The organism is Nonomuraea sp. NPDC049480, from assembly GCF_044465905.1.
Taxonomy (GTDB): Bacteria; Actinomycetota; Actinomycetes; order Streptosporangiales; family Streptosporangiaceae; genus Nonomuraea.
The window spans coordinates 337,575-395,245 of sequence record NZ_JBITMD010000004.1; the positions used below are offsets into that span (position 1 = coordinate 337,575).

Sequence of the window (57,671 nt, forward strand, 5' to 3'; positions counted from 1 at the left end):
CGCCGGCCTCCAGGTGCGGGGAGACCCAGGCCAGGTTGCGGCGGGTGCCGCCGCTGACGTACCCGTCCCGCACCGCCTCCCGAGCCCCCTCCAGGTACGGCACCGCCGCGGCGTCCACGACGGCGGTGACGCCGCTGGCCCTGGCCAGCTTGAACAGGTGCCCCAGCAGCCCGAACCCGGTCACGTCCGTCGCGCACCGCGCGCCCGACGCCCTGGCGGCGCGGGAGGCGTCCCGGTTGAGCGCCGTCATGGACGCGACCGCCTCGGCGAAGACCTCGCCCGTGGCCTTGTGACGGGAGTTGAGCACCCCCACGCCGAGCGGCTTGCTCAGGCTCAGCGGCAGCCCGGGACGTCCGGCGTCGAGGCGGAGCAGGGCGGCCGGGTCGGCCAGGCCGGTGACGGCCATGCCGTACTTGGGCTCGGCGTCGTCGATGCTGTGCCCGCCGCCGACGGCGCATGCCGCCTGGCGGGCCACGTCCAGGCCGCCGCGCAGGACCTCGTGGGCGAGCTCCATGGGCAGGAGGTCGCGGGGCCAGCCGAGCAGGTTGAGCGCGACCAGGGGCTCGCCGCCGACGGCGTAGACGTCCGACAGGGCGTTGGCGGCGGCGATCCGGCCGAAATCGTACGGGTCGTCGACGACCGGGGCGAAGAAGTCGACGGTCGAGACGATGGCACGATCACCCTCCACGCGCACGACTGCGGCGTCGTCGCCGTGTTCGAGCCCGATCAGCAACTCTCGTCCGGAATCTCCGCCGAGCGATCCGTCGAGGGAGGGGAAGGCGGCCAGGACCGCCTCCAGCTCGCCAGGCGGGATCTTGCAGCTGCAGCCGCCGCCGCGGGCGTACTGCGTAAGTCTGATATCCGTCATAGCGTGAAGTATGGTCTCCCTTTTGGAGGCGCTTGTGTTCTGGTGTGCACCCCGGTCTTCAAAACCGGTGGGCGGCGCGCGGCGTCGCCGGCGGGTTCGATTCCCGTGCGCCTCCGTGCAATGTGTTCCGTGCAATGTTCCGTGCCGGTTGACCGCGAGGTCCCGATGACCGATGTCGTGAGGTCGCCCCGATGATCGCGGAGCCCCGCTTGGCCTCCGATCCCCGCCGTCGCATCCCGCGTACCGACAGCGTCCTGGCCGACCCCCGCGTGGTCGAGGCGGCCAGGGGCGTGGGCCGTGCCGCCGTCAAGGCCGCCGTCGTCGCCGCGCAGCAGCGGGCCAGGGAGGGGCGCATCGCCCCGGAGGAGGTCGTGGCGGCCGCCGTGTCCGCCCTCGCCGCGGGCCCCCGCCGGGTGATCAACGCCACGGGCGTCCTCGTCCACACCAACCTGGGCCGGGCCCCGCTCTCCCAGGCCGCCATCGACGCCATCGCGGCCGCCGCCGGCTGCACGGACGTCGAGTTCGACCTGGTGACGGGGGAGCGGGCGCGGCGCGGGCGGGCGGCGCTGGCCGCGCTGGCCGCGGCGGTGCCCGAGGCGGAGGACGTGCACGTCGTCAACAACAACGCGGCGGCCCTGGTGCTGGCGGCGACCGCGCTCGCGGCCGGACGGGAGATCGTCATCAGCCGCGGCGAGATGGTGGAGATCGGTGACGGATTCCGCCTCCCCGACCTGCTCGAATCCACCGGGGCGCGATTACGCGAGGTCGGCACCACCAACCGCACCACCGCCGGCGACTACGCCGCCGCGATCGGTGAGGCCACCGGGTTCGTGCTCAAGGTCCATCCCTCCAACTTCCGCGTCGAGGGCTTCACCGCCGAGGCTTCGGTCGCCGAGCTCAGCACGCTCCCGGTGCCCGTGGTGGTCGACGTCGGGTCCGGAGTGCTCGCCCGCGACCCGCTCCTGCCGGACGAGCCGGACGTACGCACGGCGCTGCACGCAGGCGCCGCCCTGGTGACGGCAAGCGGCGACAAGCTCCTCGGCGGGCCACAGGCCGGCCTGCTCCTGGGCCGCGCCGACCTGGTCCAACGCCTGCGCCGCCATCCCCTGGCCCGTGCCCTGCGCGTGGACAAACTGACGCTGGCGGCCCTGGAAGCCACACTCCGCGCCGATCCGCCGGTACGCCTGGCCCTCCACACCGACGTCGAAGACCTCCGGGACCGCGCCCACCGCATCGCCGCCCGCCTCGGGAAGGCCGCCGGCGAGGTGACGGACAGCGTGAGCGTCGTGGGCGGCGGAGGAGCCCCGGGCGTCGAGCTGCCGAGCGTGGCGATCGCCCTGCCCGTCGAGTACGCGCTCCCGCTCCGCCTGGGCGACCCCGCCCTGGTCGGGCGGGTGGCGGGCGGACGGCTGCTCCTCGATCTGCGTTCCGTGCCACCCGATCTGGACGACGAGTTCGTGGAGGCGATACGGGCATGTACGTGATCGCCACGGCCGGCCACGTCGACCACGGCAAGTCCACGCTGGTCCGCGCGCTCACCGGCATCGAGCCCGACCGGTGGGCCGAGGAGCGCCGCCGCGGCATGACCATCGACCTGGGCTTCGCCTGGACCACGCTCCCGTCGGGCCGCCGCCTGGCGTTCGTGGACGTGCCGGGGCACGAGCGGTTCGTCACCAACATGCTGGCCGGGCTGGGCCCGGTTCCCGCCGTGATGTTCGTGCTGGCCGCCGACCAGGGCTGGCAGGCCCAGTCACAGGAGCACTGGGAGGCCGTCGAGGCGCTCGGCGTCGACCGCGGCCTGCTGGTGGTCACCCGGTGCGACCTCATGGATCCGGCGCTGGCCGTCGAGGAGGCCCGGGAGCGGATCTCCTGGCCTGTCGTCACGGTGAGCGGCAGCACGGGAGAAGGGCTCGACGACCTGCGGCGCGGGCTCGACCGGCTGGTCGCGTCGCTGCCGCCGCCGGACCCGGACGCCCCGGTACGGCTGTGGATCGACCGGGCCTTCACGATCACGGGCGCGGGCACGGTGGTCACCGGCACGCTCGCCGCCGGCACTCTGCGGACCGGTGACACACTCGTCCTGGACGGCGAACGGGTACGCGTGAAGGCGCTGCAGGTCACGGGCGAATCGGTGGCCGAGGTGACGGCCACCGCCCGCGTTGCGGTCAACCTGCGGGGCGTCGAGCGCGACAGGGTGGTCCGCGGGAAGACGCTGCTCACCCCGGACGCCTGGCTGGAGACCGACGTGGTGGATGTGCGGCTGGACGGCGGGCCGGTGCCCCGCGAAGCCGTCCTGCACATCGGCTCGGCGTCGGTCGCGGTACGCGTACGCCCCATCGGCTCGCCTCCGCCGGATCCGGGCGCGCCGGGGCCGGGTGCGCCGGGCACGTATCCGCCTGGCCCGGCGGGCGCCGGCACGGCGCGGCTGACGCTGGCCCACCCCCTCCCTCTGCGCATCGGAGACCGGGCGTTGCTGCGCTGCTCGGGGCGGCCGATCACGAGCGTGCTGGTGCTCGACGTGCGTCCACCGGCCCTGCGCCGCCGTGGCGCGGGCGAACGGCGCAGGGGCGAGCTGGCGGCGTTCGCGGCCCCCGGAAGCGTGCGCGACCCGGCGCGCGGCGTGCCCGACGCCGTCACCGTGCTCGGCTGGCGCGGCGTGGCGCGGCGGTCCGAGCTGGCCGCCATGGGATGCGATCCCGCCGGACTGGACGTGCCCGGAGCCGGGGACTGGGTGGTCGATCCGGGCCGATGGGCGAGCCTCGCCGAGCGGCTCGAGGCGGTCGTGGGCGAGCAGCCCGGCATCCCGGTGGACGCGGCGCGGACCGCGCTCGGCCTGCCCGCGCGGGAGCTGGTCGAGGCGCTGGTGAGGACCCGCCCGCCGCTACGTGTGTCCGACGGCCGGATCGACGGTGACGGCGTGCCCGGGGAAGTCGTCAGCGCCGTGGAGCGGCTGCGGGCCGAGCTGGCCGGGGCGCCGTACCTGGCGCCCGAGGCGGCGCGGCTGCCCGCGCTCGGGCTCGGCAAGCGGGCGGTGGCGCTGGCGGCGCGGGCCGGGATGCTGCTGCGGCTCGCCGACGGGGTCGTCCTGCTGCCGGGGGCCGACACTGAGGCGGCGCGGATCCTGGCGAAGCTGCCGCAGCCCTTCACGGCGGCAGACGCGCGGGTCGCGCTCGGCACCAACCGGCGGGTCGTGATCCCGCTGCTGGAGCACCTCGACAGGATCCATCTCACCCGCAGGATCGACGACCGGCTGCGCGTCGTCGTCGACGACCGGCACGGAGCGGCATCATGACGCAGGAGAGCGAGCCCGCCGGGCGAGGGGTGAAGGTCGGAGTCGTACTGCCCAGGCCGCCGGACGAGCCCGGCGAGTGGCTCACCGACGCGGTGGCGTTCGAGGCGGCCGGCGCCGACGCCCTGTGGGTGGAACACGGCGCGGCGCCGTCGCTCGACCCGCTTACCCTGACCGCCGCGCTCGCCGCGATGACGTACCGATCGCTGCTGGCCGTGGCCGTGCCCCAGACGCCCGCCCCCCAGGCGCTCGCGACGGTGCAGCGGTTGAGCCGCGGCCGGCTCGCTCTCATCGTCGACGCGGGCAGTGACGAAGGCCGGGTGGGTGCCGGTGACGAGGCCGGATCCGACGGTGTGGGGACGGTGGTGCGGCTCGCGGGCGGGGGCGCGTACGAGGAGGCCGGGGCAGGGCGGTGGGCACCGGTCGCCGTGCCGCTCGGGCGGCCCGCCTGGCGGGAGACGCTGCGGCTGGCGGCCGAGCGCGGCGATCAAGGCGTGCTCGTGCCCGCCGACCCGCGACTGATCGACCTGCTCCGCAATCCCGACGACCCGGGCGGCCGCCACGACCTTCAGCTCGCTCAGGGCTAGACGCGAAACCGGTCGAAACATACGGTGAAGGAACGAACCGTAATTTGGGGAGTCCGGTCATGGAGGTCAGCCGGCGTCAGTTCCTGAGCATCGGCCCAGCAGGTGCGCTCGGCGGCTCAGCCCTGGGGTTCGACCTGACCGAGTCGATCAGGGTCAAGCAGCGGTTACGCATCGAGGGATCCACGCTCTCCCATTCCCTGTGCCCGTACTGCGCGGTCGGGTGCTCGCTCATCGCCCACACCAGGAAAGCCGCGAACGGCAAGACGGAGCTCCTGCAGATCGAGGGCGACCCGGACAGCCCGGTCAACGAGGGCACGCTCTGCCCGAAGGGCGCCACGTCGCTGCAGCTGGCCGTCTCGCGCCGACGGGTGCCGCACCCGCTCTACCGCGCGCCGGGGGCTACCGGATGGAAACAGGTCTCCTGGGAGTTCGCGCTCGACCGGCTGGCCAGGAATATCAAGGCGTCGCGTGACGCCACGTTCGTCACCCAGGACGCCGACGGCAACGTGGTCAACCGCTGCGAGGGCATCGCCTTCGCGGGCGGGGCGGCGTTCAGCTCGGAAGAGGGATATCTCGCCACGAAGCTGATGAGGGGGTTGGGCCTGGTTCACCTCGAACAACAGGCCCGTGTTTGACACGGTCCCACGGTGGTCAGTTTGGCTGCCACGTTCGGCCGAGGGGCCATGACCAACCATTGGCGTGACATCAGGCACGCCGACCTGATCCTCGTCAACGGCGCCAACCCGGCCGAGGCCCATCCGGTGGGCTTCCGCTGGCTCATGCGGGCCAAGCTCGACCGGGGCGCGCGGATCATCCACGCGGACCCGCGGTTCACGAGGACCTCCGCCGTCGCCGACACGTACGTCCGGATCCGCACCGGTACGGACGTCGCCTACTTCGGCGGCCTCATCAACCACGTCCTGGAGAACCGCCTCTACCACGACGAGTACGTACGCTGGGCCACCAACGCCGGCTTCGTGGTCAAGGAGGGGTACGCCTTCCAGGACGGCATGTTCAACGGCTACGACCGGGAGCAGGGGGTCTACAACACCAAGCTGTGGGCGTACGAGACCGACGACGAGGGCCACGCGAAGATCGACCTCGACCACCCGCGCTCCGTGCTGAACCTGCTCCGCGCCCACTACCAGCGCTACGACCCCGGCACGGTCGCCCGCATCACCGGCATCCCGCGCGAGCAGTTCCTCCAGATCGCCCAGCAGGTCGGCGAGATGGGCCGCCCGGACAAGGTCATGACCATCGTGTACGCCGTCGGCCTCACCCACCACACCACCGGCGTGCAGCTCATCCGCTCGGGAGCCATCCTGCAGCTGCTGCTCGGCAACATGGGCCGCCCCGGCGGCGGCATGAACGCCGAGCGCGGCCACGCCAACATCCAGGGGAACACCGACCACGCCATCTCCTGGGACATCCTGCCCGGCTACCTGCGCATCCCCGCTCCCGGGCAGAAGGACGTCAAGGCGTACCTGGGCGAGAGCGCCGGCGTCAAGCAGCATCCCCGGGCGGTGAACTTCTTCGGCGAGAACTACCGCCGCTACCTCGTCAGCCTCCTCAAGGCCTGGTACGGCGACGCCGCCACGAAGGACAACGAGTTCGCCTTCGACTACCTGCCCAAACCCGCCGCCAACTCCTCCTGGATCTCGATCTTCGACCAGGCGCTCCGAGGGAAGATGCAGGGGCTCATGCTGTCCGGCATGACCGCGACCAGCATCGGCCCCGACTCCAACCAGGTGCTCCAAGCGCTGTCGAACCTCAAGTGGCTGTGCGTGATGGACCCGTTCGCCACCACCAGCTCCGAGTTCTGGCAGGCCCCCGGCATGGACCCGGCGAAGATCCAGACCGAGGTGTTCATGCTCCCGGCCACGCACTGGATCGAGAAGGACGGGTCGTTCACCAACAGCGGCCGCTGGGTGCAGTGGAAGGACCAGGTGCTGCCGCCCGAGGGCGAGGCCCGGCACGACCACTGGATCCTGGCCGAGCTGTTCCTGCGGGTCAGGGACCTGTACGAGACCCAGGGCGGGAAGTTCCCCGACCCGGTGCTGAAGATGGCACTCCAGTACGCCAACCCGCGCAAGCCCGAGCTGGACGAGATCGCCCAGGAGATCAACGGCCGTGACCTGCGGACCGGCAGACGCCTGGCCACCTTCGTCGACCTCAAGGACGACGGCACCACCACCGCCGGCGACTGGATCTACACCGGTCACTACCCGGAGGAGGGCAACCTCGCCAAGCGGCGCGACGGCGTCCAGGACCCGGCCAAGAACGACCCCAGCGGCATGGGGTTCTACCCGAACTGGGCGTGGAGCTGGCCCGCCAACCGCCGCGTCCTCTACAACCGCGCCTCCGCCGACGAGAACGGCCGGCCGTGGGACCCGGAGCGGCCCGGCATCGCCTGGGAGAACGGCAAGTGGGTGGGCGACGTGCCCGACTACCCGCCGACGACGGGGCCGGGCCCCGACGCGCCGCTGCCGTTCATCATGACCGGCGAAGGCGTGGGCCGGCTGTTCAGCAACGCGGTGGCGGACGGGCCGTTCCCCGAGCACTACGAGCCCATCGAGTCGCCGATCGCCAATCCGCTGCACCCGCAGGTGTCGGCGACCCCGGTGGCCTTCAGGTACGACGAGCGGGCCGGGCGCCCCAACCGGTTCGGCACCGTGGCCGACTATCCGTACGTCGCGACCTCGTACCGGCTGACCGAGCACGAGCACTACGTCACCCAGAACGTCGAGCACCTGGTCCAGCTGCAGCCGGAGGCGTTCGTCGAGGTCCCGGCCGCCCTCGCCCGGGAGAAGGGCATCGAGACCGGCGACCGGGTACGCGTGTCGTCCAGGCGCGGCAAGCTCGAAGTGCGGGCCGTGGTGACCAAACGCCTCGGGCCGCTCGACATCGACGGGCACAAGGTCTACCAGATCGGCATCCCCATCCACTGGGGGTTCGTGGGCATCAACACCGGGCAGCACTGGCTGGCCAACGCCCTCACCCCGTTCGTGGGGGACGCCAGCGCCCGAACGCCGGAGTACAAGGCGTTCCTCGTCAACATCGAGAAGATCTGATGTTCGCCGGAGATCGGGCACGGGCCGGGGAACTGCGCGAGCGCTATCCGCACACGGCCGAGGTCCTCGGGCTGTACCTGGCCCTGGTGGAGGTGTGGGAGTCGGTCGCCGACCGCGTACCGGCCGGCGAGGCGGTGGAATGGGCGCGGGCGAACGTGCTGCCGCGCGTGGTCGAGGCGACGGCCGCCCACGGGCCTCCGCCGCTGGCCACCGCGATCCGCACGGCGGCCGCCCGCGGCCTCCTCGGCGCCGGCCCATCGGGCTCGGCCCCGGGCGACGGCCTGCTCGGCGCCTGGCTCGACGGTGCGGAGCTCGCGCCCGTCGAACGCTATCTCGCCCGTGCCACGATGCGCGTCGTCCCGCCCGGAAGCCGGCCCGCCCGCGCGGACCCGCCCGACGGCGAGGCGACGGGATCCGTCCGCGCCGGGCGGATGCCGGGGTGTTGCCCTTCCTGCGGGGGCGCGCCGCAGCTCAGTTACCGCACCGCGGGCGGCGACCCTCTGGTGAGCGGGCGCCGCATGCTGCAGTGCGCCCGGTGCGCGCACGAGTGGAGCTTCTCCGCCACCACCTGCCCCAACTGCGGCGAGACCGGCAAACGCACCGTCCACGCCGAAGCGGGCGGCGCAGCGCCCCCCGGCGGACCGCGGGTAGGCCGCGGTGCCGCAGCGGACGGCACCCTGTTCCCGCACCTCCGGGCGGAATCCTGCGAGACCTGCCGCCGCTACCTGATCGACGTCGACCTCGGCCGCGACCCCAGGGCGGTCCCGCGGGTCGACGAGCTGGCGGCGGTGCCCATCGACCTGCACATGGCCGACCAGGGCTACACCAAGATCACGCCCAATCTGATGGGGTTCTGAGATGCCGCACATCACACCGGGCCAGGCGTACGGGTTCTTCACCGACACCAGCGTGTGCATCGGCTGCAAGGCCTGCGAGGTGGCCTGCAAGGAGTGGAACCAGCTGGAGGGCAACGAGCCGTCGTTCCTGGACGGCTTCGACAACACCGGCAGGCTGGACGCCGAGAACTGGCGGCACGTGCAGTTCCACGACGACGTGCCGGACGAGAGCCTCACCGAGGGCAACGGTACGGCGTGGCTGCTGATGTCGGACGTCTGCAAGCACTGCAAGCAGGCCAGCTGCATGGAGGTCTGCCCGACGAACGCCATCATCCGCACCGAGTTCGACAGCGTCTTCATCCAGCCCGACGTCTGCAACGGCTGCCGCGACTGCATCGCGGCCTGCCCGTACGACGTGATCGGCGCCAGTCACACCACCGGCATCGCGCAGAAGTGCACCCTGTGCTACGACCGCCTCCAGAACGACATGACGCCCGCCTGCGCCAAGGCCTGCCCCACCGAGTCGATCAAGTTCGGCCCGGTCGAGGAGCTGCGCCAGACGGCCGCCAAGCGCCTGGAGACCCTGCACGCCCAGGGCGTCACGCAGGCCGCCCTGTACGGCCACGACGAGAAGGTGTACGGCGGACTGAACGCGTTCTTCCTGCTCATGGACCGGCCCGAGAAGTACGGCCTGCCGGACGAGCGCAACGCCGTCCTGCCCAGCCGCAACAACGCCGGCGGCTACCTGACCGCCGCGGTCACCGCGGTCCTGGGCGTGCTCGGCGGCCTGATCGCGCTGCGCCGCCGCAAGGAGAAGGTGGAGACCCAGGATGGATGAGGTGCAGCACTTCGCCGGCCCGCCGGACTGGCTCTGGTACATCCTGGCCTACTTCTTCCTCGCGGGCCTGTCCGGCGGCTCGTACGTGCTCGCCACCCTGCTCAGGCTGCGGGGCGCCCCCGGCGACGAGCCGATGGCCAGGATCGGCTACTACATCGCGTTCCCGCCGATGCTCGTCGCCCCGATCCTGCTCGCCCTCGACCTCGGTCAGCCGCTGCGCTTCTGGCACATGTTGTGGAACACCACCCCCGGCAACCCGGGCGGCAACTTCAAGTACTGGTCGCCGATGTCGATCGGCTCGTGGGCGCTGATCGTGTTCGGCGCGATCACCACGGTCTCCTTCGCCGCGGCCCTCGTACGGGACGGCAAGCTCCGCCTCCCGCTCGTGACGTGGCTGGACGGCCGCCCGTTCAACGTCTTCGGATCGTTGTTCGGCCTGTTCATCGCGGGTTACACCGGCGTGCTGCTGTCGGTGTCGAACCAGCCGGTGTGGAGTGACACGTGGGCGCTCGGCGGCCTGTTCCTGGCCTCCGGCCTGGCCGGATCGGCCGCGCTGATGCTGCTGCTGACCCGCTTCCGCCCGGAGGCGCGGCCGAGCGCCGGGATGTTGTCGGTCTCCGAGCGGTTGTACGCGCTGCTGGAGCTGGCGCTGATCGTGGTGTTCGCGCTGACGCTGATCGCGGCGGGCACGCAGGGCCAGGTGTTCGGCCTGCCCTGGCTGGTCCTGTGGGTGGTCGTCCTGGCCGGCCTGATCCCGGGCCTGTACGGGCTGGTCACCGAGCGCCTGTCCCCGGACGGCACGACCGCCCTGCGGCACTCGCCGGCCGTGCCGTTGCTGGTGCTGGCCGGAGTCCTTGCCCTCCGCGCCGTCATCATCTTCAGCGTCCAGGTGTGACCTGGCAGCTTTCTCGGTACGGCCGAACAGGGGTCAGACGGCCGCGTCGTCCTCCTCTGGGAGGTCGAAGTGGGCGCTGCTCCGTTCGGCGAGCTCGTCCACGGGCGGCCAGTGCCTCCAAGTAGTGGGCGATGGCCTCGGCCAAGGGGTCTCTGGGGATGTTGGTTCGGTACGCCTTGGCGTTGTAGCGGAATGTCGCGTACCAGATAGGGCTGTTTTCCGATTTGTGATGATCGCGCGTCTTGTCTGATAGGTCGGATTTTCTTACGTTGATCGTCGGATGTTGATCGGCTCCGAGCCGCGCGGGAGAGCACCTGTCGCCCTGTGGTGGAGAGCGACGGTTGGTGCCCTTGTCGGTGTCTTTCGTTGTGGTTCGGAGTGTGATGGCGTATGCGCCGGGATCCGTTATGGCGTCGTTCGGTTGGAACGATTTTCGCGTTCCTGGGTCTGATGCCTGGCCTGCTGGTGGTACAGGGACAGTCGGCGTTGGCGCGCTCCGCAGTTGTCGTGCAGCAGAATGCTGCCGGCTCGCCGGTGATTCCGCGGCAGATGGCGGGTTCAACGGCTGGGTTGCCGTCGCTACTGCCCGTCACGCAGGTGCCTGCGGCGGTAAATGCCTCGGCCGGGTGGCGGTCGGAGGTGCAGCGTCCTGAGGGCTCGGTGGCGCGTGAGGACCGGACGCCGGATGTGGCGGAAACGGATGCGTCGGGGCAGGATCGGCTACCGGCGGCGGTGCTTCGGGCTGAGGCGGCGGAGCGGTCCGTGCTGGCAGTGCCAAGGCTGGTGGATGTGTATCCGAAGCAGGGGTATCTGGTCGACTCGTTGACGCCGTCGTTGCGGGCGTGGGGGCAGAGCGGCAACGGCAACTACGCGGTGTCGTATTCGTTCAAGGTGTGCGATGTCGCGTCGATGTCGGGGACGGGCTGTACGACCTCGGGCTATGTCGCGTCGAACGGCAATAGGTGGACCGTGCCCGCGGGCAAGCTGGAGTGGGGCAAGCAGTACTGGTGGACGGTCACGGTCCGGGATTCCTTCGATTCCTCGACTACGACGTCGCCGGTGCTGACGTTCACGACCGGGGTGCGGCAGCCGGCGATCAGCTCATCGCTGGCCGGTTCAGGCGGCGATGAGCAGGAGTTCGATCAGCAGACCGGCAACTACACCACGACCGCCACCGATCTGGAGGTGGCCACGGTGGGGCCGGCGCTGTCGGTGGTGCGCACCTACAACAGCATGGACCCGCGCACCGATGCCCTGTTCGGCGCAGGGTGGTCCACCCGGTGGGACATGAGAATCACCTCAGAAGTGCACGGCGCCTCGATCTCGGCCCTGGTGACGTATCCGGACGGGCGCCGGGTGCGCTTCCGGGCGAACGGCGACGGTGTGTTTCAACCGCCGCCCGGCATGTTCGCCACACTGACTGTGCAGCGTGACGGGTGGCGACTGAAGGACAAGGCCGGCACCAGCTACCTGTTCGACGCCGACGGCCGCCTGACGAAGATCAGCGACAACCGCGGCCGCGCCCAGGAACTCACCTACGGCAGCGACGGCAAACTGGCCAAGGTGACGGCGGTGGGTGGCCGGTCGCTGACCTTCACCTGGACCGGCGCCCATGTGACCTCGGTGTCCAGCGACCCGGTGGACGGCAAGGCGTTGACATGGACCTACGGCTATGACGGGGACAGGTTGACGCAGGTGTGCGCGCCGGTGGCCGCACCGAACTGCACCAGTTACGAGTACGGGACGGGGTCGCTGTATCGCAGCGGCGTGCTGGATGCCGATCCGTTCGGCTACTGGCGGCTCGGGGAGGGCTCCGGTACGAGCGCTGAGGATCTCGGCACCGGCGCCGGGGACGCCACCTACCAGTCGGTGACCCTCGGCCAGCAAGGCGCGCTGGCCGGAACGACGGACACGGCCGCCTCCTTCGCCACCGGGTCGCGGATGAGCTTGCCGTCGCACACGATCGCGCATGTGGCTGATCAGATGGCGGTGGAGACGTGGTTCAAGACCACCCAGTCCGGTGTGCTGATGGCCGCCGGCGCGCAGCAGACCAGCGGGATCGCTCAGGGGCCGATGCTGTATGTGGGCACCGACGGCAAGCTGCGCGGGTCGCTGACCGCGACGGCCTCTCCGATCACGTCCGGGCAGGCGGTCAATGACGGCCAGTGGCATCACGTGGTGCTGTCGGTGGCAGGCCAAGAGCAGACGCTGTTCCTGGACGGCCAGCAGGTCGGCACGTTGACCGCCACCCGGCCGACCGGATGGCGGCAGTACGCCACGGTGGGCAACGGCATCGCTGATGCCGCGACCTCCCCGGCGGTGCCCGCCGGGACGACCGCCTTCGCCTTCCGGGGTGTGATCGATGAGGTTGCCGTCTACGGTGCGCCGCTTCTGGTGGAGCAAGTGAAGGCGCATTACCAGGCGAGGAATGTCGTGCCGCACAGGCTGTCGAAGGTCACGTTGCCGTCGGGTCGGGTGTGGGCGGCCAACACCTACGACGCCAAGACCGACCGGATCGCCACCCACACCGATCACAACGGCGGCACCTGGAAGATCGGCCCCATCGGCGTCGAGCAGCAGTCCGGTGAGGCGCAGGTGACGGTGACCGACCCGGACAACAACACCCTCGTCTACCTCTATGATGCCTGGCGCGGGTATCGCATCCGGGGCGAGACCGATCAGCTCGGTCACACCACCTGGCACGAGTACGACCAGGCGGGCTTTCTGACCAAGGTGATCGATCGCAACGACATTGCCAACGAGATCTACCAGGACAAGCGCGGCAACACCCTAGGCCGGCAGTACTGCCGGGCGCCGGGCGAGTGCGCGATCGAGTTCTGGTCCTACTACCTCAACACCAGCGATCCGTTCGATCCCCGCAACGACAAGGTGACGGCCTACCGCGACGGCCGCTCCTCCCGGGAGAACGACAACACCTACGCCACCACCCTCGAGTACAACGCCTTCGGTGAACCGACCAGGCAGACCACCCCGGTCACGGCGGATTTCCCGCTGGGCCGTTCGGTGAGCACCGTCTATACCGACGGGACCGAGCCCGCGGTCGGCGGCGGCAGCACCCCCGCGGGCCTGATGAAGACCAAGACCGATGCCCGGGGCAGCGAGTGGAGCTACCGCTACACCGCGACGGGGGACCTGGCCGAGCAGACCGACCCAGAGGGTCTGGTCACCAAGCTGGAGTACGACCCGATCGGCCGCCTGATCGCCAGTACGCGTATCTCGCAAGCGTTCCCGGGCGGTGCCAAGACCACATTCGCCTACGACGGGCGCGGCCAGTTGCTGACCAGCATCGCACCCGGCGCGAAGAACGAGATCAGCAACGTCACGCACACCGCGCGGACCCGCTTCACCCATGACCCGGACGGCAGGCCGCTCACCCAGACAATCGCCGACCTGACCGGCGGCGAACCCGAGCGCACGACCACCTACACCTACGACGACCACGGTCGGCAGAACTCCGTCACCAACCCCGAAGGCGGCATCGCCCAGCAGGAGTGGAACCATCGTGGCTGGGCGATCCGCGCCACGGACTCCCGCGGCACGGTCATCGAGCAGGGCTACAGCAAGCGCGGCGAGCTGATCTCCAGCAGGCTCATGGGCTGGACCGGCAGTCCGGTCAGCCCGCAGCCGGCCACGGATGTGGTGCTGGAGACCCGCGGCTATGACCCGGCCGGGCGGCTGGTGTCGGTGGTGGATGCGATGGGCCGTAAGACCACCAACGACTACTGGATGGACAACCGGCTCAAGCGGAAACTCGCCGACGATGCCAAGCTGAATAGCTCCACCACACCGCGGGACGTGGTCGTGAAGGCGGAGGAGTACGACCCGGCCGGCAATCTGATCGAGCAGACCACCGGTGGCGGCATCACCACCGTCGTGTTCGACTACGACGCCGCCAGCCGGCTCACGTCGCAGATCCTGGACCCGGGCGGGCTCCCAGGGCGCGAGCCGCTGGCCCGCCGCGCTGCCTTCGGCTACGACGCCAACGGCAACGTCACCAAATCCACGTTGACGGCTGCCGGCACCAGCCGCACCGAGGCCACCAGCTACACCTACAACAAGCTCAACCAGCAGACCAAGCAGACCATCGAAAACGGCGCCCAGGATGTGGTCTCCACCACCGACTACGACGACCGGGGCCTGGTCGTGGCCACCACCGACCCGCGCGGCAATGCTGACGGGGCGAGCGCCGCCGACTATACCGCCACGCTGCGCTACGACATCCTCGGCCGGCTGGTGGAGACCGCCGCCCCGCAGGTGCCGGTGGACAAGAACGGCAACTCCAGCCTGGCCCGCCCGGTCACCAAGGTCGGCTACGACACCGTGGGCAACCAGACCCACCAGACCGACGCCGAAGGCCGCACCTTCGTCTCCACCTTCGACAAGGCGGGACGGCTGACCAGCAGCACCGCGCCGCAGTACACGCCGCCGGGCGGCAGCACGATCACCTCCGCCGTCCGCCACACCTACGACGCGGCCGGGCAGCGCAAGAGCACCATAGACCCGCGCGGCTATGTCACCACCTTCGACTACGACCAGCTCGGCCGTCAGGTCCGTGTCACCGACCCCGCCCCTGACGGCCCGACTCCCGGCACGTGGGTGACCGAGTACGACCTCGCCGGGGAGAAACTCGCCGGCGTCGACCCAACCGGCGCGCGCAGCCAGGCCACGTATGACGATCTCGGGCGGCAGGTCACCGCCACGCAGATCGAGCGCAAGCCCACCAGCGCCGCCTACACCACAATGATGGAGTACGACGACGCTGGTCGGCTGGTCAAGCAGACCGCCCCGGGCGGCAAGATCACCAGCTTCACGCTCAACGCGGCCGGCGAGGTCACCTCCACCACCGACCCGGCGACCAACACGACCACCATGGCCTACGACTTGGCGGGGCGCGTAACCAAGGTCACCGACCCGAACGGCAACGCCAGCGTCGCCGAGTACGATCAGGCCGGCCGCAAGACCGCGACCAAGGACCTGAACGCCACTGGCACGGTGCTGCGCACCTACGGCTACGGCTACGACCTGGCGGGCAACCCGACCAGCACCACCTCCCCCGAGGGTCACGTCACCCGGCAGACCTTCGACGCGCTGAACCGGAGCACCTCGCTCATCGAGCCGGTCACCGCCGATGACTCGATCACCACGAGCTTCGGCTATGACGCAGTCGGCGCCCGCACCCGGCTCACCGACGGCCGCGGCAACGCCACCTGGACCGGCTACAACAGCCTCGGCCTGGCCGAGACCGTGACCGAGCCGGCCACCGCCGCCCATCCGGACCTGACCGACCGCACCTGGACCCACCTCTACGACGCGGCTGGCAACCAGGTAGCCACCATCCAGCCCGGCGGCGTGCGCATCGACCGCACCTTCGACCACCTGAACCGCCTCACCAAGGAAACCGGCGCCGGAGGCGGCGCCACCGCCGAGCGCACCCTCGGCTACGACTTGGCCGGCCGCGCCAGCACCGCCGGTGACCTGACGATGGACTACAACGACCGCGGCCTGCCGCTGAAAGTCTCCCGCGGCGCCACCCAGGAGACCGCCTACACCTACGATGCACTCGGCAACCCCACCCAGCGCATCGACGCCGCCGGTACTTCCACCTTCACCTGGGACAACGCCAACCGGCTAGCAACCGCCACAGATCCGGTCACCGGCCGTACCCTCACCTACGGATACGACCCGGCCAGCCGGTTGAAGACCATCACCGCCACCAGCGGCCAGGCCAGCACTCAGACCATCGACTACGACAACATGAACCGCGTCACCGGTCAGACGCTGAAGAACGGCTCAGGCACCCAGCTCGCCAAGATGACCTACGGGTGGGACAAGGACGACAACCTCACCACCAAGACCACCGCAGGCACCGCCGGGGCGGGCACCAACGCCTATGGCTACGACCACGCGGGCCGACTCACCTCCTGGACCGCCCCCGGCGGCGCCACCACCGGCTATGAATGGGACGCTGCCGGCAACCGCACCAAGGTCGGCAACGCGACCTTCACCTACGACGAGCGCAACCGCCTCACGTCCGGTGACGGCACCGACTACACCTACACCCCGCGTGGCACCCTGGCTACCAGCACCAAGGCCGGCGCCACCACGAACTACACCTTCGACGCCTTCGACCGCCTTATCGCCGACGGCGACAGCCTCTACACCTACGACGCCCTCAACCGGCTGACGAGCCGCATCCGGGGCACCGCCAAGCAGATCTTTGCCTATGCCGGCCTAGGCAACGACCTCGCCACCATCCGTGACAGCAGTGGCAGCGTGCAAGCGGCCTATGCCCGCGGACCCAGCGGAGCCTTGCTCGGCCTGAAAGAGGGTACCGGCGCAGCGGTGGCAGCGCTGAACGATCTGCATGGTGATCTGGTCGCCACCTACACCGCCACCCTGCAGACCTCAACGGCATATGACCCCTTCGGTACGGTGATCGCCCAGACCGGCTTCAAGGTCCAGCTCGGCTACCAGGGTGAGTACACCGACCCGGACACCGGCAAGGTCAACATGCACGCCCGTTGGTACCAGCCTGGCACCGGGGCCTTTACCAGTCGCGACACCGCCAGCCTCACCCCTAACCCCTCCGTCCAGGCCAACCGTTACACCTACGGCAACGCCAGCCCCCTCACCGGCATCGACCCGAGTGGCCACGCCACGGTTACCGTGTACGTGCCGGACAGCAGCGGTAACTACGTCCCCACGGAGGGAGACGTAGATGACATGGAATATCTGGATTTCATGTTGAAGTCTAGTTCGTGGGGTCTCATCGACGAGGAAGAAGCGATGCGAGCCGGCGTAATGTCCAACGGTATGCCGGCCCCCAAGAAGTTCAAGAATTTGACTGCCAAGCAGCGGGCGGAATTCTCGGATTTCGCGTCGTGGATCAATCTCATCAACCCCTCTATCAGCCTCGAGGAGTTGATCGGCGACACATCGCCTTCTGAAGGAGGAAAGGTGGTCGGCTCGCGCCGCCTCAAGGGGGCCGAAGCCAGTCGCTCTGGAGCAGCATTTTATGCTCGCAAGATTGATAAAGACTCAGCCGCTAATGCCAAGTCCTACTTTGAAAGATACGAGGATCTTCTACCTTACTGGGAGCACATCGAAAAAGCCGCCAAGAAGCATCGTGTGGGCAAGTACGAACTCACCGCCGTCATCCTGTGGGAGAGCGCGCATGCGGAGGAAGGCACGGGCAGTCTGGGTGCTGCGGCCGCAATTACTTGGGAAAATCTCAAGGGTAGAAATAAGGCGTGGGGAGCTTCGATCGGCATCGCGCAAATGGAGATTTACAAGGCGGGGCTCATGCTGATCAAAGATGAAGGGGCAAAGTGGAAGAAAGCAACCCTCGGTCAAATCGCTGCGGAGCTCCTTAAACCAGCGCGAGCCATAGATCTTGCCGCGGCCTGGATGGCGCACCTGAAGCAGCATATCAAGATCGACGGACGGCCCATCAATGACCTTGAAGCTGCTTACGCTTATTGTGGATGCTCTGGAGTTGTAGTGTGGGATGGGAAGAAGCTATATTATCCTACCCCGGACTATGATAGGTTCGTAACCTGGATGAAGACAGGGTTCCTGGAAGGGAAGCCGGCCAACGTTGCTGAAGCGAAACAGCGAAAGAAAGATTTGGACGCGATGTTCAACCTCAATGGCGGCGACGGCGTCGTCTGGGCATTCTGGGCGTGCATTGATACTAAGAAGAAAACATGCGAGTGATGCTGGCAGGGCAAGATGTGGCTGAGGGCGCTTTTGGTGGGATCCGTGATCACGGCGATGCTAATCGCTGCATTCTTCCTCGCCTTGCGTGGCGAACTGTTCCCTGCGCCTCCGCGGCAGGTAACCCCTGCAGCTCTCAATGATGTACGCAGCATTGGTGTAGTTCAGGCAGAAGATAGCAGGGAAATTAGCTACGACGGAGAATTCGAGATCACCAATACCTTCGTCATCGATGTAGGAAGTGCGAGTGCGAAGGAGGTAGTTGGCAAGGTTGTCAGCCGTCTTCGCGAACGTGGATGGGAGACGATTGCAAAAAAAGAGACGGGAGCGGTAATGAAATCCGCTAAATGGAAGGCGCTCGTGGCCGTGGATCCATTCTATCTCGAAGCACTTCAACACCATCCCGGCATCCTGCAGACGCTCAATGGCAAGTCGGTGAACACGGATGCCTACGCAATCGTCAGAGTTGACGTTGTTCAAGGTGCATAAAGTTGGCCTCTAGGGTGTTATGCATCAATCGCTACCCACTCATGGCGCGCGCAGCTCACTCGTTCGACTCTGTGATAGCCGGCGCGTCACCGCTTTTGTCTACGACGCCAACGGCAACATCACCAAATCGACCCGGACGGCCGCCGCCACCAGCCGCGTGATCGCGTAGAGGGGTGGCGGGGTCGTGACGCGTTCGGCTGACCGCGCTTGCTGTGTGGAGTACTTCACCCCTGTGGTCTCGGTAATGTATATTGGCGCGGAAATGGCTGCACTCAGTGTGGTGCCGTGGCTGTGTTTGATCGCGACAGGAAAGGCTTTTTGATGGTTATAAGCGCCATCTCCTTTTAGTTGCGATGCGTTCTGCTGTCAGGCCTATGATGATCGCTCTGTGTGTATTGATTCTGGTGACAGAGTGCGGATCCTGGTTTCAGGGGACGATCAGGGCCGATGCGGGTGCGGTTGACGAGGTCCGTGGCATTGGCCGTGTCGTGGCACAAACCACCGCAGATCCGATATATGGCGACACTATTCAAATCGAGGATGTCCTGATTATGGATGTCGGCGCCCCGTCCTTCGAGATGGCGATGGACAGTGCACGCAAGCTGCTTGAGCGACGTGGATGGACTACAATGGACAAACTTGTAACTTATGTGAGCATGAAATCCACTCGCTGGGGAGGTACAAGCCTGACGATTGACCCATTTCAAAAACTTGCTTCCTATTCTGGTTCCACACAAAAGCGCATAGCAGAGAAAGTTCATATCGAACCCACCGATCAAAATAAGTATATACTTGTGGTGGTTACGCGCGTGTAGCGGTGAAGTAAGTAGAACGAAAGCGGTCCGCCACTCGATCGACGCAGGGATCCTCGGGTGACTCTCCGAGACGGCCTTCGTCCCCGGCCTCCTCCAGACACCCGACTACGCCAGAGAAGTCATTTCAGGCGTTCTGCCCACCGCAACCGACGAGCAAGTACAGCGCAGGGTCGATGCAAGACTTAAACGCCAGCTGCTCCTGACGGCACCCGACAGCCCTCACCTGTGGGCGATCATTGACGAGGCGGCCCTCCACCGCCGTGTCGGCGGCCCCTCCATCATGCGCGACCAGCTTCGCCACCTGGCCGCACAGGCGCACAACCGGCAGATCACCATCCAGGTCGTCCCGTTCCGACCTGGTCGCCACTCTGGGCGACCGTACCTGGAAGGTCGCCTGAGCGACTCCCGGGCTGGAGACCTCCTCGCGCGCAAGGGCCACGCCGAGGCCGACCACTGGCCGTTCCGTTCCACACGGTTCAGGGACCGTCCCCGTTACACGCGGCGGCCGTTGATCCGCACGTTGCGTAGCTCGAATCCGGTCACGTCGCGGACGACGTCGGCCTCGGTCATCTGCTCGAAAACGCTGTTCGTCACCCGGACGCCGCGGATCTGGTTACCGGGGTTGCCGATCAGGTAGAACGCCCGGGGCGCCCGGCCGGCGCGCAGGTGGCGGACGTCGGGACCAGTGTTTCGCCAGTCGCCAAACTACGACCCTCCTAATCGCTATCAGATTCGCCCGCAAGGGTGCATCCTGGACGCGACCCTTCATCGGAGATGGCCCATCAGTAAGGCGCTCCATTGCGCCGCTGCGACGGCGGCCCGCCATCGCTCGCTGTCCTCGATCGACTCGATCCCCTGCTCGTCATGGCGGATCCGGCGAATGAATTGCAAGCCGCTGACCTGGCGCAGCTCGTAGAAGATCCCGTAGCAGCCACACGTCCACGCCAGAACGCGCCCCGCAGGAGCCCTTCGTTCTGGAACGATCCACTTCAACGGTTCGCAGTGGGATGTCGGCGGGCTTATATGAGGGCTGAAGCATCGGGGCGGGCGGTCGCCCCGGCTGATCCATCCGGGGCCTCCGGCCTGTTCTGGCGGCGTCATCACACCTCCGCCGAGCAGGCCCGCACATCGGGCGCGCTGAGGGGCGCGTCGTCCGTGGTGAGCACTTCGGCCCACACTCGCTGGCCGCCAAGAGCGTTGTCGCCGATGCCCCAGCGAAGCGCCATCTCTTCGACGATCTGCAGGCCCCGCCCGGAGCAGTCCATCTCGCTGGGCTCACGCGCTTGGGGGACGGTCAGCCCTCCGTCGTCCATCACATCGATACGGGCGAGCTCGTTGCCGATCGTCCGAACGTCCACGGTGATCAACCCACCGGCCAGCCCTGAGGTCGAGTGCATCGCGGCGTTAGCCACCAGTTCACTCACCACGAGTTGCACGCCGGTCACGTTCCGATGCCCCGCCGCCGTCAGCACGCTCTTGACGCAATGGCGAGCGATGGGCACCGAACTCGGCACTCCCGGGAAGACGAATTCGGCGAGAAATCGTCCACCCAGCGCCGCACACTCGGAAGCATTCATTGCGTCTCCCGTGCTCGGCGACGAGTGCACGGCCGTTGACCTTGTCGAGCACTGCGGCGATCTCGACGCCTGGCCACGCGGCTGAGGCGACGCGGTCCCTCTCAGCCAGAATGCTTTTCACCACCCCGGTCCAGAACGCTCCTTCCGCAGCTTCAGGGTCGGGGTATCGGTCGCCCTGCGACACGTTGTCGGATATGAGCACCACTGACGGGCTGGGTTCGTCGAGAAGGTGCCAGCGTTCGTCGCGCCACCGAAAGGTGAGGCGGGCGCGGTTTGTCGGATCGTGGGGGACGGGCATCAGCGCTCCGATCGATGATCGTATACCTAGACATCGATATCGTATACGAACTTGCACGCACGTGTACGCTCTTGTCAAGCACGTATCGAGAACTGGGGAGGTGGCTGTGGCGGAACGGGCACATGCCTACGAGCGGATCGCCGACCATCTCCGTCAAAAGATCCGCTCCGGCGATCTACTTCCCGGTAGTCGCCTGCCGCCCCACCGCGTCATGGCCGGGGAGCACGGCGTTTCGGAGATCATCATCCGTCGAGCGGTAGATCTCCTCCGTACGGAAGGGCTCGTCGAATCCAAACGCGGATCAGGTACTTTCGTCCGGGCGCGCCCGGCAGTTCGGCGGATATCGATGGACCGTTACCTGGCCGACAAGGGCTCCCAGGCAGTCCCACAGACGTCGTTCACAAGGGATCAGGGCATTACCTGGTCGCAGTACAGGCTGGACAAAAAGTTCGCGTGGATCGAGACCGACCAGCGGTTGGCTGGCCTGTTCGATGTGCCGGTGGGCACCCGCCTGTTGGAGCGGCGGTTCGTGTTCTACGCCTCTGGAGTGCCGAGCCAGATGAGCCGCTCGTGCCTGCTCGCCCGCGATGTCGAAGGAACCCCGGTAGCCGACCCGCACAACGAGCCTTGGCCGGGCGGCAATATTGGCCAACTCCGCTCACTCGGCATCGAGATCAATGGCGACATCATCGAAGAGACGGCCGTGCGAATGCCGACGCCCGAGGAGGCGGAGCTTCTCGGTATCGGCTCGGGCGTGCCGGTGTTCGCCGTCACCCGACAGATGTTCTCCAACGGTCGCGTGGTCGAAGTGGCTGACCCGATTGTGATTCCAGGCGATCGCGCGGTCCGGGTCGATCGAATCTCGATCTAACTAGTGAGCGCTATCAGGGAACAATTACAAGCGGAAACTGCGTAGAGCCGCATGCTGGGACGAAGAGGAGACGCCATGAAGTACATGACGATCCAACAGGTTCGGTACGCCGGCGACCTCACGCACTTCGACGAGCGCCTGGACCAGTTGATGACCGCGCTGCTCGATCTTGAGGACATGGACGCGCCGCCCGTTGATCCAGACGTTGCGCAGGACCAGACCTGTCACGTCCCGCACGACGTCCGCCTCGGCCATCTCCTCGAACACGCTGTTCGTCACTCGGATGTCCCGGATCGGGTTGTCCGGGTTGCCGATCAGGTTGAACGCCCGGGGCGCCCGCCCCGCGCGCAGTCGGCGGATGTCGAGGTCCCGGACGTCGGGGAAGTAAGGGCCGGTGGGTTTGTTCTCGTAGTTCAGGGCGACCTCGATGACCGCGTCGGCGGCCTGACCCACGGTGATGTCCCTGAAGTAGAGGTCCCTGACGTAGCCGCCGCGCTCGGGGTTGGTCTTGACGCGGATCGCCCGCTCCAGGCGTTCACTGCTCATCGTGCAGTTCCACGCGAACACCCACCGCACCCCGCCGGTGGTCTCGCTGCCGACGGTCACGCCGCCGTTGCCGTCGCGCATGACGCACGAGTCGACCAGCACGTTCATCGAGGGCGCGTTCACGCGGCGGCCGTCGGCGTTCTTGCCCGCCTTGATCGCGACGCAGTCGTCGCCCGTGTTGAACACGCACCGCTCGATCAGCACGTCCACGCACGACTCCGGGTCGCAGCCGTCGTTGTTCGGGCCGCGCGGGCTGTCCACGGTGACCTCGCGGATCGTGACGTTGGTGCACAGGACCGGATGGATGTTCCACATGGGGGAGTCGCGGACGGTCACGCCCTCGATGAGGACGTTGCGGCAGCGGTAGAGCTGGATCAGGTTCGGCCGCAGGTGGTGGCCCGCGCCGAAGACGCGCTCGGCCACCGGTACGCCGGCCTCGGCCATGGACGCGAGCAGCTTCTTGTCCGGGCCCTCCGATGGGGGCGGGTCGCCGGACCAGTCCCACCAGTGCTCGGCGTCGGCCTGGCCGTCGATCGTGCCGCGGCCGGTGATCGCGACGTTCGTACGGCCGTGGGCGTAGATGAACGGGGAGTAGTTCATCAGCTCGACGCCCTCGTAGCGGGTGTACACGACCGGCAGGTAGTCGGCCGGGTCGCGGCTGAAGCGGATCGTGGCGTCCGGTTCCAGGTGCAACTCGACGTTGTCGGCCAGGTGGACGGCGCCGGTGAGGTACGTCCCCGAGGGCACGAGCACGCGCCCGCCCCCCGCCCTCGCGCAGGCGGCGACGGCCCGCTCGAAGGCGTCCGTGCATTTCGTGCTCCCGTCGCCCACGGCGCCGTGGTCCGTGATGGGGAAAGTGCGGCCGGGGAAGCGCGGGGGGCGGATCCGCCGTCTGATCCGCGGCATCACCGTTCCCCACGCGGCGGCCGCGGGATCCCCCGCCGGGGCTCCCGGCGCGGCCGCTTCCACCCGGCCCGCCGCCTGGCCGATCAGCGCGGCGCCGGCCGCCCCGGCCAGGAACGTCCTGCGGGAATACCCGTCCATCAGGTCCTCCTCATGCATGCGCCAGGGAGATGCCGCGCCGCTCGGTCAGCGTGTGCGGGCCGACGCGGTACGGCTCGCACCGCCGTACCGCGGTGTAGAAGTGGTGGGCGCGGCCGCTGCGGGAGACGAGCGCGGGCTTGTGCGCGTAGGTGTCGTCGACCGAGCCCGGCGGGCCCACGTCGACGAGGATCTCGCCGCTCTTGCGCCACGTCCGCAGGTCGCGGGAGACGGCGTAGCTCTCGCGGGCGTGCCCGTCGTACGAGAGCCCGAAGTAGAACATCACCCACCAGTCGCCGTCACGCAGCACGCACGGGTCGGAGGCGAAGCGCTCGTCGAAGTCGCCCTCGCCGCCGTGCGGCACCACGGGTTCCAGCACCGGCCGCTCCCAGCGCGAGAGGTCGGGGGAGACGGCGTAGCCGATCTGCTCGCGCCAGCCGGAGTAGGTGCGGTTCTTGGCGTTGTAGAAGCAGTAGTAGAGCCCGTCGTGGCGCAGCAGCCACGACTTGTACAGCCCGCCCCGCTCCCACGCGCCGCCGTCCTGCGGGCGCAGCACCGACCCCACGTCCTTCCAGGTACGCAGGTCGTCACCGGCCACGAACCCGATGACCGCCGCGCCCATCTCCATGCCGGGTTCGGGATAGGCGTGGTACGTGCCGATCGCCTGGCCGTCCACCCGCGTCACCTGCCCGTCCGAGCCGAGCCGGTTGTCGCGGACTATCGACGTGAGTGCGGCGTTGTAGCGGCGGTACGGGTGGCCGGGGTCGCGCGGCAGGATCACCTCGCCGGGAGACCACGTCACCAGGTCGGCCGAGCGGCTCAGCGCCGTCTGGTAGCCGGCCCCGTCGAAGCCGACGTAGGTCATCACGTACTCGCCGCCGTCCGAGCACACGAACGGGCAGTCCACGAAGAGCCCGTCGAAGCGGTCCGGCTCCCACGACGGCTCGACGACCAGACGGCCGGCCTTGTGCGGTGTCCTGATGCCCGCGGGATCGTAGGCGTTCACCGGCTCCCCCTGAAGGTCCAGCGGCCGGCGGGCACCTCCCAGGCGCGTTCGCCGGCCGGGGCGGCCGCGTCGGGCACGGCGTACCGGGCGAAGGCCGGCATCCGTACCTCCGCTGAGGAGCCGGGAGGGATCTCCACGTCCAGCGTGAACCCCCCGTCCCGCCGGGTCCACGCCACGTCGGCCCGCCCGTACGGCGTCTCGGTGCCCGCCCGTACCGACTCCAGGCCGGCGGGTACGGCCGGGTCGATCAGCAGCCTGCGGAAGCCGGTCGAGCCTGGCACCTGCCCGAGGCCGCCGAGCCCGCGGTAGAACCAGGCGTCGATCGCGCCCAGCATGTAGTGGTTCTGCGACAGCCCGCGCGTCGGCCCGTCCCACGCCTCGGTCAGCGCGGTGGCGCCGTGCCGCACCTGGTAGCCGTAGCCGGGACGGCCGGTGGACGTGGCGAACGCCCACAGCGCGTCGTGCCGTCCCGCCCGGTCCAGCACCCGGAACAGCGCGGGCAGCGCGATCTCGCCGACCGTGATGCCGCCGCCCGCGACCTCCTCGGAGATCCGGTCCAGCACGGCGGGCGCGAGCTCCCCGGGGACGACGCCCATGTCGAGCGCCAGGATCTCCGACGCCTGGCTGCGCTCCTTGCCTGCGAAAGCCCCGGCGAAGGCGGCGGCGATCCGCTCCGCCAGCGCGCCGTAACGCTTGGCGTCGTCGTCGCGGCCCAGCACGCTCGCGACCCCGGCCATTGTGCCGGCCACCCGCCAGTAGCCCCACGTGGACACCAGCGGCACGGGGGTCGCGGGGTCCAGGCCGATCCAGTCGCCGAGCCCGTGCCGGAGTATGCCGTCGTCGGCGCGGCCGGTCAGGTAGTCGGTGTAGCGGCACATCGCGTCGTAGTGCGTCTCCATGGCGGTGGTGTCGCCGTAGTGACGGTAGAGCTGCCACGGGACGCGGACGATCGCGCCGCCCCAGTTCGGGTCGTCCCTGAAGGCGCCCTCGAACACGACGTACTCGGGCGCGATGTCGGGCACCAGCCCTTCCGGGGTCTGCGCCTCGGCCATGGTGACCAGCAGCTCCCGGTAGTACGCGGCCACGTCGTAGTTGTAGGCGACGACATCGAAGAGCAGGTGGGCCTGCTCCAGCCAGCCCAGCTTCTCCCGGTGCGGGCAGTCGGTGAGGACGCTGTACATGTTGCCCCGCACCGCCCGGTCGATGATCGTGTGGATGTCGTTGACCAGCGGGTCCGAGGTCTCGAACGTGCCGACGCGGGGGTTGCCGGCGCGCAGCACCAGCGCGGAGACGGTCTCCGGGCCGGCGTCGGCGGGCAGGCCCTGCGCCTCGACGTAGCGGAAGCCGTCGTAGCGGAAGCGCGGGTGCCAGCGCTGCGGCCCGTCCTCGGTCACGTAGACGTTGAAGATCGGGGCGCCGGTGGTGGGCTTCGACTGCACCACGCGGCCGTACGCGTCGAGCTGGTCGCCGGGCAGCAGCCGCAGGCAGCGGCCTGCGGGCAGGTCGAGGCGCAGCTCGGCCCAGCCGGCGACGACCGTGCCGACGTCGAAGACCGGCGTCCCGTCGGCGGCCACGAGCTTCTCGACCGCTGGGAGCTCCTCCACGATCCTGATCGGCGGGCACGCCCGCGACCTCAGGACCTCCGTCGAGCCGGGGAGCACGGTGGCGGGGAGCCAGCCCGAGCGGCCGGTGCCCGGCCGGTCCCAGCCCGCGACGGCGCGGCGGGCGTCGTGGTCCTCGCCGCCGTACCAGTGCGAGCGGACCGTCGGCCCCTCGGTGGCCAGCCAGTCCGCGCCGGTCACGAACCGGTCCGCGGTCCCGTCGGCGTACTCGACCTCCAGCTGCCCGATCGTCCGGGGCGCGGCCTTGGAGCCGTAGAACTTCATGTACCGGTCCTGGTGCGGGAACACGTGGGTGATCCCCGGGCCCAGCTCGATCCCCATCGCGTTCGCGCCGTCGCGCAGCAGCGGCGTCACGTCGTGGACGGCGTACACGACGCGGCGGGTGACGTCCGTGTACGGGGGCTCCAGCACGGCGTCGGTCACCGGCGTGCCGTTGATCGACGCCGCGTAGACGCCCAGCCCGGCCACGTAGAGGCGGGCGCGGACGACCGGCTTGGCCAGGGTGAACTCGCCCGCCAGCAGCGGGAGCGGGCGGCCCTCTCCGGCGCGGGGGTTGCCCTCGTCGTACCAGTCGGGGTGGGTGATCCAGGCGGCCGTCCAGTCGTCCGGGCTGAGCAAGCCCAGCTCGAACCGGGCGGTCGGGCTCCAATCCGACCACGTGCCCGCGGAGCGGACGCGCACCTGCCAGTACGCGGTCGTGCGGCTGGTCAGAGGCCGTCCCGCGTACACCACGCGCTGGTCCGGCCCGTCCACCTCGCCGGTGTCCCACAGGTCCGCTGAGCCCTCCGCCGAGCCGACCCTGACGTGGTAGCCGGACTGCGCCGGCACGGTCAGCCGCCAGCTCAGCGGCGGCCGGGTGATCTCGATGCCGAGCGGGTCGGTCAGGTCGCACGTACGCAGGTTCGTCACCATGACAGGCCTCCGATTCTGAGCATGTACGCGGCCGAGGTGGGCGGTTCGGCGGGCAGGTCCACGTAGAGCGCCTCCGGGGCCTGCCGCCAGCCGACCGGGCCGTGCCCCAGCAGCTCCACGGCGGCCGGACGGCGTGCTGCCGCGGCGCTCAAGCTGGTGATCGCGGCGGTCCTGTCGCCGGGCCAGGCCAGCAGCGTGGCGTACAGCGTGTCGCCGCGCCGGGTGAAGCGGATGTCGCCCGGCCGGTAGGCGCGGTCGGCCTCGTTGTAGCCCTCGTAGCCCTTGGTCTCGCCCAGCCCTGTCGTGCCCTCGCCCGCGCGCAGCCACGGCGTGGTGCCGTACACGCCCTCGCCGCACACCCGCAGCCACGCGCCCACCTCGGACAGCAGGGTCCGGGCGCGGGCGTCGACGGTGCCGTCGGCGTGCTGGGGGATGTTGAGCAGCAGGCAGCCGTTCTTGCTGACCACGTCGATCAGGGTGTGGATGACCTGCTTCGCGGTCTTGCGCGGGTGGAACATGGGGTCGTCGTCGGCGCAGTCGAACCACTCGCCGTCGCTGGTGTCGAACTGCCACGGATGCGGCTCGGCGGCGTCGAGCTGGCGGCGCTCGCAGTCCAGCACGACCGCGGTGCGGTCGGCGTCCGGCACGTCCTTGATCGTCACGATGCCACCGGTCGGGCACGTGTTGTAGTAGTGGGCGAGCAGGCCGAGGCCCGCCGCGCTGGGCGGGTCCGACTCCACGACGCTGCCGGCGTCGAACGGCAGCCGGCCGTCGTCGAGGTAGACGAGGTCGGGGCGGTAGCGGTCCACGGCCTCCTTGACGCGGGCGTAGAAGCGCTCGGCCACCTGGGGCGGGGGTTTGGCGCCGGGGGCGTGCCCGGGCGGGTAGAGGTCTGCCGGGTCGAGGCCCTCCCACCACGTGCCCTCGCCGTCGCGTACGGCTCCGTCGTGCGGCTCTCCGGTCACCGGGTCCACCCCATGGGCCACGTCCAGCCAGCGCCACGTCCAGTTGTTGTGGAAGCTCAGCCCGAACGGCAGCCCGGCCCCGCGCGCCGCGCGTTCCCACGCGCCCACGATGTCGCGGTGCGGGCCGATCCTGACCGCGTTCCAGGCGTGCGTACGGGAGTCCCAGAGGTCGAAGTTGTCGCAGTGGGCGGCCAGGGCGACGAAGTAGCGGGCGCCGCTGGAGACGTACAGGTCGATCAGCTCGTCGGCGTCGAAGCGTTCGGCGCGCCAGCGCGGGAACAGGTCCTTCGCGCCGCCTCCTGGCCCGAAGTGCCCGCGGTGGTGGGCCTGCTGGCGGTCGGCGCGGCGTTTCTCCCACGGCTCGGACCACGGCTGCATGCCGTAGAGGTGGCGGGCGTACCAGTCGCCGGAGCGGGCCACGGACTGCGGGCCCCAGTGCGACCAGACGCCGAACTTGGCCTCGGTGAACCACTGCGGGATGCGGTGGGCGCGAAGGGACGCCCATTCGGGCTGGAACCGGCTCATGGGATACCTGTCTCACCCGTGCTGATCTTATTAAAACGTTTCGCGCATAGTATATTTATTCAGTCCGACATGTCAATGCCTATCCCGGGAGGATCCTCCCGTATAGGGTTAAAACGTTTTGGCGGAATCGCGGAGGAATGTTCGGATGGAGGATTTCCACGAGGACCCCGCTCCCGGCTCGGGACGGCGGACGCCGCGCGCCGACTTCGTCTCCGACGCGCCGCGGCTGTCGCTCAACGGCACCTGGCGCTTCCGGTTGTCCGGCACGGCCGACGGCACCGGGCCCGCGCTGCCCGACCCCGCGCTCGACGACACCGGCTGGGACACGATCCGGGTGCCGTCCCACTGGGTGCTGGAAGGGCACGACCGGCCGCTCTACACCAACACCGCCTACCCGTTCCCCATCGACCCGCCCCGCGTGCCCGACGACAACCCCACCGGCGACCACCGCCTCCGCTTCGACCTGCCCGCGGACTGGCCCGGCGGCCGGTCCGTGCTGCGGTTCCAGGGCGTCGACTCCTGCGGCACCGTGTGGCTCAACGGCGAGCTGCTCGGCCACTCCAAAGGCAGCCGGTTACCGTTCGAGTTCGACGTGACCGGGCGCGTGCGCCCGCGCGGCAACCTGCTCGCCGTACGCGTGCACCGCTGGTCCTCCGGCAGCTACCTGGAGGATCAGGACATGTGGTGGCTGCCGGGGATCTTCCGGGACGTCGAGCTGCTGTCCCGGCCGGTGGGCGGGATCGACGACTTCACGGTACGCGCCACGCACTCCGGCACGCTCCTGGTCACCGCCGACGCCCCCGGCCTGGTCGAGATCCCCGAGCTCGGGATCGCCGTGCCCACCGGGGAGGAGATCGTGATCCCGGACGTCGAGCCGTGGAGCGCCGAACGCCCCCGCCTCTACCGGGGCACCCTCACGGCGGCCGGCGAGGCCATCGACCTCCCGATCGGCTTCAGAACCGTCGAGATCGCCGACGGGCGGCTGCTGATCAACGGCGTGCCGGTGCTGTTCCGCGGCGTCAACCGGCACGAGCACCATCCCGACCGGGGGCGTGCGCTGGACCGGGCGACCATGGTCCGCGACATCGAGCTGATGAAGCGGCACAACATCAACGCTGTCCGGACCGCCCACTACCCGCCGCACCCGGAGTTCCTGCGGCTGTGCGACGAGTACGGGCTGTGGGTGGTGGACGAATGCGACATCGAGACGCACGGCTTCATCTACGCCGGATGGGAGGGCAACCCGCCCGCCGAGCCGATGTGGCGCGACGCCCTCCTCGACCGCGCCCGCCGCATGGTCGAGCGCGACAAGAACCATCCCAGCGTGGTGGTGTGGTCGCTGGGGAACGAGAGCGGGAGCGGGGCGGCGTTCGCCGACATCGAACGCTGGATCCGCCGCCGCGACCCCACCCGGCCGCTGCACTACGAACGCGACCCGAGCTACCGCCACTCCGACTTCTACAGCCTGATGTACCCGTCGCTGGACGACCTCGAGCGGATCGGGCGGCGGGAGGAGCCCGCGCCCGACGGGGTGACGCCCGAAGACGACCTCCGCCGGCGAGGGCTGCCGTTCCTGCTGTGCGAGTACGCCCACGCCATGGGCAACGGGCCCGGCTCGCTGGCCGACTACCAGTCGATCCTGGAGTCGTACGAGCGGTTCTGCGGGGCGTTCGTGTGGGAGTGGATCGATCACGGGCTGACCGGGCCCGACGGGCGCTTCATGCACGGAGGGGACATCGACTACCAGCCGAACGGCGGCCGGTACTGCCTGGACGGGCTGCTGTTCCCCGACCGCACGCCGTCTCCGGGGCTGGCGGAGCTGGCCAAGGCGATCGAGCCCGTCGGCATCGCGGTCGATGCGGAGGTGGTCATCACCAACAAGCACGACATGATCGATCTCGGTCACCTGGAGTTCCGGTGGCGGGTGGAGGTGGACGGGACGCCGGCGGGCGCTGGGCCGCTGCCCGTGCCGCGGTGCGGGGCACGTGAGACCGCGCGGGTGCCGCTGCCCGCGGTGGACGTGGCGGGGGAGGGGGAGACCTGGATCACGATCGAGGCCGTGCTCGCCGCCGGCACGCGGTGGGCACCCGCCGGACACGTGGTCGCCTCCGGCCAGGCCAGGCTCGGCTCCGGCAGCCACCGCCGCAACCCCTCGGACGTGCCGCCCGACCGACCGGGCCGCCCCGCGACCGGCCGCGCGGTGGGCGGGACGGCGCCGGATCCGCAGGCACCGGTCCCGGCGCGGGGGCGGTCGCAAGAGGTGTGGCTGGGCGGGGCGGCGTTCGCGGCGCGCACCGGGCGGCTGGTCCGCCTCGGGGACGTCGAGCTGGACGGGCCGGTGCTGGACGTGTGGCGGGCGCCCACCGAGAACGACCGAGGCCAGGGCCCCAGGAACGCGCTGGCCGCCGACTGGGAGGCCGTGGGCCTGGACCGTTTCCTCCACCGCTGCGACGGCATCGAGCGGCCCGACGACCGGACCCTGGTCGTACGCGGCCGCTGCGGCCCCGCCACGCGGACCCTCGGCTTCCGCACCACGTACACCTACCGGCGGCAGGACGACGGCGCGCTGCACCTGACCATCGAGGCCGACCCGGTCGGCGACTGGCACGACACCGCCTACGGCCACCTCAGCGTGAGCCCGCCCCGCGTGGGCGCCAGGTTCGCCCTGCCCGGCGGCTACACCGACGTGACGTGGTTCGGCCTGGGCCCCGGCGAGACGTACGCCGACAGCCGGGACGCCGCCCGCGTCGGCCGCTTCGCCCGCCCGATCGACGCGCTCCAGACGCCGTACGTCGTGCCGCAGGAGAACGGCAACCACCTCGAGACCCGCTGGCTGGAAATGTCCGGCCCCGGCCTCGCGACGTTGCGCGTGGACGCGGAGCCGTACCTGGACTTCACCGCGCGCCGGTGGACGAGCGAGGCCCTGCAGGCCGGCGACCTGCGGGACTCCGGCCGGGTGTGGCTGAACCTGGACCACGGCCAGCAGGGCGTCGGAAGCGCCTCCTGCGGGCCCGCGCTGCCCGAGCGGTACCGGCTCGCGGTTCGCCGCTGTTCCTGGTCGATGACACTGGCGCTGGTGGATGGAGAGGACCTTTGACCATGACCGAGTTCGACTTCTGCCCGTGGCTGTTCTGGGACCACGCGACCGAGGAGGACCGGCAGGACCAGGCCGAGCACGTGGCGGAGCTGCGCGCGCGGATGGATCTCGACGTTCCGGAGAAGGTGTTCATCTCGCCGCTGGCGGCCGTGTACGCGGACCGGCTGCGGATGGGGGAGCACTGCTACATCGCGGCGCACGCGTACGTCACCGACGACGTGGCGATGGGGGACGACTGCACCGTCAACCCGTACACGGTGGTGCGGGGGCGGGTGGAGCTCGGGGACGCCGTACGGGTGGGGGCGCACACGTCCCTGCTCGGCTTCAACCACTCGGCCGCCCCGGACCGGCCGGTCTTCCGGCAGCCGATCACCTCGAAGGGCATCCGCGTCGGGGACGACGTGTGGATCGGGTCGCACGTGGTCGTGCTGGACGGGGTGACGATCGGCGACCACGCGGTGATCGGGGCCGGTTCGGTGGTCACCAAGGACGTGCCCGACTGGGCCATGGTCGCCGGCAACCCGGCCCGCCAGATCCGTGACCGACGCACTCCGCACCGCCGCACGCCGCACCCCGACACCGCCACCCCGTCGGCGACCCCGTCCGCCATCCCGTCCGCCACCCCGTCCGGCGCCGCCGCTGGGGACGATCTGGCGCGGCTGCTCGCCGGCTTCGCCGATCGGGCCAGGGAGCAGGCCGAGGCGGTGCTGCGGCGCTGCTGGACCGGGGAGCGGTACGTGGACCGGCCGGACGCCGAGCCGACCGTACGCGCCTGGTGCGACGCGGTCGAGATCGCCGACCTGCTGCTCGGCGGCCCGCCGCCGATCCCGGCCAAGGAGGAGATCGTGGCGTTCCTGCGGGATCGGCAGGACCCCGACACCGGCCTGGTCCCGGAAATAGGCGCCACCGGGACGCCGGCGCTGGACGACGGAGCCACGGCGTACCACGTGCTCTGCGTCGGCTACGCCCTCGACCTGCTCGGCACCCGCTTCACCCACCCAGTCCACGCCGTGGCCCGGCTCGGCTCCCAGGACCTGATCGCCGCGCTCGACGACCTCGACTGGACGCGGCAGGCATGGTCGTCCGGCTCCTGGGTGGACACCATCGGCACCGCTCTCTACCGCAACCTCGCCGGCTTCGGCCGGCGCGGCGAGATCGAGACCCTGTACGGCTGGCTGCTGACCAGGTGCTCGCAGGCCCACGGGATGTGGGGCGAACCGGACTCCGACGCGGGCCTGCTACAGGTGGTCAACGGCTTCTACCGGCTCACGCGGGGCACGTTCGCGCAGTTCGGGATGCCGCTGCCGTACCCCGAGCGGGCCGTCGACACCGTGCTCGCCCAGGCCCGAGACCCGCGCTACTTCGGCCCCGACACCGGCAACGCGTGCAACGTCCTCGACGTCATCCACCCGCTCTGGCTGGCAGGCAGGCAGACGTCGTACCGCCGAGCGGAGGGCGAGGCGTGGGCCGGGGAACGGCTCGTGCGCGCGGTGCGCGGCTGGCACGACGGCGCGGGCTTCAGCTTCGCCCTGACCCGGGGCAGCGGCGCGACCCGCACCCCAGGACTCCAGGGCACGGAGATGTGGCTGGCCATCATCTGGCTGCTGGCCGACTACCTGGGGGTCTCGGACGCCCTCGGCTACCGGCCCCGTGGCATCCACCGCCCGGAATCAGCCATCCAGCTCCCCAGCCTGGGGCGGAAGGGGTGATTTCTCCACCGCCGCGTGAGCGCCCGCGGCGACGTGCGGAGGCACACCGACGTGCCAGTCCCCAGGAGCAGTTGAGACCATCAGCGAGGCCGGCGATCTCAAAGGACGCATGTCGGCAGTGCCGGATTGTCGCGGGTGCGTATACCGGACAGCCACGCGTGGCCGCGGGGTACGTCGTTCAGCCGGACTCGGTACCAGCGGGTGCTTTTGGTGCCGATTTCGTCGGTGACCTCGTCGCCGTCGTAGAGGACGCAGTCGGCGGTCAACGTGTCGTCATGCCATACGCGGTGGCTCACCACATTCTGGGCGTCATAGTTCAGCCGTGGGTTGATCGCCAGGCCGATGCTGCAGCCCGGGGCCCTGTCGCCGCGGTTTCTGCAGCGTTCCTCGACGTTGAAGACCCGCATGCGGGCGGTGGCGCCGGAGTTCGAGACCACGGGCGTGTTCGGTATGTCAGCGGAGCTCAACGAGGTGATCACGACAGCGGCTGTCGCTGTCAGGACGGTGACCGTCGCGATCGCGAGCACCAGTCGGCGATGGCGGTGCGGGTGTTGTCGTGGTACGGGTGTGTCCGCGGACGATGCCGGTGATGGTGCGATGTGCTCATTGCCGGTGACGTTCGCCGGCCTTTCGCCGGGCGCGGTCAATGACGATCGTGACGCATCGGCGAGTGCCCACAGTCGATGGAGCTCCCGCAGTTCCTCGTTGCTCGCGCCACATGCCTTCGCGAATGTGTGAACCGCGCCGTAGCCGGTTGGAATCTTGGTTCCCGAGCAGTAGCGGTGAAGGCTTGAACTGCTGATTCCGGTGCGCCTGGCCAGCTCTTCGAAGCTGATCTCGGCGCGATCTTTCAGTGCCCGTATCTGGGCGGCGAACCGCTCCGTTTCCTTTGATCGCATCACGTGACCCCCGACCGACCATGCGACCTGCGTATCAGCACCGTTTCCAGCGTCCCACCCGTATCCCAGCCGGTCGGCGAAGACACAGGTTACGGCTGGAAACCCATCCCACCATCCCATCTCGACGCGTTTCCTTGCAAGGCGCTTTTCGTGGTTGCGAAGGTACGTGTTGCAGGGAACGGCCGGCGCCGAGGAAGGATCTCTGCGATTTGAGAAGGACCCCTGTGACTCGGGAAGTCGCAGGTGGAGGAAGATTCCCAATCGAAAGGCGAATGATTTCGTACGCTTCGAGGAAAAGTAAATTCGCCAGCGACAATGCTGGACGTCCGCAAGCTCAGTAAGAAAGAGGTGCGTTCAATGCGTACAGCGATCACAGCAAGACGGCAGCCTCTGAGGGGGATGCTGGCGTCGGCGACGGCGTTTGCCGCTCTCTTCTCGGTTCTTTCGGCCGGAGCGTATCCGGCGGCGGCCCAGCCGGCCGAGCGAAACGCGGCGCAGTCGGCCGAGCGGAACCAGGCGGCCCGCGTCCCGCACGTCAAACCTATTAGAGGCGGATCAGTAAAGCACGCGGACTTCCCGCACACCCGTCAGGGTCTCATACGTGCGGGAAACTGGGTTCATAGGCGCGGCAACTGCGGTGATTCGTTCTGCACCCTCCAATACTATCCGCCGAGGAATACGTATCGGGCATACAAGATGTTCGGGTGCGGCACGTTCAGACTCCACGATTTCCAGGGGAAATACCACACGCACAATCACGGATCGTTGCGGGTGCGCCTCCTCGACAGGAATCAGAAGGTGAAGCGCAGCATCAGGTCCGGCGGGACGCCCGTTGTGGACTGGGGCCCGATCTTCTTCGTGAAGACATGTAACAGGTCCTGATCGGTGAACGTGGCGTATGGCCGATGCGGTGGCATCGGCCATACGCCATGTAGTCGTACTCAGGGGATGATCTCCGGTGACGACAACGGCAGGGGGACCGCGGCGGCCATGGCGTGGTGGCCCGCCGTGCTCGGGTGCAGGTGGTCGCCGGAGTCGTGGCCGGGGTGCAGGCGGAGGGGGTCGGCGGGGTCGCGTAGGGCGGCGTCGAAGTCGGCCACCCCGTCGAAGACGCCGCCGTGCCGGATGAACGCGTTCACGGCCGTGCGGGTTCGTTCGCCTTCGCCGGTGAAGTACTCGGCTCCGGCGAACGGCGCGAGCGTACTGCCGATCATGCGCACCCCTGCGGCATGTGCCCGGTCCACCATGCGGCGGTATGCGGCGACGAGCGCGTCCGGTCGTGCGCCGGCGCCGATGTCGTTGATTCCGGACAGCAGGATCACGGTGTCGATGCCCGGCTTGGTCAGGACCTCGGCGGTCAGGCGTTCCTCGGCGGGGCGGCCGGTGCCCGGGGTGAGGACGCGGCCGCCGGACACCCCCTCGTTGACGATCGCGAACGGCGCGCGCTCGGCGAGCAGATCCGCCCAGCCGTGTCCGGCCTCCGCTCCGACGCCCACGGTGAACGAGTCCCCGAGCACCGCCACGACGGGCACCGGGCCGGGCGTGGTGACGACCAGCGCGTCCAGCCAGTGCCACACCGTCAATGGCTCGACGTACGCGGCCCCGTCCTCGTCGGCGGCGTGATCGCCGGGCCTGGACCGGTAGGCGGCCGCGGTGTCGCGGGCGCTTCCGGCGGGCCGTTCGGCGGGGACGGTGGCGCGGTTGCGGCCTGTCGGTGCCGGGTGGTGCCCTTGAAGGTGGATGCTGATCGCGAGACGCGCCAGCGACGGCACGCGGCCCGGCAGCGGGTCGCTGAGCCCCGTCTCGCCAGATGGCAGGGTCACGCAAGGGCGCCCGCCGAACGTGACCATCCGGTTCGATCCGGGCTCCAGCGCCGCGCCCGACCGCGGCACGCCCACGTACACGTGCCCGAACGTCACCGGCCGGTCCCCGAAGGCGTTCGTCAGCCGGACACGTGAATCCGTCCCGCCAACGGTGGTCCGGACGATGTTGCGGACGGTCAGGTCGCACAACGAGCCGCCCACCCGTTCGGAGGCCGCCGCCCACGTGGTCACCAGACGGCTCATCGCTCCCACGCCGCGGTGAACTCGTACCGGCCCGACGGCACCCGGCAGACCAGCGCCGAGCCGGTCGCCCCGACGACCTCGTCCACGGGCGCGCCGGACTCGCGGACCGACGACGGATCCGTGGCCGGGACGTGGACTGTGGCGACGGCGCCGGGCGGGATGCGGACCTCCAGGCGCAGCGTCCCGCCGTCCACCTCCCACCGGCTGCTCAACCGCCCCAGCGGCGTGTCGTACGAGGCCACCGCCCACGTCAGCGTCCCACCGGGGAGGGGCCGGACGAGCGGCCTGCGGAAGCCCGCGGAGTCTTCCTCCTGCCCGAGCCCGGCCACCCCGCTGTACAGCCACGCCCCCACCGACCCCAGCGCGTAGTGGTTGAAGGAGTTCATCGCGACCGGACCGAAGCCCGTCTCCTCCGTCCAGCCGTTCCAGCGCTCCCAGATCGTGGTGGCCCCGCGCTTGATCGAGTACCCCCAGGACGGATACCGGTCGTCGTGCAGCAGCGCGTAGGCCAGGTCCTCGTGCCCGTGCGCCGACAGGACCGGCCCGAGCAGCCCCACCCCGGCGAAGCCGGTCGTCAGGCGGCGGCCGCGGCCTTCCAGGTCGGCCACCAGGTGCCCGACGGCCGCCGGCACGAGCGGGTCGGGCACCAGGCCGTGGGCGAGCGCCAGCAGGTAGCCGGTCTGCGTGTCGCCGGTGATCCGCCCGTCCGGCGACACGAACTCCCGGGCGAAGGCCTCCCCGATGCGCGCCCGCAGCCCCGCGTATCGTTCAAAGGCGCTGTGATCGCCCAGCACGGCGGCGGCCTTCGCGGTCAGGTCCGCGCTCAGCGCGAAGAACGCCGTGGCCAGCAGGTCACGCGAGGTCCGCACGTCCGCCTGCAGCCAGTCCCCGTAGTGGCTGCCCACCCGGTTCCGCCAGATCAGCCCGGGGTTGTGGCGTTCGACGTGGTCCACCCAGCGCCGCATGCTCGGCAGGCTGTCCCGCAGCACCCGCTCGTCCCCGTAGACGCGGTACAGGTGCCACGGCACGATCGTCGCGGCGTCGCCCCAGCCGGGCGTGCCGTGCCGCTCGGTCATCACGTGCGGCACCACGTCCGGCACCGCGCCCTCGGCGGTCTGCGCGCACCGCAGGTCGGCCAGCCAGCCGGTGAAGAACGCCGCCACGTCGGCGTTGTAGCAGGCGGTGGGCAGGAACACCTGCGCGTCCGCCGTCCATCCCAGCCGCTCGTCGCGCTGCGGGCAGTCGGTCGGCACCGAGACGAAGTTGCCGCGCTGGCTCCACCGGACGTTGCTCATCAGCTGCCCCACCGTGGCGTCGGAGCACGAGAACTCGCCCGCGACCGGTGTGTCCGAGTGCAGCACCCGCCCGGCGACGTCGAGGTCGCCGGAATGGCCGGTGATCTCGACGTAGCGGAAGCCGTGGACGGTGAAGCGCGGCTCGAACGTCTCCTCCGGCCGCCCGGCGGCGACGTAGTGGTCGGTGGCCTCGGCCGAGCGCAGGTTGGCGGTGTAGAGGCCGCCGTCGTCGTCGAGCGCCTCCCCGTGGCGCAGCGTGACGCGGTCGCCCGCCCGCGCGCCGCGGATCGTCAGGCGCACCCGCCCGGCGATGTTCTGCCCCAGGTCGACGATGGTACGGTCACCGGCCCGGCGCACGTCCACCGGTACGACGTCCTGCGTGACCCGGACGGGCTCGGCGAGCGAGGGCACGAGGACGCCGTGGTCGGAGGACAGGACGCGGGCCGGCGCCCAGGACGAGTCGTCGAAGCCCGGCCGGTCCCAGCCGTCGAGGTCGAGCCGGGCGTCGTACCACTCGCCCATCAGCAGGTCGGCGTAGCGGAGCGGGCCCGTGGTCTCCCGCCAGGTCGCGTCGGTACCCGCGACCGTGCGGGAGCCGTCCGCGTGGTCGGCGACGAGCTGGACCAGCAGCTCCGGGCGGCGGCCGTAGCGCTGCGCCTGCTGCCTGCCGTCCCAGCCGAGGCTGCCCGACCACCAGCCGTCCGCGAGCACCGCCCCCACGCAGACGGGCCCCTCCCCGACCAGGTCCGTCACGTCGTACACCTGGTACGGCACGCGGTAACGGTAGTCGGTCCAGCCCGGCGTCAGCTCGCCGTCGCCGGCCCTGGCGCCGTTGACGTGGAGTTCGTACAGGCCGCGGGCGGTGCACGCGATCCGCACCGACGTGGCCGGGCGCAGGTCGAGCTCGCGCCGGAAGTACCGGGGCGGGGGCAGGAACGCCGTGCGGGCGGTGCGCGGCTCGCGGTCGTCGGCCGGCGGCTCGAACGGCGGCTCGGTCTCCGGGTCGTGACCGATCCAGGCCGCCCGCCACTCGTCGGCGTGCATGACCCCGGTGTCGAACCACGACTCGGCCGAGCCGCCGGGGCGTACCGAGACCTCCCAGCGGTAGCGGGCGAACGACACCAGAGGCGCGCCCCCGTAGCCGGCGCTGACGTCCTGGCCGTCCACCCAGCCGCTGTCCCAGGCCAGGACGCCGCCGGGGCCGTGGACGCGGATCCGGTACGCGGCCGGGGCGTCGCCGCGCCGGTCGGAGGCCAGGCGCCAGCTCAGCCTCGGCGCCGGCGCGCCGACCCCGAGAGGCGTGCGGCGGTGCTCGCAGCGCAGGTCGTAGGGCCGCAGCGAGGCCGCGGCGGGCGCCGGGGGAAGGGACCAGCCAGGCATGTCACCACGTCCATTCGGCGGCAGGGCGGGTCAGGGCGTAGTCGCGGCGGGGCGCGGCCGGGTGGACCTTGCGGCCGCTGTACATCGGGCGGGCGGTGCCTTCGGGGCTGATGCCGGTCACGTCGTCGCCGCGCCACCGCACGCGATACTCCCGTCCGGCCGCGACCTCGGTGCTCGTCCACTCGGGGACCGGGAACGTGACCGTGACACGCTCGCCGCGGCGGGGCGCGCGGATCGCCAGGTAGCCGTCCGGCGCCCACGCCCCCGCCTGGGTCCCGTCGAAGCCCTCGCCGTCGTCCCGTTCCACCCGCACCTTGGCGTAGCCGGCCCAGCCCGGCACCCGCATCCGCAGCTCGCGCAGGTCTTCGTGCACGTCCAGGTCGACCCGGCCCTCGTGGGGCAGGTGGCTGAGCACGGTGACCCGCCGGGTGGCCCGGGTGAGGAGCAGGTTGACGCGGACGTCCCGGTCGTCGCCGGTGACGATCGAGTTCCAGCCCCAGAACAGGCCGCGCACGCCGGAGCCGACGCAGCAGGCCTGCACGTCGGCGGTGTGCCCGCGGCCCAGCTCCACGTCGCAGACGAAGTCGTTGGGGGCGCCGTATCCGGCGAAGGCGCCGCGTACGCGCTCGCCCACCCGCATGCGCGTCGCCCAGCCGGGCTCGTCGCCCGAAGCGTCGGGCGCGGACTCCACCCAGCTCAGGTCGAGCAGTTGCGACTCCACGAGGTGGTTGCGAAGGAACCGCTCCACGACCTCCCAGTAGCCGGTGTGCCCAGACCGGGCGAGCGTGGTTCCGGTGCCGATCAGGTCCACCAGGGAGCAGCTCTCGTGCTCGTACCGCTGGTCGGCGAGGTCGCCGGGCGTCCAGCCGAACGCCGTGGCCTGGCTCAGGGCCCAGTCGTAGGAGCGGCGGACGTAGGCGGTCAGGTCGTGGTCGCCGGTGAAGCGCGCGTAGCGGGCGAGGCCTTCGAGCGTGCCCAGGCGGGTGTGGAAGTGGCCGCTGCGGTACGCCCGCGCCGCGTTGAAGCTCCCGTCCTCGTGGAACACCCCGCTTTTGTGCCTGATCAGCCGCGCGAACCAGCCGCACAGCTCCAGCGCGTCCTCGTTGCCCGTCGCCTGGTGGCAGCGCAGCAACGGCATGATCAGCCGGCCGCTGAACGAGGCCGGGTCCGGTGCCAGGTGCAGCGCGATCGCGTTGGGCGACGGCCAGCCGTCCGGGGTGTACTCGGAGGCGGGATAGAACCACACGTCCCGCTCCTTGACCGCGATGCGCCTGAGCGCGGCCACGTGGCGGTCCAGCAGGCGTCCGGCCTCGGGGTCGCCGTCGGAGACGTACCAGGTGGTGAGCGACAGCAGCACCGCCCGCTGGTCGATGAGGTTGGCGTTCGCGGGCCAGCCGGCCTCGGGACGCGCGTGCCGGTAGCTCAGCCCGTCCGGGCCGAAGAAGCCGATCAGCCGCCGCCGGAAGCCCTCCTCCACGTCCCGCCACGTGTCCTTGCCGGTCATGTGACGGGCCAGCAGGCAGGCGTCGAGCAGCCGGCCGTGGCTGGAGCCGTAGTCCCAGTCGCCGTGCCGCAGCGCCGCCGGGCGCGCCAGCAGGTCGGCGCTGAAGTACGGGATGCCGTCCATGTCCTGGTCGGGCAGGCCGGCCACGGCGTTCATCGCCAGCTCGGCCCGTTCTTCGAGCAACACCGTGTCCGGGATCTCATAAATATTCATATATGGATATCCACCCTCGGAGCCTGGGCCCCGTCAAGATGGGCATATATATTCGTATCTCGTTGGATATGGAGGCAGCATGAGTGACTCGGTGGTGGAGCCGCGGCCCGGCGCCGCGGTGGCCCTGCGGCCCGTGACGCGCGGGCGCGTGCGGGGCGGCTTCTGGGGCGCGCGGCAGCGGGTCAACCGTGAGGTGACGATCCCGCTGGGCGGTGAGCGGGTACGCGACTCCGGCGCCTTCGACAACCTCCGGCCGGTCCCGGGAGGGCAGGGCGAGCACCGGGGCAAGGTCTTCGCCGACTCCGACGTCTACAAGTGGCTGGAGGCCATCGCCTGGGAACGCGGCCGGGCCGAGGACGACGACCTCGCGGCGGCGTACAAGGAGGGTGCGGCGCTCGTCGCGGGCGCTCAGTGCGCCGACGGCTACCTCCACACGCACACCCGGCTCACCGGCCGGGAGCGGTACAGCGACCTGGCCTCCAGCCACGAGCTCTACTGCGCCGGCCATCTCATGCAGGCCGCGGTGGCGGGCAGCCGCGCGATCGGCGACCGCGTGCTGCTGGGGGTCGCCACCCGGTTCGGCGACCACCTGGTCAAGGACCTCCCGGCGGACGCGCTGGACGGTCATCCCGAGGTCGAGATGGGGCTGGCCGAGCTGCACCGGGAGACCGGCGAACGTTCCTACCTGGACCTCGCCGCCCGCATGGTGGCCACCCGGGGCAGGTCGCTCATCCCGCTCAAGGGCCACCACGGCCCCGGCTACCGGCAGGACCGCGTGCCGGTGCGGGACGCCGCCACGGTGGAGGGGCACGCGGTGCGCGCGATGTACCTGGCCGCCGGGGCGACCGACGTCGCCGTCGAGACCTCCGATCACGACCTGCTCACCGCGCTGGAACGGCAGTGGCGCGACATGGTGGCCACCAAGACGTACCTCACCGGCGGCCTCGGCTCCAACTGGTACGGCGAGGCGTTCGGCGGCGGCCACGAGCTGGCGCCCGACACGGCGTACTGCGAGACCTGCGCCGCCATCGGCGGCGTCCAGTGGTCGTGGCGCATGCTCCTGGCCACCGGGGACGCTCCATACGCCGACCTGATGGAGCGCACCCTCTACAACGCCGTCCTCCCCGGCGTCTCCCTCGGCGGCGACCGCTTCTTCTACGTCAACGCCCTGCGCGTGCGCGCCGGCGCCGACGCCGACGACCTGCGCGCCCCCGCCCGCGGCCGCCAGGACTGGTACGGCACCGCCTGCTGCCCGCCCAACGTGATGCGCCTGCTGTCCTCCCTCGACCACTACCTGGCCACCCAGGACGGCGGCGGCGTCCAGCTGCACCTGTACACCCCCGGCACGGTCCGGGCGGGCGAGGTGCTGCTCGAGGTGGACACCGCCTACCCGTGGAGCGGCCGCGTCGAGATCGTCGTCCGCGAGACCCCCGGCCACCCGTGGACGCTGTCGGCCCGCATCCCCGCCTGGGCGGACGCGGCGGGCGTGGACGGCCGGCCCGCCGAGCCGGGCGGCTACCACCGCGTCCGGCGCACGTGGCGGGCGGGCGACCGGATCGTCATGGACCTCGGGCTCCGGCCCCGGCTGACGTCCGCCGTCCCCCGGCTGGACGTGGCCCGCGGCCAGGTCGCCGTCGAACGCGGCCCGCTCGTGTACTGCCTGGAGCAGGCCGACCACCCAGGCGTGATCGTCGACGACCTCTGCGTGGCGTCGGCGGACCTCCGCGACGGGACGCCCATCAGCGGCCTGCCCCCGGAAGTGGTGCCGGTCATCGCGCGCGGCCGGGCCCACGAGCACCGGGAGGACGACGGCGGCTTCCCCTACCGCACCGCCGCCGCGCCCCTGGAGCCCGAGCACGCGGGCCCGGCCGAGCTCACGTTCGTCCCGTACTACGCGTGGGCCAACCGCGGCGCCGGCCCGATGACCGTCTGGGCGCCGATGCACCACGCGTGATCGCCGGGCGTGCACCCCACACTGCGCCGCCCCCGGAAGCATGTGATGATGATTTCCGACGCTCGACCGGGAGGAAGCGATCGTGGGGTCTTTCGCGGGCAGCACGCTGCCCCCGGACGACGTCGTCGTCTCGGCCCTGCGGGCGGGCGATGAGGAGATGTTCGCGGCGCTGCTCGACACCTTGTCACGAGGTCTGTTGCGGGTGGCCAGGTCGTACGTCTCCACCGACGACTCCGCCGAGGAGGTGGTGCAGGACACCTGGCTGGCCGTGATCGGCGCGATCGACGGCTTCGAGGGTCGTGCGTCGCTCAAGACGTGGATCTACCGCATCCTCGTCAACACGGCGAAGAAGCGCAGCGTGCGCGAGAGCCGTACACTGCCGTGGAGCGCCGTCGAGCAGGACGGCGGACCGACCGTCGATCCCTCGCGGTTCCACGGTGCGGACGCCGCCTTCCCGGGAAGCTGGAAGGAGTCGCCCGCGGTCTGGCCGACACCGGAGAGCCAGGCGCTCGCCGCCGAGGTTCGCGGCCTGATCGGCGAAGCCCTGGCCGGGCTGCCGCCACGGCAGCGGATCGTGATCACACTGCGTGACGTGGAGGGGTGTACCTCCGAGGAGGTCTGCGAGATCCTTGAGATCTCGGCGGCCAACCAGCGGGTCCTGCTGCATCGTGCGCGTGCGGCGGTCCGCGGGCGACTGGAGTACTACTTCCAGTCGGTGAAGCAGGCAGAATAGGTGAAACGGTTCATGCCACACAGGGTAAGGCGGGCAACGTCGTGAAGCGGTTCACGTGCGGCGAACTGGTGGAAGTCATCACCGCCTACCTCGACCACGCCCTCGACGAGCCGTCCCATGTCGCGGTCGAGACCCATCTGGCCTGCTGCGACGACTGCGGGCACTTCTTCGACCAGTTCCGCGTCACCATCCGCGTCGTCGGCGCCCCGCCCCCGGAGAAGTTGTCGGACCGTACGCGCGACCGGCTGATGTCCGCCTTCAGAAACCGCCGGCAAAGCTGAGAAATCCCCCGTAACGCTCGCGTGGCTCGCGGGTCTATAGACCCATGTGCCATGCGAGGGGGAGACGATGACCGGGCTGACCGCCGGTGGCGTGCCGTCACTCAAGGACGCCACTGGGACCTCCGGGGCGTCGGAGGGGAAGTTCACGCCGCTCCGGGACGCCGCGTCGCCGGACCCGGACACAAGACCGATCCGGGGCGCGCCCGCGATGGATGCGCCGCTCAGGGACGTTGCGGACGTGGCCGACTTCGCCGGGGGGTGCTTCAGCGGGAGCGGCGGGGACCGGGTCGGGGTCGAGCTGGAGTTCCTCGTCTACGACCGGGCGGCGGCGAGCCGTCATGTGCCGCTGGAGGAGGTCGCGCGGGCCCTGCCGCCGCTGCCCGGTGGCAGCCGGGTGACGTTCGAGCCGGGTGGCCAGGTGGAACTGTCCGGTGCGGCGGGCCCGCTGCCCGGCGCGATCGACGCCCTGACAACGGACCTGGCCGTGGCCCGCCGCGCCCTGGCGGACGCGGGCCTGGCGCTGGCGGGCGTGGGACTCGACCCGGTACGCCCGCCCCACCGCCAGTTGCGCCTCCCCAGGTACGAGGCGATGGCGGAGTTCCTCGGCGGCCCGTACGGCCCGCTGATGATGTGCTCCACGGCCTCCATCCAGGTCAACCTGGACTTCGGCGAGCGACCCGGGACCCGCTGGGAACGGGCGCACCTGCTGGGCCCGGTCCTGACCGCCGCCTTCGCCAACTCCCCGCTGAGCGGAGGCCGCCCTTCCGGCTGGATGTCCGGCCGCCAGGCGGTGTGGGAGCACCTCGACCCCACCAGGACGGCCCCGGTCCGCGCGTCCGGTGACCCGGCCGCCGATTGGGCGGGCTACCTCCTCGACGCCCGCCTCATGCTGGTGCGGGAGAGCGAGGACCGCTGCCGTCCGGTGCGCGACGGTTCGACGTTCCGCGACTGGCTCGCGCGCGGCGAGCTCACCGCGGCGGACCTGGCCTACCACGCCACGACGGTGTTCCCTCCGGTGCGGCCGCGCGGCTGGCTGGAGATCCGCTACCTCGACGCCCAGCACCCGGCGACCTGGCCGGTGTGCGTGGCCGTGACGTACGCGCTCATCGCCGACGACCGGGCCGCCGACGCCGCGCTGGCCGCCGCCGAGCCGTACGGGGAGCTCTGGCCGGACGCCGCCAGGTGCGGACTGGCGGATCCGCGGCTGCGCGGTACGGCGGAGGCCTGTTTCCGCGCCGCGCTCGAGGCGCTGCCCCGCCTCGGCGCGGCCCCCGCCCTGCTCGGCTCGGTCGCCGCCTTCGCCGACCGGCACGTGACCCGCGGCCGCTCCCCGGCGGCCGACCTGATGGATCTTGCGAGGGGACCGGGACGGCGCCTGTCGGCCTGGCTGACCGAAGAGGGGGACGCATGAACGACTTCAAGGAACGCATCGCGGCCGACCTGATCGCGGTGCGCGACCGGTCGCTGGCCTACACGGAGGCGGACGACGACCTGCTCGTCCGCCAGCACTCGCCGCTGATGTCGCCCCTGGTGTGGGACCTGGCCCACGTCGGCAACTACGAGGAGCTGTGGGTGCTGCGGGCGGCCGCGGGCATCACGCCGCTCCGGCCCGAGATCGACGACATCTACGACGCCTTCAAGACCCCGCGCGGGGACCGGCCCACGCTGCCGTTCCTGCGCCCGGCCGAGGCCCGCGACTACATCGGCGGCGTACGCGGCCGCGTGCTCGACGTCCTGGACGCCGTCGACCTGGAGGACCCGAGCCCGCTGCGCCGCGACGGGTTCGTCTTCGGCCTGGTGATCCAGCACGAGCACCAGCACGACGAGACGATGCTGGCCACGCTCCAGTTGTCGGGGCAGCCCGGCACGGTCCGCGACGGCGACCTGCCGCCGGCCCGTTCGACCGGCCCCGAGGAGGTGTACGTCCCCGCCGGCCCCTTCCTGATGGGCACCGACACCCTCCCCTGGGCCTACGACAACGAGCGCCCCGCCCACCAGGTGGACCTGCCCGCGTACTGGATCGACCGGCTCCCCGTCGGCAACGCCGCCTACGCCGCCTTCATCGAGGACGGCGGGTACCACGACCCGCGCTGGTGGACGCCCGAGGGCTGGCGGTGGCGACAGGAGAGCGGCGTCTTCGCGCCGCTGTTCTGGGTCAAGGACGCCGGGACGTGGTGGCGCAGCCGCTTCGGCCGCACCGAGCCCGTGCCGATGGACGAGCCCGTCCAGCATGTGTGCTGGTACGAGGCCGACGCCTACGCCCGCTGGGCGGGCAAGCGGCTGCCGACCGAGGCCGAGTGGGAGAAGGCCTGCGGCTGGGACGCGGCGGAGGCGCGGGCCCGCAAGTATCCCTGGGGTGACCAGGAGCCCACTCCCGGCCTCGCGAACCTCGGGCACCGCGCCGCCCGGCCCGCGCCGCTCGGCGCGTACCCCGCCGGGGCGAGCCCGTACGGGGCCGAGCAGATGGTCGGGGACGTGTGGGAGTGGACCGACACCTGGTTCCAGGGTTATCCCGGCTTCCAGGCCTTCCCCTACCGCGAGTACAGCGAGGTCTTCTTCGGCCGGGACTACCGCGTGCTGCGCGGCGGCTCCTGGGCGGCCGACCCCGCCGCGGTCCGCACCACGTTCAGGAACTGGGACTACCCGATCCGGCGGCAGATCTTCACCGGATTCCGCTGCGCCCGCACGCCGGAGCGGCACTAGTGTGCCGCCACGCGGCCTGGCTCGGCGCGTCCCGAGCCCTGACCACGCTGATCCAGGAGCCCGAGCACGGGCTGCTCAGGCAGTCGTACGCGCCCCGGCGGCAGCGGCACGGCACGGTCAACGCCGACGGCTTCGGCATGGGCTGGTACGACGCCGCCCGCCCCGAGCCCGTCCGCTACCGCCGTTCGATCCCGCTCTGGTCGGACGCCAACCTGCCCGCGCTCGCCCAGATCGCCCGCTCCGGCTGCCTGCTGGCGGCCGTCCGGTGCGCCACCGTCGGCATGCCGGTCGAGGAGAGCGCCACCGCGCCGTTCACGGACGGGCCGTGGCTGCTCAGCCACAACGGCCGGGTCGCGCGGGACGCGGTCAGGGATCTGGCCGACGGGGCCGAGAGTGCCTGTGACTCCGCCTGGCTCGCCGCCGCCGCGTTCCAGCGGTTACGCGCCGGGCTCACGCTCGGCGACTCCCTGGCCGAGATCGTCGCCCACGCCGGGGCGAAGGATCCCGGCGCCCGGCTGAACCTGCTCGCCTGCGACGGCGCCGCGCTCGCCGCGACCGTCTGGGGCGACACCCTCTTCCACCGGCGTACCGAGGACGGCGTGCTCGTGGCGAGCGAGCCGCTCGACGACCTGCCCGGCTGGCAGGCCGTGCCGGAGCGGAGCCTGCTGCTCGCCACCTCCTCCGACGGCGTACGCGTCCAGCCCCTGTGACCTCCAGGAGATCTTGTGCCCCTCAGCCAGTCCACCGTGCAGCTGATCAACCATCTTGACCGCGACTACCTGCGCAATGCCCTCGAACACGACGTCAGGACCGGTCTGACGGCGACTCCCAAGTGGCTGCCGCCCAAGTGGTTCTATGACGAGGCCGGCAGCGACCTGTTCTCCCAGATCACCCGGTTGCCCGAGTACTACCCGACGCGGCGCGAGCTGGCCATCCTGCGGGCGCGGGCCGCCGGGCTGGCCGCCGCCAGCGGCGCGGACACGCTGGTCGAGCTGGGGTCGGGGACCAGCGAGAAGACCGTCCTGCTGCTCGACGCCCTGACGGCGGCGGGGACGTTGCGGGCCTACACCCCGGTGGACGTGGACGCGGTCACGCTCGCCGCCGCCGCGCAGCGGCTGGCCGGCCGTTACCCCGGGCTCGCCGTACGCGCGGTGTGCGCCGACTTCGAGCGGCACCTGGGCCTGCTGCCCCGCGCCGGCAGGCGCATGGTGGCCTTCCTCGGCGGCACCATCGGCAATCTGGACCCCGACGCCCGCGAGGTCTTCCTGAAGGAACTGCGCGACGGCCTCCGCCCCGGGGACACCTTCCTGCTCGGGGCCGACCTGGTGAAGGACCGGGATCGCCTGGTCGCCGCCTATGACGACGCGGCCGGGGTGACCGCCGCCTTCAACCGCAACGTGCTGTACGTGATCAACCGCACGTTGGACGCCGACTTCGAGCCGGACGCCTTCGACCACGTCGCCCTGTACGACGAGCGCGAGGACTGGATCGAGATGCGGCTGCGGGCGTCCCGGGCCATGCGGGTGCGGATCGGCGGGCTCGGCCTGACCGTGGATTTCGCGGAGGGGGAGGAGATGCGTACGGAGATCAGCGCCAAGTTCCGCCCGGACGGCCTGCGCGCCGAACTGGCCGCCGCCGGCTTCACGGTACGCCACTGGCACACGGACCCGGCCGGCGACTTCGCCCTGCTCCTGGCCGAGGTGTGACCGCTGGTCGCTGATTCCGGGTGCGTCGCGCAGATGATCGGTGAGAGCGAGCGGGTGACAGAGGCGGTCGCCGGGTGCGAGCGAATGACGGAGGCGGTCGCCGGAAGGTGGCGGGCGGCGCGGTCCGTCGCGCCGCCCGGTCACCTGGACGCCGCCGGCTGCAATGTGCCCGCCGACCAGGTGCTCGACGCCGTCATCGGCCGGCTGAGGCTGGAGCGGGAGCGCGGCGGCTACGCGGCCGAGCCGGACCTCGCCGGGGCCCGGTCGGCGCTGGCCGCGCTGGTCGGCGCGGGCCCGGCCGACGTGGCGTTCGTGGAGAGCGGGACGGCGGCCATGGCGGCGCTGCTCGGCGGCTGGCACCTGCCGCCGGGCAGCCGCGTCGGCTTCGCCCGCACCGAATACGGCAGCACGCTGATGCTGCTGCGCCGCCTGGCCGGCGAGCGCGGCTGGAGGCTCGTCGAGCTGCCCGTGGACGACGATTCGCGCCTCGACCTGGACGGGCTCCGGTCCCGGCTGGCAGCAGGGCTGGACCTGGTCAGTGTGGTCCACATCGCCTCACACCGGGGCATCGTGCAGCCCGCGCAGGAGATCGGCGCGTTGTGCCGGGCCGCGGGGGTCCCGCTGGTGCTGGACGTCTGCCAGTCTCTCGGCCAGGTGGACGTGGGCGGGGTCGGCGCGACCGCCTACGTGGGCACCTCCCGCAAGTGGCTCGCCGGGCCACGCGGGGTCGGCGTCCTGATCGTGCCGGGGCTCACGCCGGACATGGACGCCGCCGCTCCGGCGCTCGGCGGCCACACCTGGACGGACGGCCACCCATCGCCGCGGGCCGGGGCGATCCGGTACGAGGGCTCCGAGGGCGCGATCGCGGCCCGGGCCGGCCTCGGCGTCGCCGTACAGGAGCATCACGCCCTCGGCCCGGCCGCCGTCCACGCCCACCTCGCGGCCCTCGGCAGCATGGCACGGCGCATCCTCGACGGCGCCGGGGGATGGCGGGTGGTGGAACCGCTCGACGAGCCCTCCGCCGTCGTCACCCTCAGGCCGCCGCCGGGCGGATCCGTCGATGACGCCAAGTCGCGAGCGGCCCGGGCGGGCCTGCTCGTCGGCGCTGCCCCGGTGGCCCGGGCGCCCCTGGACCTACGCGAGCCCGTGCTCCGCGTCTCCCCGCCTCCCGGCACGCCCTCGGAGACCCTGCACGCCCTCGCCCGCGTCCTGGGAGGCTGAACCGCTCGCCCTCATGCGGTCATCCGGTCTCGCGCCCGCCAGACTCCGGCTCGCCCCGGAGCGCGGCGGCACGATCGAGGAACAGGACGCGCTCGCGCGCGTTGCGGGTCAGTCCGGCGGCGCGTTCGAACGCGGCAGCCGCCTCGCCGGCCCGCCCCAGCTTCGCCAGCAGGTCCCCGCGGACCGCGGGCAGATGCGCGTAGTCCCGCAGAGCCCGCTCGTCCAGGAGCGCGTCGGCGATCTCCAGGCCGCGGGCGGGGCCATCGGCCATGCCGACGGCGACCGCGCGGTTCAGCTCGACGATCGGCGAGGGGGTGAGGTGGGCGAGCAGCCGGTACAGGGCGGCGATGCGTTCCCAGTCGGTGGCCTCGGGGGTGAGCGCGCGGGCGTGGCACGCGGCGATGGCGGCCTGCAACCCGTACGGCCCGAGCGTGCCCAGCGCCTCGGCCCGGCCCAGCGCCTCCAGGCCGCGGCGTACGAGCAACCGGTCCCAGCGGCTGCGGTCCTGGTCGAGGAGCAGGATGGGGGCGCCGTCCGGCGCGGTCCTGGCCGGGATGCGGGACGCCTGGATCTCCATGAGCGCCACCAGGCCGTGCGCCTCCGGCTCGGCGGGCATGAGGCCGGCCAGGATCCGGCCCAGGCGCATCGCCTCCTCGCACAGCGACGGGCGGATCCAGTCGTCGCCCGCGGTCGTCGCGTACCCCTCGTTGAAGATCAGGTAGATGATCTCGAGAACGGAGGCCAGCCGGGCGGGCAGTTCGGCGGGCGGCGGCAGCTCGATCGCGATCTTCTTGTCGGCGAGGGTGCGCTTGGCGCGGAAGATCCGCTGGCCCACGGTCGGCTCCGGGACGAGGAACGCCCGCGCGATCTCCTCGGTGGTGAGCCCGCCGAGCAGGCGGAGGGTGAGCGCGAGCCGGCCCTCGGTGGGGAGCACGGGATGGCAGGCCGTGAAGATCAGGCGTAGCAGATCGTCGCCGATGTGGTCGTCCAGCGCGTCGTCGAGTTCGGCTTCGGCCGACTCCTGGCGCAGCTCCATGTCGTGTCCCACCTGCTGCAGTTTGCGTTCGTGGACGTCACGGCGGCGGAACTGGTCGATGGCGCGGTGCTTGGCGGTCAGCATCAGCCAGGCCCCCGGATTGTCGGGCACGCCGTTGCGCGGCCACTCGTCCAGGGCGGCGACGAGCGCGTCCTGCGCGAATTCCTCAGCCACTCCGATGTCATGCACCATGCGGGCCAGACCGGCGATGATCCGGGCGGACTCGATCCGCCACACCGCCTCCACCGCTCGATGAGAGTCCGCCAGCGTCATGCGTCCTGGATACAGGATCCGGCCGCGGTCCGCATGCGCGGTCCGCGGCCGGGAGGCGGGGGGTCAGGCCGGAGGGGCGAAGTCCTCGGGCCCGAACAGCCGCAGCACGTCCACCTCGCCCTCCCAGCCGGGCCACAGGTCACGGTGCAGCTTGAGGAAGCGGGAGCTCCACTCCACGGCCTCCTCCTTGGTCTTGACCTGGTAGAGCGCGTAGCTGATCAACTCTTTGGCCTCGGCGAACGGCCCGTCGGTGACGGTCAGCCGGCCCCCGCTGAGCTGGATCCTCGCCCCTTCGGAGCTGGGTGCCAGGCCGCTGTTGTCGAGCAGGGCCCCGGCCTCGGTGGCCTCCTGGCCGAGCTTGAAGATGGCCTCCATGAGGTCGGCGGGCGGCGGCCCGTCGGGCTGGGCTGTGACCTTGAGGGTGACGAAGTAGCGCATGATGTTCTTCCTTATCTTCGTGATCATGTGATGGTAGTCAGGCGTTGTTTCGGGAGAGCTTCAGCGCCACCAGGGACAGCCAGGTCCAGATCGCCAGGATGCCGGCGACGAACGCGAGGTTGGCCCACGCGACGCCGCCGCCGCTCGCGATGCCGATGAAGGAACCCAGGAACAGCGTGCCGGTGACGCGGGAGTAGACGGCCCAGCCCTTGCGGCCCTCGCGGGCGAACCGGGAGGCCATGACGTAGCAGGCCGCGACCATGCAGAGGAATCCGACGCCGCCGACGGCCATGTGCAGGATCCCCGACAGGGTGACGGTGCCGGGGCCTTCGGGGGTTCCGGCGGGGAAGCCCATCGCGGGGTCGGCGGGGAAGATCGCGGCGCCGATCATGCTGGCGCCGAACGCGCCGACGAGGAGGGGCGCCCACCGCGCGCCGCGCCCCGGGGACAGGCTGCGGCGCAGCCCGGTGGCGCAGGCGATGGTCGCCAGGGCGGTGATGACGAAGTTCGCGGTCTGGATCCAGCCCAGGTCGCCGTTGACCAGGAAGCTCCAGGGGTGGCGGGCCAGGTCGAAGCCCTCCCTGGTGAACGCCTGGGCCAGGGCGACGGTCACGTACAGGGGGCCGGCCACGACGCCGAAGCCCAGCAGCGGGAGCCTGGCGGACATCGGGCGGGCGGCGGGGTTCGTGAGCTGCTGGGTCATGGTCGTCATCCTCGCGTCTGCGGGCCGGCTCATCCGGCTCTCTGCGTACGCTGCGAACGAGCAGACCCCGATTCGACACTCGCCCAGAAGTTTTTTCAAGATTTTTTACGCCGCTCAAGATGGGATTCCCATGCGTCAGCCGCTCACCGTTCTGGTCTTCCTCTACCGCGTCACGGCGGGTTCGCCCGAGTACGCCGTCTTCCAGCGGGCCGACGACGGGAACTGGCAGAGCGTGAGCGGTGGTGTGGAGGAAGGCGAAGACCTCGTGACGGCGGCCCGGCGCGAGACCGCCGAGGAGACCGGCTTACGCGACCTGGGCCCGCTCTGCAAACTCGACATGGTGAGTGGGGTGGAGAAAGCCGGATTCCGGACGAGCCCGTACTGGGACGAGGATCTCTACATCGTGCCCAAGCACTTCTTCGCCGCGGACGTCACCAACGCCGCCTCCGAGATCGCGCTGTCGAGCGAGCACCGTGACATGCGCTGGCTCGGGTACGAGGCGGCTCACGGAACCCTGCGGTACGACGACGACAGAACGGCGCTGTGGGAGCTCGACCAGCGCATCATCCGCGATCATCTGCCCCCGGTCACCTGATTCACCGTGACACCCGTAACCGAGAAGCCCTCGACGTCGCTCACCACGTTGGCCCGCGCCACCTGGGCGAATGAGCTGTCTCTGATCGTGATGTCGCGCAGAGGCCGGTCGGGGTATCCGCGCAGCAGGTACGCGCTCCGCGTCCGGTCGCTGCGGACTCCCGCCACGTGGATGTTGCGGATCATCGGACTCTCGTTGCCCGTGTGGCCGTCGCCGTGGTAGAGGTCGATCGAGATCGCCTCCTTGGTCAGTTCGCTGATCTCGACGTCCTTGACGAAGACGTTCTCCACGAAGCCGCCACGCACCGAGTTCGTCTTGATGTAGAGCCCGAAATACAACCCTGGCCCGCCCCAGCGGCAGCGGCGGACGAACACGTTGCGGATCCCCCCGGTCGTGTCCGTCCCGATCGCGACCGACCCGTACCGGTAACGCATCTCGCAGTCCTCGATCAGCACGTCCTCGCACGGCACCCCGACCCGCCGCCCGTCGGGCCCGCGCCCCGCCTTGATGGCGATGCAGTCGTCGCCCACGTCGAACACACACCCCGAGATCACCACCGACCGGCACGACTCCGGGTCGCAGCCGTCGTTGTTCGGCCCGCGCGAGTGAATGGACACGTTCTTGATCAGGACGTTCTCGCAACGCACTGGGTGGATCTCCCACATGGGGGAGCGGACGATCCTGACGCCCTCGATGAGCACGTTGCGGCACAGGTACGGCTGGATCATGTTCGGCCGCAGGTAGTGGCCCGCTCCGAACACCCGCTCCTCGACCGGCACGCCATCCGAGGCCATGCGCTGCAGATCCGCCCAGTCCCCGGCCTCGTGCGGCATGCCCGGCTCCCAGCCGAACTCCGGCGTGCCCACCCACCACCACCAGTGTTCCAGCCCCGCGCCACCGTCCAGCGTCCCGTTCCCGGTGATCGCGATGTTCTCCTGGCCGTAGGCGTAAATGAACGGCGAGTAGTTGTAGCACTCGATGGCCGAGAAGCGGGTGTACACGGCCGGCAGGTAGTCGGCGGGGTCGGTGCTGAACAAGATTCGCGCGCCCGCCTCCACGTGCAGGTCCACGTTGCTGAGCAGGTGAATGGCACCGGAAGGATGCGTACCCTGGGACACCCGGACGTGCCCGCCACCCGCCTCGTGGCATGCCTCGATCGCCGCCTGGATGGAATCGAACTCGGTCGCGTCGAACCACCGGTCGGGAAACTTGGGCGGCCGCACCCTGGCACGGATCTCATCCGCGTATTGCCAAGCCTCTTCCTCGGTCATGACACCCTCCTCATGCGCAGCGCGTGGTAGAGGGGGAGCGCGATCACCCAGGACGGGTTCCACGTGTTGGCCTCGCCGGTGCGCTGCCAGTTGGTCTGGAAGAATCCCTCGCCCTGCTCGCCCGGGGTCTCAAAGCCCCAGTCGCCGGGCTCCCGGCAGATGCCCTGCCCCATGGCGTGCAAGATCGTCTCGGCCTCCCGCACATAGCGCGCCCTGCCGGTCATCGAGCCGAATTCCGCCAGCTCGGAAGTCGGGAAGAACACGTCGAGATGGTGGTTCTGCACGCTCACCGCCGGCCAGCCGCGTGCCTTGAATCCGCGCCGCCCGAACGTGCTTCCCTGATCGAACTTGGGCGACCACGTGTACACGAACGTCAGCAGCCAGTCCGCCGCCACCTCCGCCCACCCCGCGTACAACTCCCGCCCGGTGAGCCGGTACAGCTCGAAGGCGACCAGGAAGAAGTACATCCCGGCCTCCTTGTCCTCCCCGGAGGCGTCCAGGGTGGCGTGCGCGAAGGGCCGCTCGAACGTGGCCGCGTGCAGCCGGTGGTAGCGGGCCAGCACCTCCTCGGCCCGCCGCAGCCACACCCGCTCCCCGCTCAGCCGGTACGCGCCCAGCATGGCCTGAACGCACACGATCCCGGCCGCGGTGACCAGCGGCGAGAACGGGGTCCCGTCCGTCGTCCACCCGAGCGGGACGACGCCCTCCGGCAGCCGGGTACGCCAGAAGAACGTGGCGGCGTCCTCCACCGCCTCCTCCCACGCGGCCGGCACCGGCAGGCCCGCGTCCTTGAAACGCAGCACGATGCCGGCCAGGTCGGCGATCGTCTCGCCGTGGGCGCGGCTGGAGACGAAGCCGGCGCCGTCCTTGCGGAACGGCTGCCACGAGTCGTCGTCGAGCAGGTAGCGGCCATGGCGCAGGCCCGGTGTCCGGGTCCGGCTGCCCTCGACGTAGAAGCCGGCGGCGCGGCGGGCCCGTTCCGCGCGGCCCAGCAGGGCGTCGCACAGCGCGAGTTTGAGGCACTGGCCCGTCCAGCCGTACAGGTACGAGCGGGGACGGCCGTGCCGGGTGCCCTGGTAGGCCAGGTAGCCGTCGCCGGTCCAGCGGGCGTCCATGGCGTTGGTCTTGAGCCGGATGACGGCGTCCCGGGACAGCGGGCGGGCGCCGGGGTCGTGGTAGAGCTTCGGGGCCGTGCGGACGAGGGTCCTGAAGCCGTGGCCGCGCGGCTCGACCTGGCCCCAGTCGAGGGTGTGGCGGGTGGTGATCGTCTCGCCGGGGGCGAGGTCCCGGTAGCCGACCGGCCGGTTCGCCACCTCCGCCTTGCTCACGTAGCAGACGTCCGGCTCGCCGTCGAACATGATCACGCCGGTCATGGCGGCGACCGTGAGGCCGCTCGGTGATCGCACCACTCCCAGAGAGCCGTACGGGGGCGTGGGGTGGGCGAACACGCTGACGTAGCGGTCGTCCCAGGCGGCGTTGACGGCCGGGATGGGCAGGCGGTGCTCCTCGCACACGAATCCGCCACCGTTGATGCGCGGGACCGGGCGACCGGGGTCGGATGACGGGTTGCCGTTGTAGAGGACGCCGGGCATGGTCACGTGCGGCTCAGCGCAGAGGAGGGGAAGGAGGAGCCCGGCCGCCACGTCCGTGACGTCGTGGCCGGTGTCGTTGCGCCAGGTGGTGGTGACGGCGAACAGCCCGTCACCGGTGAAGGCCAGCTCCAGGCACGCGCTCAGCGGTCCCGCGTCCGCCGTCACCACGACGGTCCCGCCCGTCCCGTGCACCTGGACGGAGCCGGGCAGCGCGGACGCGATGCGCCATGGGCGGCCGGCGGAGGCGGTGAGCAGGCCGTGCAGCGGCGTACGCAGGTGCGGGCCCTCCGTGTCGCGGCGGCGCAGGCACAGCTCGGGACCGTCCGCGCCCAGCACGACCTCGGCCAGCTTCCCGCCCGGCTCGGCGAGCGCGGCCACGACGCCCGCCCCGGACGCCGTCGCCACGTCGCTGCGGCCGGGCGGTGGGGTGCGGGTCATGGGCGCCGCCGCAATCGGATGGCCTGGCCGGTCGTCCCGGGCAGCGGGACCTCGATGGTCCCGCCCTCCCGGATCCCGAGCGACGTCACCGTCATCTCCCACGTGTCGACCACCTCGACCTCGTACCGTCCCGGAGGCACGTCGTACTCCCGCCGCGGAAAGCGGTGCTCCCCGCAGAACTCCAGGCAGAACTCGCCCGGGACCTCCAGCATCGGCGCGTCCCTGTCGAGGTGTCGCGCCTCCTCCGGGGTCTCGGCCAGGAACCGCCGCAGGAGCGCCAGCCGGGGGACGGCCGCGCCCACCAGCGTGCCCCCGCCCTCCGACCAGGTCAGCCCCTCCTCGTCCACGTACGACTCCCCGTGCGTCACGTACCGCCGGCGTACGAGCCCGTCCCACGCCTGGGCCACGACCTCCTCGGCGGTCAGGCTCAGCCACGGGTCCTCCGCGTCGCCCTCGTATCCGCACATGTCCATCAAGACCGGCTTGTGGTGGTCCCGCGTCCGCACCCACGCGTCACGCGGGCTGGGCGCGCGGACGCTCCCGTGCGTGAACGAGCGCCGCCACAGCAGCGGCGAACCGGCCGGAACGGTGATCGACAAAGGGTGGTGGCCGGGGTCCTCCTCGGCCACGAGGTCGGCCAGCCGCACCCAGTCATGCTCGGAAATGTCGGGAAAATCCGATGGATCGGCCGTCAGCGACCACCACACGTTCGCGTGCGCGGCCAGCCTCGGGACCACCTCCCCCAGGTAACGGGCCGCCGCCTCCACGTCCGCGAGGCCGTCGCCGGGATGCAACAGCACCACCTCGGCGGTCACCCCGATCCCGGCCAGCTCCGCCACCCGCTCCTCCAGCGAGTCGAGCGAGCACCGGCCGGCGAACGCCGCCATCCTGACCCGGTCGAACGGCGACGCCTCCAGCGTGGCGAGCGTCCGCGCGCGCCGCTTCTCGCCCTGCAGGTGCCAGCCGAGCGCCGTGGTCGCCAGAGAGTTGAAGATCATCATGTCCTCGTCATCCGCAGCGCCAGGTACGGCCGCCGCGGCAGCCCCACCCGCACCCGATCCCGATGCACCCCGTCCACCGGGGTGATCGTCATGTTCCACGTGTCGATCAGTTCGACCTCGTACGCGCCGTCCGGCGGCAGCTCGAGCGTGACCCCGGCCGGTTGCCGCCGTCCCAGGTACCGCAGGAGGGTCCCGTCGCGGCGCTCCTCCATGATCGAGCGCAGGAACGCGATCCTGGCCGGGCTCTCCCCGAGCAACGTGCCGCCGTTGCCGACCCACGGCCGGCCGGGGCCGCCGGTCAGCACCTCGCCGTGGCCGGCGTACCCGCCGCGCACCATGCCCTCCCAGAACCGGTCCACCAGCTCGGGCCCGCTGATGTTGCCCCACCGCTTCCCGGCGTCCCCCTCGTACGAGATCTCGTCGATCACCACCGGCTTCGGGCAGGCCCGCAGCCAGGCGCCGGTCAGCGTGGCGTCCCAGTGCTGGATGCTCTGGTGCGTCACCCAGGGCTTGGTGAAGTCGTACAGCGAGGCGACCTCGTACATGCGCGTGCCGTTGTGGATGGACCGCAGGTGCTCGTACGGGTCCAGCCGCACGATCGTGCGCAGGATGTCGTCCCAGTCGGCGACGGTCTTGGCGTGGTTGAAGTCCCACTCGTTGGCGGCCGACCACCACACGTTGCGGTAGCCGGCCAGCCGGGCGATGACGTACCGCAGGTAGGCGTGGTCCGTCTCCCGGCCCATGTCCTCCACTCCGCGCAGGCCGAAGTCGTACG

The 57,671-nt window shown here is 70.6% G+C and carries 41 protein-coding genes, 1 tRNA gene and 1 pseudogene (2 of these 43 cut by a window edge); 26 read left to right on the forward strand and 17 right to left on the reverse strand.

What is annotated here, in order from left to right; genetic code table 11:
* Positions 1–880 carry the 5' portion of a selenide, water dikinase SelD gene (gene selD, locus ACIBX3_RS14805; protein ID WP_397117408.1) on the reverse strand. Its footprint begins 137 nt before the window's first position, so the window shows 880 of its 1,017 coding nt (coding positions 1–880); its start codon is at positions 878–880; the stop codon falls past the left edge of the window.
* A 12-nt stretch (positions 881–892) separates the two neighbouring features.
* Between selD and ACIBX3_RS14810 the strand changes: the two genes are divergently transcribed.
* The 13 genes and pseudogenes from ACIBX3_RS14810 to ACIBX3_RS14870 form a co-directional block, all read left to right on the forward strand.
* A tRNA-Sec gene (locus ACIBX3_RS14810) sits at positions 893–984 on the forward strand.
* A 75-nt stretch (positions 985–1,059) separates the two neighbouring features.
* Complete coding sequence (gene selA, locus ACIBX3_RS14815) at positions 1,060–2,352, forward strand: L-seryl-tRNA(Sec) selenium transferase (protein WP_397116981.1); 1,293 nt, start codon at positions 1,060–1,062, stop codon at positions 2,350–2,352.
* Positions 2,343–4,160 (forward strand): selenocysteine-specific translation elongation factor, encoded by a 1,818-nt coding sequence (gene selB, locus ACIBX3_RS14820; protein ID WP_397116983.1) that lies wholly within the window; start codon positions 2,343–2,345, stop codon positions 4,158–4,160. The genes selA and selB overlap by 10 nt, the downstream gene beginning before the upstream one ends.
* Positions 4,157–4,744, forward strand: a complete 588-nt coding sequence (locus ACIBX3_RS14825) for an LLM class flavin-dependent oxidoreductase (protein WP_397116985.1) — start codon at positions 4,157–4,159, stop codon at positions 4,742–4,744. Before selB ends, ACIBX3_RS14825 begins: the two co-directional genes overlap by 4 nt.
* 59 nt (positions 4,745–4,803) lie before the next feature.
* Entirely contained in the window at positions 4,804–5,379 is a 576-nt protein-coding gene (locus ACIBX3_RS14830; RefSeq protein WP_397116986.1) for a hypothetical protein, read from the forward strand.
* A 12-nt stretch (positions 5,380–5,391) separates the two neighbouring features.
* On the forward strand, positions 5,392–7,815 hold the full coding sequence (gene fdnG / locus ACIBX3_RS14835; protein ID WP_397116988.1) for a formate dehydrogenase-N subunit alpha: 2,424 nt from the start codon (positions 5,392–5,394) through the stop codon (positions 7,813–7,815).
* A complete protein-coding gene (fdhE, locus tag ACIBX3_RS14840; RefSeq protein ID WP_397116990.1) occupies positions 7,815–8,672 on the forward strand; it encodes a formate dehydrogenase accessory protein FdhE in 858 nt (285 codons plus the stop codon). Before fdnG ends, fdhE begins: the two co-directional genes overlap by 1 nt.
* Position 8,673: 1 nt before the next feature.
* Complete coding sequence (locus ACIBX3_RS14845) at positions 8,674–9,489, forward strand: 4Fe-4S dicluster domain-containing protein (RefSeq protein WP_397116992.1); 816 nt, start codon at positions 8,674–8,676, stop codon at positions 9,487–9,489.
* Positions 9,482–10,384: an NrfD/PsrC family molybdoenzyme membrane anchor subunit gene (nrfD, locus tag ACIBX3_RS14850; RefSeq protein ID WP_397116994.1), complete on the forward strand. Its 903-nt coding sequence runs from the start codon at positions 9,482–9,484 to the stop codon at positions 10,382–10,384. Before ACIBX3_RS14845 ends, nrfD begins: the two co-directional genes overlap by 8 nt.
* Positions 10,385–10,834: 450 nt before the next feature.
* A complete protein-coding gene (locus ACIBX3_RS14855) occupies positions 10,835–18,121 on the forward strand; it encodes an RHS repeat-associated core domain-containing protein (RefSeq protein ID WP_397116996.1) in 7,287 nt (2,428 codons plus the stop codon).
* A gap of 45 nt (positions 18,122–18,166) precedes the next feature.
* On the forward strand, positions 18,167–18,610 hold the full coding sequence (locus ACIBX3_RS14860; RefSeq protein WP_397116998.1) for a hypothetical protein: 444 nt from the start codon (positions 18,167–18,169) through the stop codon (positions 18,608–18,610).
* 374 nt (positions 18,611–18,984) lie between these two features.
* Positions 18,985–19,425, forward strand: coding sequence for a hypothetical protein (locus tag ACIBX3_RS14865; protein ID WP_397117000.1), 441 nt, complete (start codon positions 18,985–18,987; stop codon positions 19,423–19,425).
* Positions 19,426–19,507: 82 nt separating this feature from the next.
* Positions 19,508–19,789 (forward strand): annotated as a pseudogene (locus tag ACIBX3_RS14870) (DUF5753 domain-containing protein); the annotation flags it as partial.
* 736 nt (positions 19,790–20,525) lie between these two features.
* On the opposite strand, the gene ACIBX3_RS14875 reads toward ACIBX3_RS14870, so the two are convergent.
* Positions 20,526–21,002 carry an ATP-binding protein gene (locus ACIBX3_RS14875; RefSeq protein ID WP_397117002.1) on the reverse strand — a complete coding sequence of 159 codons (477 nt, stop codon included), beginning with the start codon at positions 21,000–21,002 and terminating at the stop codon, positions 20,526–20,528.
* Between the two features lie 404 nt (positions 21,003–21,406).
* On the opposite strand from ACIBX3_RS14875, the gene ACIBX3_RS14880 reads away from it, so the two are divergent.
* Positions 21,407–22,171, forward strand: a complete 765-nt coding sequence (locus ACIBX3_RS14880; RefSeq protein WP_397117004.1) for a GntR family transcriptional regulator — start codon at positions 21,407–21,409, stop codon at positions 22,169–22,171.
* Between the two features lie 24 nt (positions 22,172–22,195).
* Here the strand turns inward: ACIBX3_RS14880 and ACIBX3_RS14885 are convergent, their stop codons facing one another.
* Genes ACIBX3_RS14885 through ACIBX3_RS14900 form a run of 4 tightly spaced genes read right to left on the reverse strand, consistent with a single transcriptional unit; the run spans position 22,196 to position 28,788 of the window.
* Positions 22,196–23,761 (reverse strand): glycoside hydrolase family 28 protein, encoded by a 1,566-nt coding sequence (locus ACIBX3_RS14885; protein ID WP_397117006.1) that lies wholly within the window; start codon positions 23,759–23,761, stop codon positions 22,196–22,198.
* Positions 23,762–23,771: 10 nt separating this feature from the next.
* Complete coding sequence (locus ACIBX3_RS14890; RefSeq protein ID WP_397117008.1) at positions 23,772–24,764, reverse strand: hypothetical protein; 993 nt, start codon at positions 24,762–24,764, stop codon at positions 23,772–23,774.
* Positions 24,761–27,298 (reverse strand): family 78 glycoside hydrolase catalytic domain, encoded by a 2,538-nt coding sequence (locus tag ACIBX3_RS14895; protein WP_397117010.1) that lies wholly within the window; start codon positions 27,296–27,298, stop codon positions 24,761–24,763. Before ACIBX3_RS14895 ends, ACIBX3_RS14890 begins: the two co-directional genes overlap by 4 nt.
* Positions 27,292–28,788: an alpha-L-fucosidase gene (locus ACIBX3_RS14900; RefSeq protein WP_397117012.1), complete on the reverse strand. Its 1,497-nt coding sequence runs from the start codon at positions 28,786–28,788 to the stop codon at positions 27,292–27,294. The genes ACIBX3_RS14895 and ACIBX3_RS14900 overlap by 7 nt, the downstream gene beginning before the upstream one ends.
* A 145-nt stretch (positions 28,789–28,933) precedes the next feature.
* Between ACIBX3_RS14900 and ACIBX3_RS14905 the strand changes: the two genes are divergently transcribed.
* The gene (locus tag ACIBX3_RS14905) at positions 28,934–31,885 is read left to right on the forward strand and encodes a glycoside hydrolase family 2 TIM barrel-domain containing protein (RefSeq protein ID WP_397117014.1); all 2,952 of its coding nucleotides are present in this window, start codon (positions 28,934–28,936) and stop codon (positions 31,883–31,885) included.
* A gap of 2 nt (positions 31,886–31,887) precedes the next feature.
* Positions 31,888–33,594, forward strand: coding sequence for an acyltransferase (locus ACIBX3_RS14910; RefSeq protein WP_397117016.1), 1,707 nt, complete (start codon positions 31,888–31,890; stop codon positions 33,592–33,594).
* A gap of 98 nt (positions 33,595–33,692) precedes the next feature.
* On the opposite strand, the gene ACIBX3_RS14915 is transcribed toward ACIBX3_RS14910, so the two are convergent.
* The gene (locus ACIBX3_RS14915) at positions 33,693–34,493 is read right to left on the reverse strand and encodes a helix-turn-helix domain-containing protein (RefSeq protein ID WP_397117018.1); all 801 of its coding nucleotides are present in this window, start codon (positions 34,491–34,493) and stop codon (positions 33,693–33,695) included.
* 357 nt (positions 34,494–34,850) lie between these two features.
* Between ACIBX3_RS14915 and ACIBX3_RS14920 the strand changes: the two genes are divergently transcribed.
* On the forward strand, positions 34,851–35,375 hold the full coding sequence (locus ACIBX3_RS14920) for a hypothetical protein (protein WP_397117020.1): 525 nt from the start codon (positions 34,851–34,853) through the stop codon (positions 35,373–35,375).
* Between the two features lie 59 nt (positions 35,376–35,434).
* Here ACIBX3_RS14920 and ACIBX3_RS14925 read toward each other — a convergent pair whose 3' ends face one another.
* From ACIBX3_RS14925 to ACIBX3_RS14935, 3 genes are read right to left on the reverse strand one after another with little or no spacing between them, the layout of a single operon-like run.
* Positions 35,435–36,559, reverse strand: coding sequence for a GDSL-type esterase/lipase family protein (locus ACIBX3_RS14925; protein ID WP_397117022.1), 1,125 nt, complete (start codon positions 36,557–36,559; stop codon positions 35,435–35,437).
* Entirely contained in the window at positions 36,556–39,234 is a 2,679-nt protein-coding gene (locus tag ACIBX3_RS14930; protein WP_397117024.1) for a glycoside hydrolase family 78 protein, read from the reverse strand. Before ACIBX3_RS14930 ends, ACIBX3_RS14925 begins: the two co-directional genes overlap by 4 nt.
* Position 39,235: 1 nt before the next feature.
* Positions 39,236–40,951, reverse strand: coding sequence for a hypothetical protein (locus tag ACIBX3_RS14935; RefSeq protein WP_397117026.1), 1,716 nt, complete (start codon positions 40,949–40,951; stop codon positions 39,236–39,238).
* Between the two features lie 79 nt (positions 40,952–41,030).
* On the opposite strand from ACIBX3_RS14935, the gene ACIBX3_RS14940 reads away from it, so the two are divergent.
* From ACIBX3_RS14940 to egtE, 8 genes are all read left to right on the forward strand, one after another.
* Positions 41,031–42,905, forward strand: coding sequence for a glycoside hydrolase family 127 protein (locus tag ACIBX3_RS14940; protein ID WP_397117027.1), 1,875 nt, complete (start codon positions 41,031–41,033; stop codon positions 42,903–42,905).
* Positions 42,906–42,987: 82 nt separating this feature from the next.
* Positions 42,988–43,638 (forward strand): RNA polymerase sigma factor, encoded by a 651-nt coding sequence (locus ACIBX3_RS14945; protein ID WP_397117028.1) that lies wholly within the window; start codon positions 42,988–42,990, stop codon positions 43,636–43,638.
* A gap of 41 nt (positions 43,639–43,679) precedes the next feature.
* Positions 43,680–43,919, forward strand: coding sequence for an anti-sigma factor family protein (locus ACIBX3_RS14950; RefSeq protein WP_397117029.1), 240 nt, complete (start codon positions 43,680–43,682; stop codon positions 43,917–43,919).
* A gap of 67 nt (positions 43,920–43,986) precedes the next feature.
* Complete coding sequence (gene egtA, locus ACIBX3_RS14955; protein WP_397117030.1) at positions 43,987–45,330, forward strand: ergothioneine biosynthesis glutamate--cysteine ligase EgtA; 1,344 nt, start codon at positions 43,987–43,989, stop codon at positions 45,328–45,330.
* Positions 45,327–46,622 (forward strand): ergothioneine biosynthesis protein EgtB, encoded by a 1,296-nt coding sequence (gene egtB / locus ACIBX3_RS14960; RefSeq protein WP_397117031.1) that lies wholly within the window; start codon positions 45,327–45,329, stop codon positions 46,620–46,622. Before egtA ends, egtB begins: the two co-directional genes overlap by 4 nt.
* Positions 46,622–47,332 (forward strand): ergothioneine biosynthesis protein EgtC, encoded by a 711-nt coding sequence (gene egtC, locus ACIBX3_RS14965; protein ID WP_397117032.1) that lies wholly within the window; start codon positions 46,622–46,624, stop codon positions 47,330–47,332. Before egtB ends, egtC begins: the two co-directional genes overlap by 1 nt.
* A gap of 15 nt (positions 47,333–47,347) precedes the next feature.
* Positions 47,348–48,328 carry an L-histidine N(alpha)-methyltransferase gene (egtD, locus tag ACIBX3_RS14970; protein ID WP_397117033.1) on the forward strand — a complete coding sequence of 327 codons (981 nt, stop codon included), beginning with the start codon at positions 47,348–47,350 and terminating at the stop codon, positions 48,326–48,328.
* 33 nt (positions 48,329–48,361) lie between these two features.
* On the forward strand, positions 48,362–49,549 hold the full coding sequence (gene egtE / locus ACIBX3_RS14975; protein WP_397117034.1) for an ergothioneine biosynthesis PLP-dependent enzyme EgtE: 1,188 nt from the start codon (positions 48,362–48,364) through the stop codon (positions 49,547–49,549).
* A 19-nt stretch (positions 49,550–49,568) separates the two neighbouring features.
* Here the strand turns inward: egtE and ACIBX3_RS14980 are convergent, their stop codons facing one another.
* The 3 genes from ACIBX3_RS14980 to ACIBX3_RS14990 form a co-directional block, all read right to left on the reverse strand.
* Positions 49,569–50,858 carry an RNA polymerase sigma factor gene (locus ACIBX3_RS14980; protein ID WP_397117035.1) on the reverse strand — a complete coding sequence of 430 codons (1,290 nt, stop codon included), beginning with the start codon at positions 50,856–50,858 and terminating at the stop codon, positions 49,569–49,571.
* Positions 50,859–50,921: 63 nt separating this feature from the next.
* Entirely contained in the window at positions 50,922–51,323 is a 402-nt protein-coding gene (locus tag ACIBX3_RS14985) for a YciI family protein (RefSeq protein ID WP_397117036.1), read from the reverse strand.
* 10 nt (positions 51,324–51,333) lie between these two features.
* On the reverse strand, positions 51,334–51,999 hold the full coding sequence (locus tag ACIBX3_RS14990) for a DUF998 domain-containing protein (RefSeq protein WP_397117037.1): 666 nt from the start codon (positions 51,997–51,999) through the stop codon (positions 51,334–51,336).
* Positions 52,000–52,129: 130 nt separating this feature from the next.
* Here ACIBX3_RS14990 and ACIBX3_RS14995 point away from each other — a divergent pair, with 130 nt between their 5' ends.
* Entirely contained in the window at positions 52,130–52,594 is a 465-nt protein-coding gene (locus ACIBX3_RS14995; protein ID WP_397117038.1) for an NUDIX pyrophosphatase, read from the forward strand.
* Here ACIBX3_RS14995 and ACIBX3_RS15000 read toward each other — a convergent pair.
* The 4 genes in view from ACIBX3_RS15000 to ACIBX3_RS15015 are tightly spaced (each overlapping or abutting the next) and all read right to left on the reverse strand, a layout consistent with a single transcriptional unit that may run on beyond the window.
* Positions 52,573–53,865, reverse strand: coding sequence for a glycoside hydrolase family 28 protein (locus ACIBX3_RS15000; protein WP_397117039.1), 1,293 nt, complete (start codon positions 53,863–53,865; stop codon positions 52,573–52,575). The genes ACIBX3_RS14995 and ACIBX3_RS15000 overlap by 22 nt on opposite strands.
* Positions 53,862–55,895, reverse strand: a complete 2,034-nt coding sequence (locus tag ACIBX3_RS15005; RefSeq protein WP_397117040.1) for a hypothetical protein — start codon at positions 55,893–55,895, stop codon at positions 53,862–53,864. Before ACIBX3_RS15005 ends, ACIBX3_RS15000 begins: the two co-directional genes overlap by 4 nt.
* Positions 55,892–56,893, reverse strand: coding sequence for a DUF5605 domain-containing protein (locus tag ACIBX3_RS15010; protein ID WP_397117041.1), 1,002 nt, complete (start codon positions 56,891–56,893; stop codon positions 55,892–55,894). The genes ACIBX3_RS15005 and ACIBX3_RS15010 overlap by 4 nt, the downstream gene beginning before the upstream one ends.
* On the reverse strand, positions 56,893–57,671 hold the 3' portion of the coding sequence (locus ACIBX3_RS15015) for a DUF5060 domain-containing protein (protein WP_397117042.1). It continues 613 nt past the right edge of the window; 779 of the gene's 1,392 nt are visible here — the last part of the coding sequence; its start codon lies beyond the right edge, outside the window; its stop codon occupies positions 56,893–56,895. Before ACIBX3_RS15015 ends, ACIBX3_RS15010 begins: the two co-directional genes overlap by 1 nt.

Excerpts from the sequence above, each read along its gene's own strand:
- ACIBX3_RS14885 (WP_397117006.1), bottom strand. The coding sequence starts at position 23,761 with ATGGACGGGTATTCCCGCAGGACGTTCCTGGCCGGGGCGGCCGGCGCC.
- ACIBX3_RS14930 (WP_397117024.1), bottom strand. The coding sequence starts at position 39,234 with ATGCCTGGCTGGTCCCTTCCCCCGGCGCCCGCCGCGGCCTCGCTGCGG.
- ACIBX3_RS14895 (WP_397117010.1), bottom strand. The coding sequence starts at position 27,298 with ATGGTGACGAACCTGCGTACGTGCGACCTGACCGACCCGCTCGGCATC.
- ACIBX3_RS15005 (WP_397117040.1), bottom strand. The coding sequence starts at position 55,895 with ATGACCCGCACCCCACCGCCCGGCCGCAGCGACGTGGCGACGGCGTCC.
- ACIBX3_RS14855 (WP_397116996.1), top strand. The coding sequence starts at position 10,835 with ATGCCTGGCCTGCTGGTGGTACAGGGACAGTCGGCGTTGGCGCGCTCC.
- selB (WP_397116983.1), top strand. The coding sequence starts at position 2,343 with ATGTACGTGATCGCCACGGCCGGCCACGTCGACCACGGCAAGTCCACG.
- ACIBX3_RS14845 (WP_397116992.1), top strand. The coding sequence starts at position 8,674 with ATGCCGCACATCACACCGGGCCAGGCGTACGGGTTCTTCACCGACACC.
- ACIBX3_RS15010 (WP_397117041.1), bottom strand. The coding sequence starts at position 56,893 with ATGATCTTCAACTCTCTGGCGACCACGGCGCTCGGCTGGCACCTGCAG.
- ACIBX3_RS14830 (WP_397116986.1), top strand. The coding sequence starts at position 4,804 with ATGGAGGTCAGCCGGCGTCAGTTCCTGAGCATCGGCCCAGCAGGTGCG.
- ACIBX3_RS14910 (WP_397117016.1), top strand. The coding sequence starts at position 31,888 with ATGACCGAGTTCGACTTCTGCCCGTGGCTGTTCTGGGACCACGCGACC.
- ACIBX3_RS14925 (WP_397117022.1), bottom strand. The coding sequence starts at position 36,559 with ATGAGCCGTCTGGTGACCACGTGGGCGGCGGCCTCCGAACGGGTGGGC.
- ACIBX3_RS14905 (WP_397117014.1), top strand. The coding sequence starts at position 28,934 with ATGGAGGATTTCCACGAGGACCCCGCTCCCGGCTCGGGACGGCGGACG.
- ACIBX3_RS14995 (WP_397117038.1), top strand. The coding sequence starts at position 52,130 with ATGCGTCAGCCGCTCACCGTTCTGGTCTTCCTCTACCGCGTCACGGCG.
- ACIBX3_RS14900 (WP_397117012.1), bottom strand. The coding sequence starts at position 28,788 with ATGAGCCGGTTCCAGCCCGAATGGGCGTCCCTTCGCGCCCACCGCATC.
- egtE (WP_397117034.1), top strand. The coding sequence starts at position 48,362 with ATGATCGGTGAGAGCGAGCGGGTGACAGAGGCGGTCGCCGGGTGCGAG.
- ACIBX3_RS14875 (WP_397117002.1), bottom strand. The coding sequence starts at position 21,002 with ATGAATGCTTCCGAGTGTGCGGCGCTGGGTGGACGATTTCTCGCCGAA.
- ACIBX3_RS14825 (WP_397116985.1), top strand. The coding sequence starts at position 4,157 with ATGACGCAGGAGAGCGAGCCCGCCGGGCGAGGGGTGAAGGTCGGAGTC.
- fdhE (WP_397116990.1), top strand. The coding sequence starts at position 7,815 with ATGTTCGCCGGAGATCGGGCACGGGCCGGGGAACTGCGCGAGCGCTAT.
- selA (WP_397116981.1), top strand. The coding sequence starts at position 1,060 with ATGATCGCGGAGCCCCGCTTGGCCTCCGATCCCCGCCGTCGCATCCCG.
- ACIBX3_RS14980 (WP_397117035.1), bottom strand. The coding sequence starts at position 50,858 with ATGACGCTGGCGGACTCTCATCGAGCGGTGGAGGCGGTGTGGCGGATC.
- egtB (WP_397117031.1), top strand. The coding sequence starts at position 45,327 with ATGAACGACTTCAAGGAACGCATCGCGGCCGACCTGATCGCGGTGCGC.
- ACIBX3_RS14915 (WP_397117018.1), bottom strand. The coding sequence starts at position 34,493 with ATGCGATCAAAGGAAACGGAGCGGTTCGCCGCCCAGATACGGGCACTG.
- ACIBX3_RS14990 (WP_397117037.1), bottom strand. The coding sequence starts at position 51,999 with ATGACCCAGCAGCTCACGAACCCCGCCGCCCGCCCGATGTCCGCCAGG.
- ACIBX3_RS14935 (WP_397117026.1), bottom strand. The coding sequence starts at position 40,951 with ATGAATATTTATGAGATCCCGGACACGGTGTTGCTCGAAGAACGGGCC.
- ACIBX3_RS14940 (WP_397117027.1), top strand. The coding sequence starts at position 41,031 with ATGAGTGACTCGGTGGTGGAGCCGCGGCCCGGCGCCGCGGTGGCCCTG.
- nrfD (WP_397116994.1), top strand. The coding sequence starts at position 9,482 with ATGGATGAGGTGCAGCACTTCGCCGGCCCGCCGGACTGGCTCTGGTAC.
- egtA (WP_397117030.1), top strand. The coding sequence starts at position 43,987 with ATGACCGGGCTGACCGCCGGTGGCGTGCCGTCACTCAAGGACGCCACT.
- ACIBX3_RS15000 (WP_397117039.1), bottom strand. The coding sequence starts at position 53,865 with ATGACCGAGGAAGAGGCTTGGCAATACGCGGATGAGATCCGTGCCAGG.
- ACIBX3_RS14920 (WP_397117020.1), top strand. The coding sequence starts at position 34,851 with ATGCGTACAGCGATCACAGCAAGACGGCAGCCTCTGAGGGGGATGCTG.
- ACIBX3_RS14865 (WP_397117000.1), top strand. The coding sequence starts at position 18,985 with ATGATGATCGCTCTGTGTGTATTGATTCTGGTGACAGAGTGCGGATCC.
- ACIBX3_RS14985 (WP_397117036.1), bottom strand. The coding sequence starts at position 51,323 with ATGATCACGAAGATAAGGAAGAACATCATGCGCTACTTCGTCACCCTC.